Source organism: Rhodovastum atsumiense (assembly GCF_937425535.1).
In the GTDB taxonomy this organism is placed as follows: domain Bacteria; phylum Pseudomonadota; class Alphaproteobacteria; order Acetobacterales; family Acetobacteraceae; genus Rhodovastum; species Rhodovastum atsumiense.
The window spans coordinates 459,756-516,828 of sequence record NZ_OW485601.1 but is presented as its reverse complement, the minus strand read 5'-3'; the positions used below and the strand labels follow the sequence as shown (position 1 = coordinate 516,828).

The window sequence follows — 57,073 nt, the reverse complement described above, 5'->3', positions numbered from 1 at the left end:
TTCGTGACTACAGCGGTGGATCCGTGAATTCAGGATCTAAGGATTCTACTATTAATTATATTTCAGAATACATTAGACGATACTACATTGATGTAGGATCATATGCTGAAAATAGCTCGGGAAATTACTCAGTATTGGTGACCGATGTGACTTGATTTCTTGATGTCGGGCGCCAGCTGCCCCCGTCGCGCCGTGCGTGACGGGGGCAGCCCGATGGTTGTCCCGCGCGCCCCGCCGCTCGGCTTGTCCTTGTTCTACGAATGGGGCGCCGTGACGGTGATGGAAGTTCCCATGAGGCTGTGGCTCAGCGCAAAGGAGTCCCTCGTGTAGCTGCCGGCGAAACGAAGGTTTCCCGCCAGGCCGTTGGCGTTCCCAGCGTCAGTGTGCCGCCGTTCCTGTTGCCGGCATAGCTCGCTGAGGTGCTGAAACGCGCCTCGTGGCCTGCCAACTTGACAATGCCCTCTCTGGCAATGAAACGAACGAAATTTCCGAAAAGGCGGAACAAAGGGGAACACGATGCCAGATTCGACCATAAAAAATATCTTCTCTTTTTTATATAAATACAAAAATTCAAACGATAGTTATTTTGGATGGGTCGTGGACGACGGAAGCCGTAGCTTGAAGGTGGGGCAGACAATTGCCGGCGGCAATGGCAGCTATACCATTGTTGGCAGATCTCCTGCCGACAATATCCCCTCCGGCACAGTGAAGGTGGCATCCTATTTCAGTGCCGGGACCGCCAGGACATGGGGGACCCTCGGCCAGCCATCATATTTCTTGACGCCATCGGGAACAGCCGGGCTCGGGTCGGAACGGGAGTCGCTCCTGACCGAGGGGGAACCCCGTTTCAGCCCGTCCGCTCCGGTCGGCATGCCTCCAGGTCGGACGCTTAAATACCGCTATGTTTTTAATTATGCGGATGGCAATTCCTATAGCGGCGTCGTCATCGATGACGGCAGCTACGGCTATAGGCCCGGAAAGGTCATTCCGACACCATTCGGTAGCTATCTTGTCACTGATGCCGCCGGCTTCGAGGAACCGTCGTCTGGCTATGTGAGCGTGTCGAGCTATACCGACGCACGCACGGCAACGACATACACTGCGCGCCAGTTCGACTACAAGTTTCTCGGTCTGAACGGACTCGGAAGCGAACAGTACATGGTGCCGGATGCCACCGGGGACCAGACCTATTCAGGAAAGTTTGGCCCGGAACCGCAGTTGCCCTCCAGTCCCAGGGGCGCCACCTATGTCTGGATCGGCGGCGCACGGGGCGCCTTCGCCAGCCCCGGGAACTGGCGGAACATCGCCACCGGACGGACGGCGACGACAGCGCCGGGGAGAAACGACGCCATATGGTTCACGGCCGGCACCGCCGAGGTGACCGGCGCCGTCGATGTCTTCTCGATGGTCGTCAGGAACGGCGCCCAGGTCACGCTGCGCGGAACGCCCCAGGACACCGACCGCTTCGGCGCCGTGGACATCGTCGGAGGTGGCCGCCTGACCGTCCGCGGGGCAAAACTGGGGGCGGGAGCGAAGGTCGTGGTGGGCGCGGGCAGTGTGCTGGACATCTCCCAACGCACCGTTCTGCTGCCCAGTCAGGATGACCTCGACGCGGGACGCCTTGAGAGCCTCACCTTGCAGGCCCCGGCCGGGTCCGGCCGGCCGGGAGGGAAGCTGGTGCTGGGAAGCGGCGACCTGGCGCTGAACTCCGTCTATGGACCGGACAACCAGAACGCCGGCCACGGCAACGGCTTCGACCCCCGTGCCGGCATCAGCGGCACCGGCGACTTCCTGCCGCCGTACACCGACCAGCCGGAGCCCGTGGTGACGCCGCTGTCGAATCCCACCGACAGCCAGCATCCTCTGACCCGGATCGACTTCGGCACCGTCCATGTGGGGGATACAACCGTCAAGGGATTCGCGATCGAGAACCTGTCCGGCAACGGTGGGCCGTCCGTGCACGGCGCGATCCAGACGACAGCCCACGGCGGCTCCGTCACCGATCCCGGCCTGAGCGGCGCCGGTGTGACCGCACAGGATTTCTCCATCGGCGGGCGCGGCGGCCATCTCGAATACCCGATGACCCTGCATGCCACCAAGGCAGGGTCCCTGAAGGGACAGTCGGTCCACGTCGCCTACCAGACCGCGCTGGATGCCTATGGAAGAATACCGGGCTCTACGACATATTTCGATGTCGGCCAGACGCTCCCGATCACGGGCAAGGTCCTCAACCATGCCGCGCCAGCGTTTCTCAGACAGTCCGGGCAGGGGACGCTGACGCATTCCGGCAACGCCTGGACACTTGACCTGGGCATGGTGCACGCCGGCGGCGCCGACAAGGTGGTTTCGCTGGCCGTGGCCAACACCGCGGCCGGGCCTGCCGACCTGCTCTCCGGCCGTTTTGCGGTGTCGGGCTTCCCTGGAATCCTGATGAGCGGGGCGTCGCCCTTCGCCGGCATTGGGGCCGGGCAGGCGAGGGGGGGACTCAAGGTCAGGGCGAGCGCCTCGGCGACGCCCGGCCCGCACAGCGCGATCCTGGTGCTGCATTCAACGGGGAGCAACGCGAGCGGGTACTCGAAGGCGCTGGCCGATCAGATCCTGACGGTGCGCGACGTCGTAGCGGCATAGCCCCCGCATTGCCTTACCTGAAATGCTCCCGAGCTACCCAACCTTCACTGACTGCAAAAACGCGGTGCCGACGTTCCTGCGCGATGAGATGCCGCGGAAGTAGCCCGGTATTGATCGCGGTCCACATGGTGCGATGCGGCGCGGCCGGAAGCCGTCGGGGCGGGCGCAGCTGGATCAGGCATGGACAACTCCTGTGCGTTGTCCGGAGCCAACGCACAGGAGCCGCGAAAGTGGAAGGCGTTACTTCACCCGTACCCAGCGCAGGGGGAAGTAGTTGTCGGCCGGCTGGGTCAGCTCGATATTGTTCTTCGCCGCCCAGGTGATGCGCTGCTGGTGCAGCGGGATGTAGCCGACCTCGGTCTGCACGATGCGGGCGACCTCGCTGATCATCGCCTGGCGCTTCGCCGGATCGAGCTCGGTCGCGATCAGCGGTTCCAGCTCGTCGATGCGCTTGTTGGAATAGCCGCCGGAGTTGTTCACCCCCAGCCCCGGACGGCCGCGCGTGGCCAGCAGGGCACGGATGGGATTGGCGGCGTCATAGGTGTTGGGGGTCCAACCGAGCATGTAGAAGCTGGTGTTGTACTTCGGATAGCCAATGTCGCCGAAATAGCGGACCTTGGTGCGGGCGAACACGTCTACCTTGACGTTGATCCGCGCCAGCATGCCGGCGATGGCGGTGCAGATCGCCTCGTCGGCGATGTAGCGGTCATTCGGGCAGTCCAGCGTGACCTGGAAGCCCTCCGGGTAGCCGGCCTCGGCCAGCAGGGCCTTGGCGCGGGCGAGGTCGACCGCGGGCCGCTTGTCCAGCGCCGCGTCATAGCCGTTCACGCCGGGGCCCCACATCATCCAGGTCGGGCGGCCCTGGCCGCGCATCACCCGGGTGGCGATGGCCTGCTCGTCGATGGCCAGCGCGAAGGCCTCGCGGACACGCTGGTCCTTGAACGGGTTCTTGCCCTTCACCGAGGAGAATTGCAGTTCGTCACGCACCTGGTCGAAGCTCAGGAACACCGTGCGCAGCTCCGGCCCCTGGATCAGGCGTACGTCCTTGGAGCGGCTGATGCGGTCGATGTCCTGCGGCGGCACCGCGTAGACCATGTCGATCTCGCCCGAGAGCAGGGCGGCGACGCGCGTGGCGGCCGAGGAAATGACGGTGTACTCGACACGATCGAGGTTATGCCAGGGCTTGTCCCACCAGGTCGGGTTGCGCTCCAGCACCGTGCGGCGGTCGGGCTCGCGCAGGGCGAGGCGGAACGGCCCGGTGCCCATGGCGTTGCGATGGGCGAAGTTCTCGGTGGTGCCGACGATCGCGACCTCGGCGGCCCCGTTCTTCTCCATCCAGGCCTTGGGCAGGATCAGGAAGTTGGTGAACGAGGACGGCAGGATCGGATCGGGCAGCTTGGTCTCGAAATCGACCGTCAGGTCATCGACCTTGCTGATCCCCTTCACCGAGGCGACCGCGGTGCCGGTGCTGGCGGTCTTGCCGGTGATGCGGCCATAGCTGAAGACCACGTCGTCGGCGGTGAATTTCGTGCCATCCTGCCAGGTGACCCCGGGCCGCAGGTGGAAGCGCCAGACCGTCGGCGCGGTCTGCTCCCACTTCTCCGCCAGCGCCGGCTCGAGCCCGAGCTTGCGGTCGCGCCGGACCAGCGGCTCGTAGATGTTGGCGAGGAAGGAATTCTGGACTGTCTCGTCGAGCGTGTAGGGGTCCATCACCCGCACGTCGCCGTCATTGGCCCATTTGAAGGTCACGGCCTGCGCCGGGGCGGTCGCGACCGCGGCGGCGAGGCACAGGATAACGATCCGAAACTGCATTCTTCTCATCCTTGCGAGGACGAGACAGGATAGCCGCAACCCTGTCCTGCACAAGGGATATGCCGCCTACTTGCGGCCGGCGGGCGTCATTGCCCGATAGCCACTGGAGTAGCGTGTTGTTTCGACCCTGTTACACTATGTCTTGCTGACCGTGTCCGCCGGGCACGCGGCGAGGAGCTGGGCCACCTTGCGCGCCAGCCGCTCGCGGTCGAACGGCTTGCCGATCAGGTGGACCCCGTCATCCAGCCGCCCCTGGTGGACGATGGCATTCTCCGTATAGCCGGACATGTACAGCACGGGCAGGCCGGGCCGCAGCGCCAGGATGCGCTCGGCCACGTCGCGGCCGCGCAGGCGGCCGGGCAGCACCACGTCGAGCAGCAGCAACTCGATCGCGAGCGGGCTGGCGCCGAAGACGCGCAACGCCTGCTCGCCGTCGGCGGCCTCCAGCACGCGGTAGCCGAGGTCGCGCAGCATGGCGGCGGTGATCTCGCGCACCGGCGCCTCGTCCTCGACCAGCAGGACCGTGGCCGAGCCGCGCGGCAGCTCGGCGGGCGCCTCGGTGCGGGCCAGCCCGGCCGGGGCGGCGCCGATGGCGCGGGGCAAATAGAGGCGGATCGTGGTGCCTTCCCCCGGCTCGGAATAGATCTTCGCGTGCCCGCCGGATTGCTTGAGGAAGCCGAACACCATCGCCAGCCCGAGCCCGGTGCCCTTGCCCACCGGCTTGGTGGTGAAGAACGGTTCGAAAGCCCGCGCGGCCACCGCGGGCGGCATGCCGGTGCCGGTATCGGACACCGCCAGCATGACATAGTCGCCCGGCGTCACCTCGGCATGGGCGCGGGCGTATTCGTCGTCGAGCACCTTGTTGGCCAGCTCGATGGTGAGCCGGCCGCCCTCGGGCATGGCGTCGCGCGCGTTCAGCGCAAGATTGAGGACGGCGTTCTCGAGCTGGCTCTCGTCGGCCATCGCGGGCCAGAGCCCGGCGGCATCGACGAAGCGCAGCTCGATCGCGGCGTCGAGCGTGCGCTGCAGCAGCGGCATCAGCCCGGTCAGCACCCGCGAGAGATCGAGCGGCTGCGGGGCAAGCGGTTGCTTGCGCGCGAAGGCCAGCAACTGGGCGGTGAGGGTGGCGCCACGGCGGGTGGCCCATTCCGCGCGGTCGAGCCGCGTCAGCAGCGGGCTGCCGGCCTCGAGGCGGCTGCGCAGGAATTCGAGATTCCCGAGCACCACGGTCAACAGATTGTTGAAGTCGTGCGCGATGCCGCCGGTGAGCTGGCCGATCGCCTGCATCTTCTGCGATTCGCGCAGCACCGCCTCGGCCTGGGCGCGGGCGGTCATGTCGGAGATGGTGAGCACGAATCCCCCGTCCGGCAGGGGGGTGCGCCGCACTTCCAGGCTGTGCCGGTCGCCGGCGCGCTGGCGCTCGTAGACGATCACCTCGGTGCCGGGGCGGGGGCCGCGGCGGAACTGGAGCTGCGGTTCGGTCTCCAGCAACGGCGTGCCGGCTTCGGTGGTCTGTTCCACGATGGCCGCGTAGGGCGTGCCGGACCTGACCATGGCCGCGGGCAATTGCAGCAGGTCCTGGAAGCAGGCGTTCCAATCGACCAGGCGGCGATCCGGCCCGAACACGCCGATCCCCTGGCTCAGGCTGTCGAGCGAGGTGCGCAGGCGGTCCGACAGGGTCTTCTGCTGCGCGAGCATGCGCTGGTGGCGGTCCGCGGCGCGTGCCAGCAGCAAGGTGCCGAAGCCCAGCAGCACCACGGCGACGGTGGTGCCGGCGAGCACCCCCTGCAGGGTGGCCTGCAAGGAGGTCTCGGCCGTGGCGATCCGCTCGGCGAGCAGGGTCTGTTCCTGTGCCGTCATCGCCAGCAAGGCCGTCGTGATGTCCTCGCGCAGGGCGCGGCCGCGGCCGGAGCGGACGACCGCCACCGCTTCGTCGGGGCCGCTGCTGCGGCGCAACTGCACGGTCTGCGCCAGTTCCTCGAGCTTGCGCTGCATGGCGGGGGCGAGGACGGCGATGCGGGCCTGCTGCGCCGGGTTGTCGGCGGTCAGGGATTGCAGCCGGCCCTGCAGCAGCGAGATGGTGTCGAGCGCCTCGTGGTAGGGGCCGAGGTAGGCGTCCTCGCCGGTCAGCAGGAAGCCGCGCTGTCCGGTTTCCGCGGCCCCGATGGCACCGTCGAGCTGGCGGATCGTCAGCAGGACCTCGTAGGAATGGCGCACCCATTCGCGGCTGTCCCGCAACTGGTCGAACTGGCGCCAGCTCGTTGCCCCGAGGGCCACCATGACGACCACGAACAGGCCGATCAGCAACAGCCCGGCGCGCTTCAGCAGATATTGCTTCATGGGGCCTCGCGCGCGGTGAGGCGCGTTGGGGGGCCGGACGCGGCCGCACTGGCCGGCTCGGCGTGGCGAGTCCCCGGGATGCTGGCGATGTCGGGCAGGAGCACCCGGCAATCATACCGGCTTGCGACGGGGGCAACAACACCACGGCGTTGAGGGCCGGGGTGGGGCGGCGACGGTGACGCGAAAGGCGAGAGGGCGCGTTGACTTGCCGCGATGGCACCGGTTTGATCGCGCCCGGCCGCCCCGGCCCGCAGGTTAAGGAACAGGACGAGATGAAGCTCCGCGCCGCCATCGCCACTGCCGCCGCCCTCGGGGCGGCCGCGCTGCCCTTCGCAGCGCCCGCTCAGGCCAAGGATGACCTGGTGATCGGGGTCGCGCAGTTTCCTTCCAGCCTGCATCCCTCGATCGATGCCGAGGTCGTCAAGAACTACGTCGTCGGGCTCGGCTTACGTAAAATTACGGCCTTCGACGCCGACTGGAAGGATTCCTGCCTGCTCTGCGCCGAGCTGCCCACGGTGGCGAACGGCCTGGCCAAGATCGAGCAGGGCGGCGAGGGGATGGCGGTCACGCTCCGCCTGAAGCCCGACCTGAAATGGGGCGACGGGACACCGGTGACGACGCGCGACGTCATGTTCACCTGGAAGGCCGGCAGCGATCCCGCCTCGGGCTGGTCGAACGTCAATTCCTGGAAGCGCGCCCGCAGCATCGACGTGGTCGATGACCACACCGCGGTGCTGCACCTGGATAAGGTGCGGGTGGACTACAACCAGTGGGACGAGCTGCTGCCCGCGCATGTCGAGGCGGCCGTGCACGATGCGGCCGGCAACACCGCCGAGTACATCAAGCAGACCACCTTCAACCGCGCCCCGACCACGCCCGGCCTGTGGAACGGCCCCTATCGCATCACCCAGTACCAGTCGGGCAACCAGGTGGTGTACGAGCCCAATCCCGCCTGGAGCGGCACCAAGCCCGGCTTCAAGCGGATCGTCCTGCGCGTCATCGACAACACCGCGGCGCTGCAGGCCAACCTGCTGTCGGGCGATGTCGACATGGTGGCGGGCGAGGGCATCGGCCTGACCATCGACCAGGTGCTGGCGCTGCAGAAATCCCAGCCCGACCGCTTCACCTACATCTTCCGGCCGAGCCTGAACTACGAGCATATCGACCTGCAGAAGGACAACCCGATCCTGGCCGATCTGCGGGTGCGCCGCGCGCTGCTGCATGCGATCGACCGGCAGACGGTGGTCAAGCGCCTGTTCGAGGGCAAGCAGCCGGTGGCCGACACCTGGGTGAACCCGCTGAACCCGAATTATGCCCCCGGCGCGGCGACCTATGCCTATGACCCCGCCCGCGCCAAGGCGCTGCTGGCGGAGGCCGGATGGAAGCCCGGCCCGGACGGCATCTGCCGCAATGCCAAGGGCGACCGCCTGTCGCTGGAATTCACCACCACCGCCGGCAACAAGCTGCGCGAACTGACCCAGCAGGTGCTGCAGAGCCAGTGGAAGGCGTCCTGCGTCGAGGTGGTGATCAAGAACGAGCCCGCCCGCACGATGTTCGGCGAGACCGTCAAGAAGCGCACGTACACCGGCATGGTGATGTATGCGTGGTCGAGCGGCGTCACTGAAAGCCCGCTGCGCACGCTCGCCAGCAGCCAGATCCCGACCTCGGCGAACAACTGGTCCGGGGCGAACTACATCGCCTTCGACAACGCGCGGATGGATGAGCTGATCGCGACCGCGGAGACGCAGCTCGATCCGGCGAAGCAGAAGGCGGCATGGGCGGAGATGCAGCGCATCTACGCCGAGCAACTGCCGGTGCTGCCGCTGTTCTTCCGCTCCGAGGCGCATGTGGTGCCGAAGTGGCTGACCGGCTACGCCCCGACCGGCCATGGCGACTATGCCGTGCTGTGGGCGGAGAACTGGCGGTCGAAGTAATGGCCCCGGGCGGGCCAGGCATGCGGACCGGATGGCGGCGGCGGGCAGCCACGGCGATTTTCGCCGTGGCGCTGGCCGCCGTTGCCGCGCCGGCCTCGGCGCAGCCGCGCGAGACGCTGACGATCGGGGTGTCGCAGTTTCCCTCGACCCTGCATCCGGCGATCGATCCGGAAGTGATCAAGGCGTACGCGCTTGGGTTCGCCCTGCGGCCGATCTCCGCCAATGACAAGGACTGGAAGAATACCTGCCTGCAATGCACCGAGCTGCCGAGCCTGACCAACGGGATGGTCCGGTTCGAGGGCAAGGGCATGGCGGTGACCGTGACGCTGCGCCCCGGCCTACGCTGGGGCGACGGCACCCCGGTGACGGCGCAGGATCTCGCCCTGGTCTGGAAGGTCGGCAACGATCCCGCTTCCGGCTTCGCCGAGATGGCGTACTGGCAGCGGATCGACCGCGTCGAGGTGGTGGACACGCTGACCGCGGTCATGCATTTCCGCGAGCCCTGGACCCAGTTCGACCAGTTGCCCACCCTGTTGCCCACGCATCTGGAAGGCCCGGTCGCCGAGGCGGCGACCGCCCCCGGCGAGTACGGCCGGAAAAGCCTGTATGTGCGGGCGCCGACCACGCCGGGGCTCTACAACGGCCCCTACCTGATCACGCAATACGACTCCGCCACGCAGATCATCGTGCTGGAGCCCAACCCGTACTGGGGCGGCCCCAAGCCGGGGTTCCGCCGCATCGTCCTGCGCAGCATCGGCAACACGGCGGCACTGCAGGCCAACCTGCAATCCGGCGACGTGGACTTCGCCCCCGGCGATGCGCCGTCGCTGACGCTCGACCAAGTGCTGCAATTGCGGCGGCAGTTTCCCGCCCGCTGGACCTACCTGTTCCGTCCTGCGCTGGGCTACGAGCATATCGACCTCAACCTCGACAACCCGATCCTGGCCGATGCGCGCGTGCGCCGCGCCCTGCTGCTGGCGGTGGACCGGCAGGTGCTGGCGAAGAAGCTGTCCGACGGCCTGCAGATGGCGGCCGTGAGCTTCGTCCATCCGCTCGAGCCGATGTATGACGCAAGTGTTCCGGCGTCGCCGCACGATCCGGCCCGCGCCCGCGCGTTGCTGGCCGAGGCGGGATGGCATCCGGGCGCCGACGGCATCTGCCGCAACGCCCGCGGCGAGCGGCTGGCGCTCGATTTCCGCACCACCGCCGGCAACCGGGTGCGCGAGCTGGCGCAACTGGTGCTGAAGGACCAATGGAAGGCGGTGGGCGTGGAGGCGCTTATCCGCAACGAGCCGGCCCGCACCCTGTTCGGCGAGACGCTGCGCCAGCGCGCCTTCACCGGCATGGCCATGTACGCCTGGTCGACGCCGATCGGCTATCCGCCGCGGCAGACCCTGGCTTCCGATCACGTGCCCACCGAGGCCAACAATTATGGTGGCTCCAACTACATGAATTTTCGCAATGCCCGCATGGATGCCGCCATCGCCGTGGCCGAGACCGACCTGGACCCCGGCCACCAGAAGGCGGCCTGGGCAGAGATGCAGCGGATCTATGCCGAGGACCTGCCCGTGCTGCCGCTGTTCTTCCGCACGGAAGCCTATGTGCTGCCGACCTGGCTGAAGGGCGTGGAGCCGACCGGGCATTCCGCCTACAGCAGCCTCTGGGCCGAGCAGTGGCGCGCGGAATGAGCGAGCCTCTGCTGGACGTCTCCGGACTGCGCGTCACCTTCCCCCGCGCCGGCGGGGTGCGGCAGGTGGTGGCGGGCATTTCCTATGCCATCGCCGCCGGGCGCACGCTCGGCGTGGTGGGCGAGAGCGGCTGCGGCAAGTCGGTGACCTCGCTGGCGTTGATGGGGCTGGTGCCCTCGCCGGGACGGGTCGAAGGCTCGATCCGCTTCGAGGGGCGCGAACTGGTCGGGCAGTCCGCGGCGGCGTGGCGCCGGCTGCGCGGCGAGGCCATCGCCATGGTGTTCCAGGAACCAATGACGGCGCTCAATCCGGTGATGACGGTGGGGCGGCAGATCGCGGAAGCACTGGTGCTGCATCGCGACGGCGTCGGCTGGCGCGAGGGCGAGGACCAGGCGATCGGATTGCTCGAGGCCGTCGGCATCAATTCCCCGAAGGACCGCGCGCGCGCCTATCCGCACCAGCTTTCCGGCGGCATGCGCCAGCGCGCGGTGATCGCCATGGCGCTGGCCTGCGAGCCGAAGCTGCTGATCGCCGACGAGCCGACCACGGCCCTGGACGTGACCATCCAGGCGCAGATCCTCGACCTGATGCTGGATTTGCAGGACCGCATCGGCATGGCGATCCAGTTCATCAGCCACAACCTCGCCGTGGTCAGCGAGATCGCCCATGAGATCATCGTGATGTACGCAGGCCGGATCGTCGAGCGCGCCCCCGCCGAGGCGCTGTTCGCGACCCCGCTGCATCCCTACACCCAGGGGCTGATCGCGACCCTGCCGGATCCGGCGCACCGGGTGGCGCGGCTGCCGGTGATCGCCGGCGGCGTGCCGGACCTGGACGGCGATGGCGGCTGCCGCTTCGCCGATCGCTGCCCGCGCGCCGATGCCGGCTGCCGGGCGGCGGAACCGGAGGCGGTGGAACTCGCCCCCGGCCACGTGGTCGCCTGCTTCAAGGCCGGCCAATGAGCGGGGCCGCGGAGCTGGTGGCGCTGGAGCGCATCAGCGTGCATTTCGCCCTGGGCGGCGGTGGCCTGCTCGGTGGCCGCCGGCGGGTGTTGCGGGCGGCGCAGGACGTGTCCTTCAGCATCGCCGAAGGCGAGACGCTGGCGCTGGTGGGCGAGAGCGGCAGCGGCAAGAGCACGCTCGGCAACGTGGTGGCGGGGCTGCAGGTGCCGACCGCCGGGCGCATGCGCTTCCGCGGCAAGGAGATGGACCGGCCGACCTGGAAGGCGGCAAGGCGCGCCATCCAGATCGTGTTCCAGGACCCGTTCAGCGCGCTCGATCCGCGCATGCCGGTCTCCGACATCATCGCCGAGCCGTTGCGCATCCAGGGCAGCGCCGGCCGCGTCGCCCGGCAGGAACGCGCCGCCGAGCTGGTGCAGCAGGTTGGCTTGCCGCGTGACGCGCTGAACCGCTATCCGCACGAGTTCTCCGGCGGGCAGCGCCAGCGCATCGCCATCGCCCGGGCGCTGGCGCCCGCGCCGGCACTGATCGTGGCCGACGAGCCGCTCTCGGCGCTGGACGTGTCGATCCAGAGCCAGATCCTGAACCTGATGAAGGACCTGCAGGAGCAGCACCGCCTGTCCTACCTGTTCATCAGCCACGACCTCGCGGTGGTGAACCACCTCGTCGACCGCGTGGCGGTGCTCTATCTCGGCCGTCTGGTCGAAGTGGCGCCGCGGGCGGATCTGTTCGCGACGCCCTCGCATCCCTACACCCAGGCCCTGCTGGACAGCGTGCCGCGCATCGGCGTGCGCCGGCGGCATCGCACCATCCGCGGCGAGATGCCGAGCCCGCTGAACCCGCCACCGGGCTGCGTCTTCCATCCACGCTGCCCGAAGGCGCAGGAGATCTGCCGCGTCGAGCCGCCGCAACTGGCCTCCGCACCCGGGCGAACGACCCAGCTCGCCGCCTGCCATTTCAAGGATTGAGGGCAATGAGCCGCTTCATCCTCCGCCGCATCCTGCAGGCGCTGGTCGTGCTGCTGGTCATGTCCTTCGTGATCTACAACCTGATCGGCCTGATGCCGGGCGACCCGATCGACATCATGCTCGCCTCCACCCCCGGGGTGACGCCGGAAGTGGTGGCGCAACTGCGCAAGATCTACGGCCTCGATGAGCCGCTGCTGCTGCGCTACTGGCATTGGCTGATCGCGGTGCTGCAGGGCGATTTCGGCTATTCGCGCGTGCATTCCGCCCCGGTGCTGGACGTGCTGGCGCCGGCGCTGTGGCAGACCTGCAAGCTGATCGTGCTGTCCTTCACCCTCGCCGTGGTGCTGTCCTTCGCGCTCGGCATCGTCGCGGCGCTGAAGCCGGGCGGGTGGGTGGACGGGCTGGTCAGCCTGTTCGCCTTCGCCGGCATCTCGGTGCCGGTGTTCTGGCTGGCGCTGATGATGATCCTGGTGTTCGCGGTGGAGCTGCACTGGTTCCCGGCCAGCGGCATCGCCACGGTCGGCGACGGCAGCTTCGCCGACGTGGCCAGGCATCTGGTGATGCCCGTGCTGACCCTGGGACTGGCCCAGACCGGCGGCTTCACCCGGTTCGTGCGCGCGAGCATGATCGAAACCCTGCGCATGGACCACGTGCGCACCGCCCGCGCCAAGGGGGCGGGCGAGGGACGGGTGGTGCTGGTGCACGCCTTCCGCAACGCCCTGCTGCCGGTGGTGACGGTGATGGCGCTGAATTTCGGGTCATTGTTCGGCGGCGCGCTGCTGACCGAGACGATGTTCGCCCAGCCGGGCATGGGCAAGATGATCTACGACTCCATCCTGGGCAACGACTTCAACCTCGCGCTGAGCGGGTTGCTGTTCGCCACCCTCATCACGTTGCTGAGCAACCTGGGCGCCGATATCGCCTATGGCTGGCTCGATCCGCGGATCACCCTGTCATGAGCGTGACCACCCTCCCGGCCGAGGCCCCGCGCACCGAGGCCGCCGTCGGCGTCTGGCGGCTGCGCCTGCGTCGCTTCCGCCGCCACCGCCCCGGCATGATCGCGCTCGGGGTGCTGCTGCTGCTGGTGGCCTTCGCGCTCGCCGCCTATCCGCTGCAATGGCTCACCGGCATCGATCCGGACGCGACCGATCTGCTCAGCCGCTTCGATCCGCCCTCGGTGGAACACTGGCTCGGCACCGACGAGGCCGGGCGCGACGTGCTGATGCGGCTGATGGTGGGCGGGCAGATCTCGCTGCTGGTGGGACTGCTGGCAACGCTGTTCGGCGGCATCCTCGGGCTTTTGATCGGCATCGTCGCCGGATATTTCGGCGGCAAGGTCGATGCCGCGCTGATGCGCTTCACCGACGGCATGATCACCCTGCCGCTGTTGCCATTGCTGATCGTGCTCGGCGCGGTGGACCTGACCAAGCTCGGCTTCTCCGCCGACTTCGCCCGCTCCGGCGCCGCGGGGTTCTGGCGCATCGTGGTGATCATCGCCCTGGTCGACTGGACGGCGATCGCCCGCATCGTGCGCGCGGCCACGCTCAGCGTGAAGGAACGCGACTACGTGCGCGCGGCCCGGGCAAGCGGGGCCGGGGCGCCCTACGTGATGCTGACCCATGTGCTGCCCAACGTGGCGACGCCGATCATCGTGGCGGTCACGCTGACCGTCGGGCGGGTGATCCTGTTCGAATCGGTGCTGAGCTTCCTGGGCTTCGGCGTGGTGCCGCCAACCCCGTCCTGGGGAAACATGCTGAACAACGCACAGGAACTCGTGACCACCGCGCCGGCGCTGGCGGTCTATCCTGGGCTGCTGATCTTCCTCACCGTGATCGCGGTCAATTTCCTCGGCGACGGGTTGCAGCACGCTTTCGACCCGCGCTCGGAACGCTGACGAAGGAAGGCAAGGGCTTCGCCCTTGACCCACCAAGGGCCACAAGGCCCTTGGATCCCGCGACGCGCTGCGCGGCGGGTTCCAAGGGCTTTGCCCTTGGTGGAGGTCCAGGAGGCAAAGCCTCCTGGCGGGGGCGGGGCAGCGCCCCGCGCGACGCTTGCATCACCTTGGTGCCTTGACCAAAGTTCCGATGGGGAACGAAAGGGAGGCACCAAGATGAGGCAGGCGCTGCTCGGAGGCGTTGCCGCGATCCTGTTCACGGCGCTGGGACAGGTCGTCCCGGCGAAGGCTGCCGCCGATTGCGGGGCGCTCGTCCGCAACAAGCTGGACAACGTGAACCTGCTGTCTGCGGTCGAGGTGCCGGCAAGCGGTGATCTGCCGGCCTATTGCCGTGTGCTCGGCTATGTGCGCCCGGCGATCAATTTCGAGCTGCGGCTGCCGATCGAGGGGTGGAATGGCAAGTTCTACATGGTCGGTTGCGGTGCGTTCTGTGGCATGCTGGAATCCGACCGGCCCGGCTTCACCAATGCGATGAATTTCGGCCTGCGCCGCCGTTATGCCGCCGCCACCATGGATTCCGGCCACTGGGGCGCGAATTCCGGTGATGGGCGCTGGGCTTTCGCCAATCCGGTGGCCGAGGCGGACTGGGCCTGGCGGGCGGTGACCGAAACGGCGCGGGTCGGCCGCGCGATGGTGAAAGCCTATTACGGCACCGAGCAGAAGCACGCCTATTTCGCCGGCTGCTCCACCGGCGGGCGGATGGCGGGGGTGGAGGCCAGCCGGTTCCCGGCCGATTTCGATGGCATCGTCATGGGGGCGCCGGCGCTGGATTACACCGGGCTGGTGGCGACGTTCTTCGCGTGGCTGGTGCAGGCCAATACCGGGGAGGACGGAAAGCCGATCGTGACATCGGAGCGTGTGCCACTGATCCAACGCCTGGTGGCGCAGGCCTGTCACGCCCAGGACGGGCTGGTCGAGGATCCCCATGCCTGCAACGTGAAACCGGCGACCTTCCAGTGCAAAGCTGCGGGCGGGCACGATTGCCTGAGCACCGCCGAGGTCGGCGTGCTGGAGAAATGGTACGCCGGACCGAAGGACAGCCAGGGGCGGCAGCTTTATCCGGGTGGGCTGCCGCCCGGCAGCGAGGCGAACTGGCCGATCTGGCTGACCGGCCGGCCGCCGGCAAACGCGGTCATTCCGTTCTTTGTGCGGGATTTCCTGCGCTACATGGCTTTCGAACCGGATCCGGGACCCGGCTACGAGGTCACGCAATTCGATTTCGATCGTGACCCGCCGCGTCTGGCCCGCATGGCGGCGCTGTACAACGCCGCCACCTGGGATCCGGCGCGCGGCGAGGTGGTGCCGGCCGACCTGTCCGCCTTCGCACGCCGCGGCGGCAAGCTGGTGATCTGGCACGGCTGGGGGGACCCGATCGTGACGCCCGATTTCACCATCGCCTGGTACGAGGCGCTGGCACGCAAGGCAGGTGGGATCGAGAAATTGCAGGGTTTCGCTCGGCTTTTCATGATCCCCGGCATGGATCACTGCGGTATCAGCGCGGACAATGCCTCGGTCACGGAGACCGGCATCGATCCGCTCTCGGCGCTGGAGGCCTGGGTGGAGCAGGGCACGCCACCGCACGCGCTGCTGGCGACGAAGCGTCGGCCGGATGGTGGCACGCAGTGGCAGCGCCGCATCTGCGCCTGGCCGGACAAGAGCTGCGCCGCGCCGTAGGGGCGCGACCGCACCAACAGGAGGGTTCCGATGATGTCACCGCCGCATCCCGTGGTGATCGATTGCGATCCCGGCACCGATGATGCCATCGCGCTGTTGCTGGCGCTTGCCTCGCCGGAACTGGAGGTGCGGCTGGTGACGGCGGTGGGCGGCAATGTCGGGCTCGGGCGCACCCTGGCGAATGCGCGGGCGGTGGTCGGGCTGAGCGGGCGGGCGGTGCCGGTGATGGCCGGGGCCGACCGTCCGATCATGGGCCGCTTCGCCGCGGCCGCCTATGTCCACGGCGAGGATGGGCTGGGCGGCGTCGCCTTGCCGGAAGGCCCGCCGGCCGCGCCGGGCCTGGCCGCGGATGCGATCCGCGCGCTGCTGCGCGCGGCCGTGCCGTGCAGCGTCACGCTGATCGGCATCGGTCCGGCCACCAATCTGGGGCTTGCCCTGGCGACCGAGCCGGCGCTCGCGGCGCAGGTGCGGGAAATCGTGCTGATGACCGGCGCGGTGGGCGAGGGCAACGTGACCCCGGCCGCCGAGTTCAACGCCTGGAACGATCCCGAGGCGCTGGCGATCCTGTTGCAATCGGGCTGCCCGGTCACGCTGGCGACGCTGGAGACGACGGCGCAGGCGCTGTGCACGCCGGCGCGGGTCGCGGCGTTGCGCGCGCAAGGCGGCGGCGCGCCGCTGCGCGCGGCCTGCGAGATCATGGCGCGGGTGCCGCCCTCGGCGCGGCTGGGCGGGGCGGGCCATCCCGAGCACGATGCCTGCGCCGTCGCCTGGGCGGTGGCGCCGCATCTCTTCACCACGCGGGATGTGCATGCCGGGGTGGAACTGGCCGGCCCCAGCCGGGGCCGCACCAACATCGCGCGCTTCCGCCTGCCGGGGCCGGCGAATGCGCGCCTGCTGGAGAAGCTGGACGCGGAGGGGTTCTTCGCGTTGCTCGGGGAACGGCTCGCGGCGCTGCCGTGAGGCTTACTTGGTCCCGTACAGACGGTCGCCGGCGTCACCCAGGCCCGGGCGGATGTAGCCGTGATCGTCCAGGCAGCGATCGATCGAGGCGGTGAACACCGGCACGTCCGGATGCTCGGTGGTGAAGGTGGTCAGGCCCTCCGGGGCGCAGATCAGGCAGACCACGCGGATCTGCGCCGCCCCGGCTTCCTTCAGCCGGGCGACGGCCGCCGCGACGGAATGGCCGGTCGCCAGCATCGGGTCGACCACGATCACCAGCCGTTCCTGGATGTCGTCGGGCAGCTTCAGGTAGTACTCGACCGGCTCCAGCGTCTGCGGGTCGCGGTAGAGGCCGATATGGCCGACGCGCGCCACCGGCACCGCATCGAGCATGCCGTCGAGGATGCCGTTGCCGGCGCGCAGGATCGGCACGAAACACAGCTTCTTGCCCAGCAATTGCGGCGCCTGCATGCGCTCCAGCGGGGTCTCGATCTCCACCATGGTCAGCGGCAGGTCGCGCGTGACCTCGTAGCACATCAGCAGGCTCATTTCGCGCGCGATGCGGCGGAAGCCGTTGGTGGACGTCTCGCGGTCGCGCAGCAGCGACAGCTTGTGCTGGACCAGGGGATGGTCCAGCACGGTGACAGAGGGGAAGGCAGACGTCATGCACCGAGCTCCCGGCCTTTCGCCTGCGCCAGTTCAGCGGCGTCAGGCACGTGCGCGGTGAAGTAGCCCGCCGCTCTCTTGGCGTCCATCTCCACGCTCGCATCGGCCGGGATGAGGTCATCGGGGATCGGCACGCGTTCCAGCACGGTGATGCCGGAGGCCACGATCGGCTCGAACTTCATGTTGCTCATCGACACCAGACGGTCGATGCGGGTGATGCCCAGCCAGTGCAGCACGTCCGGCATCAGTTCCTGCAGGCGCATATCGGCGACGCCGGCGACGCATTCGGTGCGGGTGAAATAGGCGTCGGCGCGGTCGCCGCCCTGCTGGCGCTTGCGGGCGTTGTAGACGAGGAATTTCGTCACTTCCCCGAGCGCCCGGCCTTCCTTGCGGTTATAGACGATCACGCCGACGCCGCCCTGCTGGGCGGTCTCGATGCAGACCTCGATGCCGTGCGCGAGATAGGGGCGGCAGGTGCAGATATCGGATCCGAACACGTCCGAGCCGTTGCATTCGTCATGCACGCGGCAGGCGATGCGGGTCTGGGGCCGGCCAAGCCGCGCCGGATCGCCGAACAGGTAGACGCTGGCCCCGCCGATCGGCGGCAGGAACAGTTGCAGGTCGGGCCGGGTGATCAGCTCGGGGAACATGCCGCCGGTTTGCTCGAACAGGCCGCGGCGCAGCGTGGTCTCGTCGATGCCGAAACGGTCGGCGATGCCGGGCAGCCACCAGACCGGCTCGATCGCCACCTTGGTCACGCGCGCATCGCCGGCCGCGTTCAGCACTTCGTCGTCGGGCGCGAGCCGGCCGGCCCGGATCGCCTCCGTGATTTCCGGCATGTGGATATGCGCGCGGGTCACCGCGATGGTGGGACGGATGTCCCAGCCCTCGGCGAGGCGGCCGGCGAAGGCCTCGCCGACCATGTGCCCCCAGGGATCGAGCGAAACGATCCGCCCTGGCTCGCTCCATTGCGGGAACGGGCCGATCGGCGCGGCTGGCGCGGTGTTGGTCAGGTCCGGGCGGTGCCCGGGGTCGAGTTGCCCGGCCGCCACCGCCAGGGCGCGGTACAACGAATAGGATCCGGCATGGGTGCCGACCGCATTGCGCGCGCCCGGCGAGGTGAGCGTCGCCACCACCGGGCCGCGGCTGGCGGGATCGGCGGCCCCCCAGGTGATCGGCGGTGCCTGCGGCGTGCCGGTGCGCGGGTGGGACGTCAGAACGATCGGTCGGGTGGGTCGGCGGCCATTGGTGCCACGGGGCGTCAGCATCCGGTCCTTCCCCCAAAGGATCAAAACGAAAGGTTACGGAGCCGGCCGGCCCCGGTCCAGTTCGCGATGATGGTGATGCGGTGACAGAATGGGGAAGAACCGCCTGCCGTGCCGGATTGGTCAGTCGCGGACCGCGGCGAGCACGTGGCGATTGAGAATGGAGACCGGCACCCAGCTCTGCAGTGGGTCGCCGTACAGCCCGGCATGCACCAGGACGACCAGATCAAGCGTGGGCAGCACGAACAGCCGTTGCCCGCCCCAGCCGTTCCCGACCACCCATTCCACCGACCGCCCCCGCAGCAGCGAGCGGCCGAGCCACCAGTGATAGCCGTAGAAATAGGTCGGTTGGCTGTCGAAATGCGGTGCGGTGGACTCCGCGATCCAGTCGGCCGGAACCAGTTGCCGGCCCTGCCACGCGCCATGATGGGCCACGAGCCGGCCGATGCGCAGCAGGTCGCGCGGGCGCATGCGCAATCCCGAGGCGGCAACGGGATCGCCGTTGCGGTAACGCACCCAGTCGATACCGGCGATGCCGAGCGGATGGAACAGGAATTCCTCCGCCAATGCGTCGAGCCCGCGGCCGCTCGTCTGCTGCAGGATGCAGGCGAGCAGCGCCGTCGTGCCGCCATTGTAGCTCCAGGTCTCGCCCGGTTCGGCCACGAAGGGTTGCTCCAGCACGTAGCGGTACGGATCCGGGGCGTCGGTCATGCGCCGTTCGGAGTTGGCCGGGTCGCTGTAGGGACGGTCCTCGTCCCAGGCGAGGCCCGCCGACATGGTCAGCAGGTGGCGCAGCGTCAGGCGCAACCGCGACGCGCTGCGCAGGTCGGCGTAACCGGGAAGCAGATCCAGCACCCGCGCGTCGAGATCGCCGATCCAGCCCTGCGCCCGCGCGATGCCGCACAGCAGCGAGGTGACGCTCTTGGTGATCGAGCGCAGGTCATGCGGCACCTCCGGCCCGAAGCGCACCTGACGGGGCGGGCCGCCCCAGGTCTCGTCGCGCCCGCTGAAGTAATGCTCGCAGACGAGGCGGCCGTGCCGGGCCACCAGAACGGCATGGATATTGGCTTCCGGCCAGGCCGCGAACCGTTCCGCGATTCGTGCGAGCGGCGCCGGATCGAGCCCCACGCTCGCGGGAGAAGCCATCTCCCAGCCGTCGTCACCTGTTGCGCGGGCATCCGGCATCAACGCGACTCCTTCGGTGGAAAGGCCGGCAGGACCAGGGAACCGGTCAGAACGAGGCGCAACCGCGCGATACCGTCAGGCCGACCGAATCCTGGTCGAAGCGGGAACGATAGGTAGTGCGGATTTCCTCGATCCGGCGCATGGTTTCGGCGTCCGGGTCGGTCACGATCGTCACCACGCTCGACCGTTCCGAAATGATGCGGCCGGTGGCCGGCTGGCGCCATTGGCCATGGCCGTCCAGCACCGTCAGCCCGTCGGGGAAGCGGGGCGTGACCGTCCCGGCGAGGAACTGCCGCCAGGACTCGTCAGTGATCGGCCGGTCCGGTGTGCCCCGACCGAAATACAGGGTGACGATGGCCTGCGGGCGCCCCGCCATGCCGGCGCAGGCCACGCCGGGGTCGGGGGCCGTGCACCCGCCGGCCAGGCAGAGCCATGCGGCCGCCGCCAGCACCATGGCCGGGACCGCGCCCCGGCCCCGTTCGCCCGGGCGGGGATGGTTCCCGCCATGCCGCGGCCTCAGGCCGGTCATCGGCTGCTTGCTCCTGTGCCCGTTCCAGTCATGCCCGCCGGTGTGGAGGCGGAAGCCGGATGAGGATAACAGCGGTTGCGTCGGGAGCGGGCGGGGGACGCATATCATCACAAATACGTGATATCAGGTGAGGCGATCGAGCCCCGCGTGCGGCTGAATTCCTTGGTGGCGCTGACCCCTTGCAAGATCGCAGCTTAGGGGTGGCAAGCCGGAGTAATTCAATTTTTACGGATTTTGCTAAAAATTTGAACAAACGTATCCGGTTCTATAATCTTGACCCCAATCAGCCTGGGGGCGAACGTGGCGCGGCGAATTATCTTTGTCGAGAACGACCCACTCGTTCTCGAATTTCTTAACGATCTCGTATCGGATGTTGGATACGACTGCCTACTTTTTACCAATCCCCTTGATGCCCTGGAGGCGATCCGTCACAGCCAGGGCGAACTGGCGCTGGTGACCGATCTGTTCATGCATCCGATGCTGGGAAGCGATCTTGCGGCTGAATTCCGCCGCCTTCATCCTGGCCAACCCGTGATCATCATGACCGCATCGGTCGAGCGGGTTCTCCCCCACATCGCCGAGGGCGATATCGTGCTGCGCAAGCCGTTCTGGGGACGGGACCTCCTGTCGATCATCACGGAGCTTCACGCCCGCGAGTGCCAGCTCTTTGGCGAGGGGAAGCTGCCTGTCGCCAAGCCTCCCGCCTGAGCCTTCCTCGCTTCCGGCCTTCCGTCGCCGGCCCCGCGCGATGTCGCAATGACCTGACTGGCGTGCCTGGTCGCGACGGCGTAGGAAAGGTCCATGGGAAACGTCATCGATTTCGCTGCAGGCGGCTACCGGTTCGTCCCGGGGGTTACCCAGTATTCCGGTGGGGTCGCGGCGCTGCCCGGCTTTGCCATCATCCGCATGCGTTTCGAGGATCCGGTGCCGCTCGCCGACGGGTTTGAGCGCATCGCCACGCATCTGCGCGCCAATGGTCGCCCCAGCACGGCCCTGTGCGCCTGCGAGCTGCGTTCCCCCGAGCCGTTCAGCGAGCCGGAGTTCGAGGAATTCAACCGTCGTTACTGCGGCACGCTGGATCGCTGGGGGCTGCTGCAGGGTGGGGCCACTCCGGTCGCGCGCGTCAATGTCTGCCCCGAGCTCGACCGCCCGCCGGTGCCGTCCTTCCACGCCTTCAGCTATACCGTGCGTGACGCCGCCGCCGCCCCTTCCTTCGTCATCGCCGGCTGCGCCGAGGCGCCGGAAGGCAGAGGCAGCTACCGCGAGCACATCATCGCCCGCGGCGATGTCAGTCCCGGGGGAATGCTCGACAAGGCGGACTGGGTGCTCGGCGAGCTGGAACGACGCATGGCCGTGCTGGGCTTCGGCTGGGCGGACACCACCGCCGTGCAGGTCTACACGGTCCATGACATCTTCCCGTTCTTCGGCCCCGAGATCGCCCGTCGCGGCGCCGCCCGGCATGGCGTGACCTGGCAGTTCTGCCGCCCGCCCGTGGTCGAGCTGGAATTCGAGATGGATTGTCGCGGCGTCGCGCAGGAACGGGTGCTGTAACGCAGGACGGCGCGGGCGTGCCCGCGCGGGGCTACACCTTCCTGACGCCGTGGAACTGCGGAAAGCCGCGCGGCACGTCGAGCAGGGAAGCGCGGTAGGCGGTCGGCTGGAAGAACACGCCGGTCGGAATGGAAGGCACGGTCTCCAGCGCCAGCGTCTGCATCTGCCGGCAGATTTCCTTCTGCATCGCCGTGTCGGAGGTGCCAAGCCAGCTCTGGCGCAACCGGTCGAGCGCAGCGAGCCCGCCCGGACCCTGCTGTCCCGGCCGGGCGGGGAAGGCGAGGCTGCTGCAGGTGGCCGGGGTGAGCGCGGCAACGCCGGGAATAGCATCGCTGAGCGCATGCCACCCCTCCTCGATCGTGCCGAGCCTGGCCGGGGACAGGCCGCCCGGGTCAGGCGGCAGCACCCGATACTCCACATCGAGGCCGATGCGCGACCAGGCATCGGCCACCACCCGGCCCTGCGCGGCCAGGCCGGGCTGGTCGGCCGCCGCCAGCAGGATCAGCTTCTCGCCGCGATAGGAACTGTCCTGCAGCATCCGCGCGGCACGGGCGCGGTTCGGCGGATCGCGCAATGCCTGCAGGCCGGCTTCGCTCGCCATCGGCGTGCCCGGCAGGAACAGTCCGCAGGGCGTGCGCCACATCGATCCGTCGGTGCCGGTGATCGCCGCCATGGCGTCGGACTGGCTGATCGCCCCAAGCGCCGCCCGGCGCAGCTCCACGTCGTCGCACGGGGCCGCGTCCAGGTTGAGACGCATCAGGCCGCACTGCCCGGCGGTATCGGCGATTTCGAGTCGCAGCGCCGGGTTGCCGCGCAGGATCGGCCAGAAATCGGCGGCGGGCTGTTCCCACCAGTCGATTTCTCCCGCGGCGAGAGACGCGGCGGCGTGCGCGGCATCGGGGATGATGCGCCACTCCACCCGGTCGAAATGGGCGATCTTCGGGCCGGCCATCAGGCTCGGCATCCCGGAGGGGCGGGGGATGTAGCCGAGATTGCGCGCATAGGCGACGCGCTGGCCCGGCACCCGTTCCTCCGGCAGGTAGCGGTACGGGCCGCTGCCGATCACCTCGGTGCAGTCGACGCCCGGATCGGTCATGGCCAGGCGTTCGGGCATGATCACGGCGAGGCTGGGGGCGGCCTTGCCCAGGGCGTCGGGCAGCAGCGGGAAGGGACGGTTCAGCCGCAGGCGCAGCCGCCGGTCGGAGAGCGGGGCGATCTCGTCCATGACATCCAGCAGCGCCCCGCCGAACGCATCGCACCGCGCCCAGCGCCGCAGGCTCGCCGCCACGTCGCGCGCCAGCACCGGCGTGCCGTCGTGGAAGCGCAGTCCCTCGCGCAGGGTCAGCGTCCAGCTCCGGTTGCCATCTTCGACGACGTGGCCTTCAAGCATCTGCGGCTGCGGCTTCCAGGCCATGTCCACGCCATACAGCGTGTCGAACACCAGCAGCGCGTGGATGCGGGTCGCGAGGGTGGTGTTGCGATGCGGGTCGAGCGACACGAGATCGGCCGCGGGAACGAACGTCAGTACCCTGTTGCCCTGGCCTGCCCCGATCCGCGGCGCAGCCAGAAGCATTGCTGCCGTGCCAAGCACCAGCCCGCGTCGCCGCATCCTGTCCCAATCCCCTTCGGTGCGCATAGTTTGCGCCTGCCCGGGTGGAAGGCTCAATCCCGTGACAGCCCTGGCCCGTGACAGCCCTGGCCCGTGGCCCTGGTCGGTGACAGCCCCGGCACGCCTTCCTGCCACAGGCTTAATCGTTATCCGTTGCCAAACGATGATACGCGCCGGCAACACGATCGCGAGGGCACAGCATGTCAGCGGATGTCAGCGCCGCGGCCAGGGCGCCATGGCGGCGAAGACCCCGTCCTGTCGGATCAGCAGGTGGAACAAGGCCGCCCCCAGATGCATCAGCACGGTGAGGAAGAGCAGATAGGCCAGCCAGGTGTGTGCGCCGCGCAGCAGGGCGTAGAGCCCGGCGTCATGCGGCGCGATCGGCGGCAGGTGCAGCGGTCCGTAAAGCACGATCGGGTAGCCACCGGCCGACAGCATCGACCATCCCAGCAGCGGCATCGCCAGCATCAGCCCGTAGAGCACGACATGCGATGCCCCGGCGGCGGCCTTCTGCCAGGCCGGCAGATCATCCGGCAAGGCGGGCGCGCCATGGCGCAGCCGCACCCCGATCCGGATCAGCACCAGCAGCAACAGCAGGATGCCGAGCGGCTTGTGGAGGGCGACCAGGGCGACGTAGCGCGACACCGAACTGACCATGCCCACGCCGATGAACAGCATGGCAAGCAGCAGTGCCGCCATCAGCCAGTGCAAGCCGCGTTGCAGCGGCGCGAAGCCTGCGGCGGGCGGGGTCATTTTGCGCCTCCCGTGGCAGGACGCGGGGCAGGCAGGTGCCCGGCCTCGGACTCGCGGCGGTTGAAGGAATTCGCATAGGCGGGAGAGCGGGCCAGCAGAATCGGATCCTCCGAGGGCTCGATGCCGGCAGGCAGCACCAGCGGATCGAAATTCAGGTCGCGGCACGGGCCATTCGCCTCCGCCTCGGCCCGTTCCACCACCAGCGTTCCGACCTGCACCTGCTCGCGCTCGGACGGCCAGGCGCGGGTCGGGTCGTTGACCGGGTCGCCGGGCTCCGCCACGGTCACCATCAGGTTCCAGCGCAGCGGCGCCTCGCGCAGCCGCGCCATCAGGTCCTGCGCCAGGAAGTCAGGCCCCAGCTTCGCCAGCTCCGCCGGCGTGGTGGCCTGCTGCGGCACACTCGCCAGCATCGACCAGCGCACGTTCCGGCGCACTCCCGCCGCATCGACGAAGCGGAACGCATTCAGGCTGTTGTAGCTCTCCTCGGCGTAACTCGCGGTCCAGGGCGCGGTACGGGCCCATTCGACGAAGGGAGCGGTTTCCGGATGCGCCGCCGCGAAGCGCTGCAAGGCTTGCGGATCGGGCCGGCCGGTTGCCGGATCGACACGGGCGGCGACCGTCTGCTCGTAGAAGGCCTCCGGCGTCGCGAGCGGGAAGACCGGCATGGCGTTCATGCCGCTCCGCCATTCCTGCCCGTCCGGGGCGGTCACGCGGATCGCCATGCTGCGCACCCGCCCGCTGGCATCCGGCGCCTGCGGGTCGCCCGTGGCGATGGCGAAGCGGCCGACCACCGGATAGCGCCCCGCTGCCAGGACCGGCGCGGCCGAGAGGCGCTGTCCGGCTCCGTTCGCCTCGAAGGTCCCGGTGAAGCAGACCCCCTTCGCATGGTTGCGGCGATGACCCACCGGGTCGCCGCCCCGCGCGCTCAGCGCATCGACGATGCGCTCCGGGGTCAGCCGGCCGGGGCTGAGCCAGCCCGCCACATAGGCGAAGCTGCCGGCCAGAAGGCCGAGCACGGCGCCGATGAGGGCGAACCGCCCTGCCAGGCCCGTCATCGCGCGCAAGCGCGGGATCGGAGGCGGCTTTTCTGTCATCCGGATGCTCCTGGCCCGTCGCGGGCACCTCGGTGAGACAGTTGAGATGCCTGACACCGCCCGGCCATTCCCGTCCCCCGGACTGACGGGAAATTTTCCGGCCCCCGGGATCAGCCGCGTGGCGGCGCCAGCAGGCCCTCATGGCGCAGGCTCAACCAGCGGCCGTTGCCGACAATGACGTGGTCGTGCAGGACGATCCCGAGCGCCTGCGCCGCCTGCCGCACTTCCTGCGTCATGGCGATGTCGTCGCCCGAGGGGGTGGGATCGCCACTCGGGTGGTTGTGGACCAGGATCAGCGCGGTGGCCTGCAATTCCAGCGCGCGCCTGACCACCTCGCGCGGATAGACCGGGGTGTGATTCACCGTGCCGCGCGCCTGGGCCTCGTCGGCGAGCAGCCGGTTGCGGGTGTCGAGGAACAGCACGCGGACCTGTTCCACCCGCTCGCGCGCCAGCACCGCGTTCAGATAGGCCATCAGCCGGTCCCAGTTGTTGAGCAGCGGGCGGTCCATGACTTCCGCCTGCTCCAGCCGCAGCGCCGCGGCCTGCACCACCTTCAGCGCCGCGGCGCTGGCGGGTCCGACATCGTCGACGGATTGCAGATCGGCGACCGGGGCGGCGATCACGTTGGCGAAACTGCCGAAGCGGGCGATCAACGCCCTGGCGAGGCCGCGCTTGTCCTGGCGGGGCTCGGCGAGGAACAGCACCATTTCCAGTAATTCGTAGTCGGCCAGCGCGGCGGGGCCGGCGGTCAGCAGACGCTCGCGCATGCGCTGGCGGTGCAGCTCGCGCTGCTTGCGCAGCCGCGTGGCTTCTGCCTCGTCCGTTGCCACGGGCGAGGCACCGGGGGCTGACCGCGCCGCCGGGACCGGTCCGAACGGGTCCAGCAACTGCAACTGTGAACAGGGCGGCTCTTTGTTGCCCATACGGCGCAGCTTGCCACGATGCGGCAGGGCCGGCTGTCGGTGTGATATCAAATTAACGTGATATCTGTCCGGGGCAGGGCGGGGCGCCGGCGCGGGGCCGGGTGTCGTTCAGAATTCCGGCACCAGCCAGTGTTCGAGGGCTGTCCGCCATTCCGGGGTGATCGGCACGGCCCGGCGCTTGTGGGTATCGATGATCGCCAGGATCGAGCTGGCCCGGGAGACCAGGGTGTCGCCCTGGTGCAGGCGCTGGTGCACCTGGATGCTTTTCTGGCCGATCCGGTGGATCGCGGTCTCGATGCGGATTTCGCCCGGCCAGTTCATCTCGCGCAGGAAATCGAGTTCGAGCCGGGCGATCACCACCCCATGGCCGGAGTTTGCGTCGAGCAGGCCGGCCGCCTGCATCAGTTCGGCGCGGCCGGCCTCGCACATGACGCTGTAGACGGCATTGTTGACATGGCCGAGCTGGTCGGTGTCGCAGAAGCGCAGCTTCTGCGTGGTCACGAACACCTCTCCCATGCCGGCCGCCTCCGTCCCGACCGGGGTCAGATCTCGTAGGGCGGCTTGTGCAGGCCGGCCGGCGAGTAGGTGAACACCTCGACGCCGTCTTCGGTGACGCCGATCATGTGCTCGAACTGGGCGGACAGGCTGCGGTCGCGGGTCACTGCGGTCCAGCCGTCGTCCAGCACCTTCACTTCCGGGCGGCCGGCGTTGACCATCGGCTCGATGGTGAAGAACATGCCCGGCTTGAGCACCGGGCCTTCGCCCGGCCGGCCGTAATGCAGCACGTTCGGCGGTTCATGGAACTTGCGGCCGATGCCGTGCCCGCAGAAATCGCGCACCACCGAGAAGCGGTGGCCTTCGACAAAGGTCTGGATGGCGTGGCCGATGTCGCCGAGCGTGACGCCGGGCCTGACGATGCGCACGCCGCGCATCAGGGCTTCATAGGTGACGTCGATCAGGTTGCGCGCCCGTGTCGAGGCCTGCCCTGCCACGTACATGCGGCTGGTGTCGCCAAACCAGCCATCCAGCGTCACCGTGACATCGATATTGAGGATGTCCCCGTCCTCCAGCCGCCGTTCGCCGGGAATGCCGTGGCAGACGACGTGGTTGATCGAGGTGCAGATCGATTTCGGATAGCCGCGATAATTGAGCGGCGAGGGCACTGCCCCGTGCGCGAGGATGAATTCGTGACACAACCGGTCGAGTTCGCCGGTCGAGATGCCGGGCTGGACGTGCGGGGTGATCATGTCGAGTGTTTCCGCCGCCAGCCGCCCGGCCGCACGCATGCCGGCAAAATCCTCGGGCTGATAAATCGTGATGCGCCGTGCGTCGGCTCCGCCGTCCATCGCTTTCGTCTCCGCCCGCCATGTGTCGGGCAGTGCCCACTCACGGCAGCTCAAAACCCAATTATGATCCTCCAAAATGCGCAACCGGCTCCCGCGGTGCAAGTGCCACGCAGCGCGAACGGGATCCAAGGGCCTTGTGGCCCTTGGCGGGTCAAGGGCGGAGCCCTTGCCTTACTTGACTTCCTTTACTTCGCCGGCAGTGGGCTGCAGGCCGCCCCGGCGGCGCGTGCCAGCACCACCATGCGGCGTGCCGCCACCCCGGCCCCGGCGACGTCGCCGGCGAGATGTTGCAGCAGCGGGTTGGACAGGGCCGCCCGTGCCGCTGCGTCGATGGCCATGTCGGTTGCCGCCACCCCGGCCGCGGAGAGGGCCGTGCGCCGCAGCAACGACATGGTGCCGACCAGGCCCGGCCGCAGCCCGTGCAGTTCGGCGATCTGGCGGATCAGCCGGGTGCCGCGCCAGGCCACCAGCACGGCATCCAGGGCCGGCGAGGGCACCGCCGCGGTGGCCGCGAACACCTGCACCGCCGCCGCCCGGCCCAGTGCGTCGGCGCGTGACTGCAACCCTGCCATGACCTTCGTGCGTAGCGTCGTCAGCACCGCGTCCGGGTCGTTGATGCGCTCGATCGTGGGCAGCATGGCGGCGCCGTCGGGCAGTTCGCGCAGCCAGTCGCGGGCAGCCGTGGTCACCCGCAGCGCATCGCCCGAGGCGAGGTCGGCGCGGATGCGGTCCACCTCGCGCAGCGCGAACAGCGCGCGCAGTTCCCGCCAGATGCCGGTGCCGATCAGGCCGAAGCCGGTGCCGGCGACGGCGAGCGTGCCCCAGCCGAGCACGGCGGAGCGGGCGAACTGGTCGGCGATGAGCCCGGCGGTGCCGAGCAGGGTGAAGCCGCCCAGCAGCACCGTGCTGCCGGCCAGCAGCAGGGAGCCGTTGCCGAAGCGTCCGCGCGGTTCCTGCGCCACCGGGGCGAGCACGGGGATGGGGTCGGGCTCGGGTGCCGGCTCCAGCCGGGCCACGGGCGCGTCTTCCAGCTCGAAACGGGGGGGGATGCGGGGCGGGATCACAGCAGATCGTCCAGCAGGAAGTTCAGCAAGGCGTCCAGATTGAGATGCGGCACGCCGCCGCGTCCGGCAAGTGGCAGGCGCATCGGCTCGAAATCCGGCAGGGCCAGGAAAGGGTGCTCCCAGAACCCGGGCCCGGGCGGACGATCCGGCACCTCGCCCGGATAGGACCGTCCGGCCCGCGCCGCGCCGGCGACGCGGCCGCGCACCGCCGAGACGGGATGGCCGTCGAGCGCCCAGACCAGGTCCTCGGTGCAGCGCACCGAGGCGATGGCGAAGGCGCCGACCCGTCCGCCCGGGTGGTCCGCGCCCCGCGTCAGCGGCGCGCGCGTCAGGCTGGCGGCCAGGGCGGCGAGATTGCCGCGCTGGCGTTCGGCGACATGGTCGGATTTGGTGGCGGCGAAGGCGACGCGGCCGATGCCGAAGCCCAGCAAGTGGGTCAGCCAATCCGGCAGCGATCCGCCCCGCTGCAGGGCGCGGGCGACCGCGTCCAGCGCGGCGGCGGCGTCGGCAAAAGCCGCCGGCCCGGCGTGCAGGGCCGAGAGCAGGTCGGCGAGCACCACCAGGCGGTCCACCCGGCCGAAGGAGGGGGTCACCAGTTCCCGGCGCATCGCCTCGCGATAGGCGTCGTAGCGGAACTGCAGCAGGTCGCCCAGCGCGCCGGGGGACGACCAGGGGAAGAAGGCCATCCAGGACGGCTCGGGGCCGGGGGAGGGCATCAGGAAGCGCCCTGGCTGCAGCATCGACAGCCCGTCAGCGCGCAGCCGGTTCAGCAGGTCCCGGTAGAGCCGGTGGCCCTGCCGCACGATCTGCTCCTCGGGCGGCGGCGTGTCCGGCAGGCTGCGCAGGAAGGCCAGGAAGGCATGCGCCTGCGGCTGCGATTCCAGACGGTCCAGCACCTCGCCCGACCAGCTGCGGAAATCGCGGCCGAGCAGCGGCAGGTCGAGCAGCCACTCGCCGGGATAGTCGAGCACTTCCAGGCGCAGCCGCTGCGGCGGCATGGCGGCGAACAGGCGGGGCTGGCCGATGTCGATGTCGAGCGCGAGCAGGCTGACCGAACTGGTGCGGTCGGGCCAGGACGGCGGGTCGGCGGCCAGGGCGGCCAGATGCCCCGGCACGTTGAAGCGGGGCAGCGGCGCGGCATCATCCCCCCTCGCGAGCGCGGGATCGGCCGGGGAGACACTGACCTGCAGGGAACGTCCCCCGAGCCGGGTGGTGAGCCGGGGCAAGGTCGGCGCCCCGGCGCCGGCCGCCAGCAGGTTGGCCGCCAGCGAGGTCAGCAGGGCGGTCTTGCCGGAGCGCGCAAGCCCGGTCACGCCGATGCGCACCGTGCGGCGCACCGGCAGCAGGCCACGCGCGGTCGAAAGCCAGGTCACGTCAGGCGCGTTGGATCAGCTCGATCTTGTATCCGTCCGGATCTTCCACGAAGGCGATCATGGTCGTGCCGAACTTCACCGGACCGGGCTCGCGGGTGATCTTCGCGCCGGCCGCCCGCAGCTTGGCGCAGGTGGCGACGACATCCGGTACGCCGATGGCGAGATGACCAAAGGCGTTACCCAACTCATACTTGTCTGTACCGTAATTGTAGGTCAGCTCGATGGCCGCAGCTCCGGTTTCTTCCGGAGCGAAACCGACGAAGACCAGAGTATACTTACCCTCGGGGACGTCCCGGCGGCGCAGTTCCGTCATTCCGAGCAACTCGGTGTAGAACTTCACGCTGCGTTCCAGGTCCCCGACACGGATCATCGTGTGCAGGAGGCTGTGCTTTTCACCCATCGGTGTACTCTCCTTCGTTCGGGTCGAAGCCGAGCAGGAACACGCCAGCTTCATTGGCGGCGGCCACGGTCGCGGCGCGTTCAGCCAGAATTGTGCCCCCGGCTTCGAAGGCGACCCCGCGCAGACCGGCTTCCGCCGCGGCGTGCATCGTGCGCGGGCCGATGGTGGGCAGGTCGGCGCGACGTTCCTGCCCGGGCTTCACCAGCTTGACCAGCACGCCGCCCGGCCCGGGACGGCGCAGCCCGCCCGCGCGGGCGAGCATGGAATCGGTTCCCTCGATCGCCTCGACCGCGAGCACGATGCCCTGCTGCACCACGCAGCCCTGGCCGACATCGACCGCGCCGAGCGCGCGGGCGACGGCGATGCCACGGCGGATGTCGGCCATCGCCGCGGCATCCGGGACGGCGCGGGAGAGCAGGCCCTTGGGCCCGACCGCCTCCGTCAGGATCTCGTGCGCGCCGACGACGCGGAAGCCTTCCTCGCCGAGCACGCGCACCACCGCGGCGAGCAACCCGTCATCGCCGGCGAAGGCGGCGCGGCCGATGCGGGCGAGCAGGCGGGTGCCCTCGGCATCGGGGCGCAGGTCGAGCAGGGAGGGGCGGCGCACCGGCCCGACCAGCACCAGGTCGCGACAGCCATTGGCGCGCAACCGTTCAAGGATGCGGCCGGCCGCGCCCATGCGGGCGGTTTCGTGCGGCCAGGGCGCGACCACCGCCGGGTCGGCGAAGCCTTCGAGCGCCACGATGAACACCGGACGACCGGCGGCCCGCGCGGCAGCGGCGACACGGCCGGGCAGCGGACCACCGCCAGCCAGAATACCGAGCGCGGGAGGGACAGTGTCGTTCATCTGCGCCTCAATGGTTGTACAAGTCGTGACAAATATCGCGCCGAAATAAAAATGCCAGAATGGAACCAAAAAACTCAGGGGAAACAAGCATTTTCTGGTTGCGTGGCGGCGGATGCTTGCGGCATACCAGGGCACCGTCGATCACGAATTCGCGATTGACCGCTTTGTGTGGGAGCGTCCATCCCGCCGGGGCACCTTCCAAGGAGAAGGCAATGACGGAAGACGACCTGGCCCTGTTCGACAACACGGCCGAACTCGACGATCTTGCCGAAGAGTGTATCCCAACCGGGAGCGGCATTCTGCGCTGCCTGCAGATGCTGGCCGAGGAAGCGGCTTCGCTGGAGCTGCCCCGGACCCTCGACGCCTTGCGCCAGGCGATCGTCGCCTGCACGACCGAAGCCCCCGAGGATGACCGTTTCGCCGCCTTCGCGGCACTGGTCCGCCCCGCCGACTCCCGCCTGCACTGACAGCGGCCGGCGCCGCGGCGCCGCAGCACGCGATCGGGGCGCGAGGGAAGGTGCGCTTCCACCCCCACCCCCTCCCGCACGGGGAGGGGGCGGCCGGGGTCATGCGTCATCCGTGTCCTCGATGGCGGCACGGATCAGGCCGCGGCGGCTGGGGGCGTCGATGAAGGCGAGGATCTCGCCCACCAACGGGTCCTCGGCCCAGGTCCGGCGTGCCTCGGCCACGCGGTCGGCGAATACGCCCTCGCCGCGGAACAGCAGACGGAAGGCGTTGCGCACGGTGTGGATCTGCGCGCGCTCGATGCCGCGGCGACGCAGGCCGATCACGTTCAGCCCGGCCAGCCTGGCGCGGTTGCCGATCACGCTGCCGAAGGGAATGACGTCGGCCTCGACGCCCGACACGCCGCCCACCATGGCGGCACGGCCGATGCGCACGAACTGGTGGATCGCCGCGGCCCCGCCGATCACGGCGCCATCGCCGATCTCGACATGCCCGCCCATCACCACGTTGTTGGCGATCACCACGCCATCGCCGATCGCGCAGTCATGGGCCACGTGCACCACCGCCATCAGCAGGCAGCCGGCGCCGACGCGGGTGATGCCCGTCCCGGTCACCGTGCCGCGATGGATGGTGACGTGCTCGCGCACGACGGTGCGGGCGCCGACCACCGTCTCGGTCGGCTCGCCGGCGTATTTCAGGTCCTGCGGCGGCAGCCCGACGGTGGCGAACGGGTAGAAGGTGGCGCCGGCGCCGATGCGGGTGCGGCCTTCCACCACCACGTGGCTGATCAGCCGGACGCCGTCTTCCAGCACCGCCTCGGGGCCGACGGTGCAGAACGGGCCGATCTGCACGCCGCTGCCGAGGGTGGCGCCGGGGGCCACCACCGAAGATGGATGGATCGAGGTGTCCACGCCTAGCTGCCCGCCGCCTTGGACATGATCATCGCGGCATAGGTGGCTTCCGCCACCGAAACGCCGTCGACGCGGGCGACGGCATTGAACTTCCACACATTGCCGCGATTGCGGTCCTTGGTGACGTGGATGCGCAACTGGTCGCCCGGCTGCACCGGGCGGCGGAACTTCGCGCTTTCCACCGACATGAAGTAGACCACCTTGCCGGCGGCTTCCTCGCCGAGCGTCTCGACCACCAGCACGGCCGCGGTCTGCGCCATGCTCTCGATGATCAGCACGCCGGGCATCACCGGGTGTCCGGGGAAATGGCCCTGGAAGAAGTTCTCGTTGACCGTGACGTTCTTGATGCCAACCGCGGAGTGGTTGCGCACCACTTCGACCACGCGGTCAATCAGCAGGAACGGATACCGATGCGGAATCGCGTGCATGATGCGCGCGATATCCACTGTCCCGATGACGTCGGGGGCGCCGGCTTCCGCCGCGCCCGCGTCCTTTGGTGCCGTGCCGTCCATCCCAGATCAGTCCGCAGCCCTGTTTTACGCCGGCGGCTTGCCGGCTGCCTCATCAATGGCCGAAGCGGCCCGGGCCGGCCGCTGGCCGGCGAGCCGCTTCAGCATCGCCACCTGGCGGAAGAACTCCCGGAGCGGCATCGCGGGGCTGCCCACCACGTCCGCCCCGGCGGGCACGTCCGCCATCACGCCACTCTGAGCGCCGATGCGGGCCCGCTTCCCGATGCGCAGATGACCGGTCAGGCCACCCTGGCCACCGACCTGCACGAAATCCTCGAGAATCGTCGAGCCCGATATGCCAGCCTGCGCCACGATCACGCAGCAGCGCCCGAGGCGAACGTTGTGCCCGATCTGGACCAGGTTGTCGAGGCGCGAGCCCGCGCCGATCACCGTGTCCTGGGCCGAGCCGCGGTCGATGGTGCTGTTCGCGCCCACCTCGACATCGTCTTCCAGCACGACACGCCCGAGTTGCGGCACCGTGACGAAGCCGGTGGGCGAGGGAGCGAAGCCGAAGCCTTCCTGGCCGATGCGCGCACCTGGATAGATATAGACCCGGGCGCCGACCAGGGCGTGGCTGACGCTGGCCTGCGCGCCGACCCGGCAATCCGCGCCGAGCACCACGCCCTCGCCGATCACGGCATGCGCGCCGATGCGGCAGCGCGGGCCGATTTCGGCTCCGGCGCCGATGACCGCGAGCGGGCCGATCTCGGCCGTCGCGTCAACCTTCGCCGCGGGATCGATCACCGCGCTCGGATGCGCGCCAGGCAGCAGGGGCGGCAGCGGATGGAACATCGCCGCCACCCGCGCCCAGCCGAGATAGGGCTCCGGGGTGACGATCGCGACCGAGCCGGCCGGCACCCGGCCGGCCATGTCGGGATGCACGATCACCGCCCCGGCCTGGGTGGCCTCCAGCGCGGCGGCGTATTTGCGGTTGTCGAGGAAGCTGACCTGATCGGGGCCCGCGCTCTGCAACGGCGCGACCCCGTGCAGGAGCAGGGCGCGCGGCGGTGCCTCGCCCCCCGCCGCCGCCACGACATCGGCCAGCGGATGCGGGCCGGTGCGCAGGAAGAACCGCGTATCGCCTGCGACCGGCGCGACCGACACGGCCTACTTCTTCTGTTGCGCCGCGGGAGCGGCGGGCGTGCCGTTGGCCGATTTCTGCATCGTCGCCGGCGAGACGCCATCCGGCGGAATCACCACCGAGGGCAGCACCTTGTTGAGCTGCTCGGTCACCGCGTCGGTGACGTCGAACTCGTTGACGTTCAGCGCCACCTGCTGGCGGTGCAGCACCAGGTTCATGCCGCGGCTTTCCGCCACGCGCTGGATCACGCCCACCAGCGTGCGCTCGATCTGCGCCAGCCCGTACTGGGCCGCCTGCTGGATGATGGCGCCGCGCTCGCGGAAATCACGCTGCGCCTTGGTGATGCGGTCCTGCAGCTCGCGCTCGCGGCCGCGGATCTGCTCGGCCGAGAGCTTACCGCGCTCGTTGGCCAGCGCCTGCTGCATGTCGCGCCAGGCGGTCTGTTCCTTCTGCGCGTCTTCATTCAGCTTCTCGCGCCGCTCGCCGATCACCTTCTCGACCTGCTGGGCGGCGGTGGAGGCCCGCATCACCTCCGGCACGCCGAGCACGCCGATCACGGCCGCGGGCGGAGAGGCGCCGCGGGGCAAGGCGGGGATGTCGGGCGGCGGCGGCAGCGCCACCTGGACGGGAGGCTGGTCGGGCTCAGGTGGGACCGCCTGCGGCGCCACCTGCACGGGGCGCTGCGCCTGTGACGGGCGCGCCGGGGCCGGCGCGGGACGGGCAGGGGCGGGCGCCGGCTGGGCCTGGCGCGGCTGGTTGGGGATGAAATAGTCCGGATTCTGCTGCGCGCCGGCGGGGATGGCGAGCACCACCCCGGTGATGAGCGCGGCGGTCGGGAGCAGACGTATCATGAGCACTCAGAACCTTGTGCCAAAGCCGAAACGGAAGAACTGGGTCTGGTCGTAGGCCTTCTTCACCACGGCCTGGGCGAGGTCGATGTTGATCAGGCCGAACGGCGTCTTCCACGAGACGCCGACACCGGCGCCGACACGCGGAGCGGCATCGTCGGTATAGGGCTGCTGCACCCCGTTCACGGTGACCGGGTTGACCTGGCTGAGCGCGCCGATATCGACGAAGACCCGGCCCGACAGGCCGAGATCGGCGGAAACCGGCAGCGGGAAGCGGAACTCGGTCGATTGCGTCCAGATGAACCGCCCGCCGAGGCTGTCGGCGCCGCTGTACTGCGGGGTCGGGATGGCGTGCGGGCCGGCGCCGCCGGTCTGGAAGCCGCGCAGGTTGTCACCGCCGAGGAAGAACCGGTCGATGATCTTTTCATTGTTGCCGAGCGTGAACAGGTAGCCGATGCCGCCCGAGATGGCGATGTTCCAGTCGTTGCTGCCGAAATACCGTTCCAGCGGGACGAAATAGGTGCCGTCGAGCTTGGTGCGCAGGTAGTGCGCATCGCCGCCGATGCCGGCGAAGTCGGCACCGACCCGCATGACCCAGCCCTGGCGCGGGTCGATGCGGCTGTCGCGGTAGTCCAGCGTGAGGGTCTGGCCGATCTGCGAGAGCAGCGACGTGCCTTTTTCCTCCTGCACGTAAAGGCTGGCGGAGGACTGCACGTCGTAGACATTACGATTGACGAGCGAATAGGCCCATGCCTGGCGCAGATGCTCGCTGAACTCGTAGCCGAGCCGCACCGAGAAACCGAGGCGCCGCTCGCTGTATTCGGCGGTCGTCTGGTTGTCGTTGGTGACGCGGAACACGTCGATGCCGGCGACCAGGTTGCGGTCGAGGAAATACGGATCGGTGACCGAGAGGTCGATCTGGCTGCTTTTCTGGGCGATCAGGGCATTGATGCCGGTGTCGATGCCGGTGCCGACCAGGTTGCGCTCGCGGATGCCGAAATTGGCCAGCGCGCCGGAATCGGTCGAGTAGCCACCGCCGATGGTCAACTCGCCGGTGGCGCGTTCCTCGATCTGGGCATTGATGTTGGCCCGGTCCGGTGCCGAGCCGGGCACCGGCGTCAGCGTGACGGAATTGAAGTAGTTCAGGTCCTGCAGGCGCTGGCGGGAGCGTCGCAGCAGGGCCGCGTTGAAGGCGTCACCCTCGGCGAGACGGAATTCCCGCCGGATCACCTTGTCCATGGTGCGGGTGTTGCCGGTGATGTCGATGCGCTCGACATAGACGCGTGGCCCTTCGGTCACGTCGAACACCAGCTCGATCGTATGCTTCTCGCGGTCGCGCGAGACCCGCGGCTTGACGTCGACGAAAGGCTGGCCCCGGCTCTGCACCGCGTCGGTCAGGGCCTGGGTGGTGCGCTCGACCGAATCACCATCGTACCAGTCGCCGCTGTCCATATCGAGCACGGACAGCAGGGACTCACTGGAGATGTTGCGCAGCGAGGAATTCACCGAGACCTTGCTGACCCGGTAGCGCTCGCCCTCGGACACCGTATAGGTCAGGAAGAATGCCGATTTGTCGGGGGCGAGCTCGGCGGCGGCGCCGGTGACCTCGAAATCGGCATAGCCGTTCTTGAGGTAGAAGCGGCGCAGCAATTCCTTGTCGTAGGCGACGCGGTCGGGGTCATAGGTGTCGGAACTGGAGAGGAACCGCCACCATGCGCTTTCCCGGCTGCCCACCACTTCCTTCAGCCGGTTCTCGCTGAACGCCTTGTTGCCGACGAAGGCGATGCGGCTGATCAGGGTGGTGTCGCCCTCGGTGATCTCGAACACCACGTCGACCCGGTTCTGCCCCAGATCGACGATCTTCGGCTCCACGCGGGCGGCGAAGCGGCCGCGGCGGGCGTAGAGATCGAGGATGCGCTGCCGGTCGGCCTGGGCGAGGGCGGCGGTGTACACCGCGCGCGGGCGCAATTGCAGCTCGCTGCGCAGCGCGTCGTCCTTGAGCTTGTGGTTGCCCTCGAAGGCGATGCGGTTGACGATCGGGTTTTCCTTGACCCGCACCACCAGCCCGCTGCCGTCCCGGCTGATGCTGACATCGGCGAACAGGCCGGTCGCGTACAGCGTCTTGAGGCTGCGGTCGATCCGGTCGGCGTCATAGGGATCGCCGGGCTGAACCAGCATGTAGGAGCGAATCGTGCCTTCCTCGATTCGCTGGTTGCCCTCTACCCGGATCGTCGTGATCGTGTCGCCGGCCACCGTGCGTTGCACCGGGGCCGCGGGAGGACGAGTGGCGGCACGCCGTGGCTGGGCGGATGCCAGATCCGGGACGATGAGCGACGAGGCGCTCACGAACGCCAGCAACGCAGCGCGAGTACGCAACGGCAACCAACTCCCCACTGCAGGGTGGCGACAACAGAAGACTCGACCGGACGGTCAAGCGGGCCGGACAATAGCCGCGCCGTGAGGCGTGCGCTACCCCGCCCGGGAAGGCCGGGGGCGAGGCTCCCGCATGCCGATGGTTGGTTGGGGAGGGCGCGGCTGACGATAATACCGCGCGAAGGCGCAGGGGGCGCGGGGCACCCCCTGCGCGCCGGGCGTCAGCCCAGCACGCCGGCGACCCAGCGGAACAGGCCGATATGGGTCAGATCGTTCCAGGTCGCGAACACGAACAGGCCGAGGATCAGGGCCAGCCCGGCCCGGAAGCCATATTCCTGCGCGCGCGGGGGCAGCGGGCGGCCGCGCACGGCCTCGGCCAGGTAGAACAGCAGATGGCCGCCATCCAGGACCGGGATCGGGAACAGGTTGATCAGGCCGAGGTTCACCGACAGCACGGCGATGAAGGACACCAGCGAGGCGAGGCCGAGCTGGGCAACCTGCCCGGAAAGCTGGGCGATCCGCAGCGGCCCGCCGAGATCCTCGGTGCCGCGGTTCTGGCTGATCATCTGCCAGACCCCGGCCAGCGTCTGCGCGGTGACATCCCAGGTCTGGACGATGCCGGCGGGGACCGCTTCCAGGAGCGAGAGCTGCTCGTATTCGACCGCGTTGGCGCGGATGCCAAGCACGCCGACCTGGCGCCCGCCGGCTTCCCGGGTGTCGGGGGTCAGCAGCACGTCGTGCGAGGCGCCGCCGCTGGCGACGTCCAGCCGTAGCTGGCGACCCGGGCTTGCCGCCACGATCTGCTGGATCTGCTCGAAGCGGGTGATCGCCGCGCCGTCGATCGCCTCGATGCGGTCGCCGACCTGCAGCCCGGCGCGGGCAGCGGCCGAGCCGGCGACGACCTCGCCCACCACCGGCACGTTGACCGGCCGCCCGGTCGCCGCGAACAGGAAGGCGAACAGCACGGCGGCCAGCAGGAAATTGGCCGCGGGGCCGGCCGCCACCACCAGCGCGCGGGCGCCGACCGTCTTTTCATGGAAGGTGCGGCCGGGCTGCCACAGGGCGCGTTCTTCCGCCGACACGTCTTCCGGACGTTCCTGCCCGTGCAGCTTCACGAAGCCGCCGAGGGGAATCCAGGCGACCTTCCACAGCGTGCCGCGGCGGTCGGTCCAGGAGGCGATGGCACGGCCGAAGCCGATCGAGAAGGTCTCGACATGCACGCCCACCCAGCGCGCGGCGAGGTAGTGCCCGAGTTCGTGGATGAACACCAACACGCCCAGGACGATGACAAACGCGACGGGCGTGCGCAGGAAATCGGGCAGGAAGTCGAACATGGGTCCTCGCCGTCAGGCGGCCGAGCGCGCCTGGGTTTCGCAGATCCGGCGGGCGACGCGGCGCGCCCGACCATCGAGTTCGACCACTTCGTCCAGCGAATCCGCCGGCTGCGGGCCGATCTCGTCGAGCACGCGCGCCACCGTGCCGGCAATGTCGAGGAAACCGATCCGGCGCGCCAGGAAGGCTTCCACCGCGATCTCGTTCGCGGCAGAGAGAATGGTGGGGGCACCGCCCCCCGCCTGCAAGGCATCGCGTGCCAAAGTCAGGGCGGGGAAGCGGGTGAGGTCGGGTTCCTCGAAGTCCAGCCGGCCGCGCAGCGCCAGGTCGAGGCGGGTGGCCCCGGTGGCGATCCGTTCCGGCCAGGCCAGGGTATGGCCGATCGGCACGCGCATGTCCGGGCTGCCGAGCTGCGCCAGCACGCTGCCGTCACTGTAATAGACCAGGCCGTGGACCACCGATTGCGGGTGGATCAGCACGCCGATCCGCTCGGAGGGCAGCGAGAACAGCCGCGCCGCCTCGATCACCTCCAGCCCCTTGTTCATCATCGTGGCGCTGTCGATGCTGATCTTGGCGCCCATCGACCAGACCGGATGCTTCAGCGCGGCCTCCGGGCCGGCGTTGCGCATCTGCTCGAGCGTCGCGGTGCGGAACGGCCCGCCCGAGGCGGTCAGCACGATCTTCTCGATGGCACCGCGATTGCCGTCCGCCATCGACTGGAAGATGGCGTTGTGCTCGGAATCGACCGGCAGCAGCGTGGCACCGTGGTCGCGCACGGCCCGCAGCATGACCTCGCCCGCGCAGACCAGCGCTTCCTTGTTGGCCAGGGCCACCGACTTGCCGCGGCGGATGGCGGCCAGCGTCGAGGGCAGGCCGGCCGCCCCGGTGATGGCGCACATCGTGTACTCGGCATCCATCGCGGCGGCCTCGACCACTGCCTCCGGGCCACTGGCGACATCGATGCCGGTGCCGGCGAGCGCCTCGGCCAGGGTGGCATGCGCCGCCGGGTCGGCGATCACGGCACGGCTGGCCCGCAGCGCGCGGGCCTGCTCGGCAAGCAGGGCGGCATTGCGCCCGCCCACGAGGGCGATCACGCGGAAGCGGTCGGGGGCGGCGGCGAGCAGGTCGATGGTCTGGGTGCCGATGCTGCCGGTGCTGCCCAGCACGGTGATTGTTTTCACGATTGCGCCCTTCGCGGGAACGAGATCATTGCCACAACACTACGCCACGGCCGAGCGACATGACCAGCAACGCGGCCACGGGCGCGGCAATGATCAGCCCGTCGAGCCGGTCGAGCAGCCCGCCATGGCCGGGAATGAGCCGCCCCGAATCCTTGACGCCGTAATGCCGCTTGATCCCGCTTTCCAGCAGGTCGCCGAGCTGGGCGGCGATCCCGACCATGGCGGCGGCGGCCAGGACATGGACCAGCCCCCCGCCACCGGCCAGCAGCGCCACGCCGCCCCCGATCGCGAGGGCGGCGATCAATCCGCCGACCGCCCCCGACCAGGTCTTGCCGGGCGAAATGGACGGGGCAAGCTTCGGGCCGCCGATCAACCGCCCGGCGACATAGGCGCCGATATCGCTCGCCCAGACCACGCAGAGCAGGAACAGCAGGTTGACACGGCCCACCTCGGGATCGGCCCGCAGCCAGAGCAGCGCGGCGGTGGCGAGGCCCAGATAGGGCACGCCCGCGGCCAGGCCCTGGCGGCGGCCGTACCACCACACCAGCAGGAAGCAGATGCCGATCAGCGACAGCGCGATCGGCGGGTGGCCTTCGACCACGGCGGCGCCGGCCACCAGCACCGAGAGCGGCACGGCCAGGCCGGAGACCCGGGTCAGGCGCCCGCCGGAGAGCTGCACCCACTCGATGCCGAGGCCGAGCGCGGCCAGCCCGACCAGGGCGGTCCACCAGGAGCCGCCGACCCAGAGGCAGGCCAGGGCCAGGGGGACGAGCACCGCCGCCGAAATCGCGCGCGTACGCAGGTCAGCCCAGCGCACCCGCGGCGCTGCGGGCAGGGTTTCAGGCAGGACGTGCACCAAATCGCCGCTCCCGTCGTGCAAATTCCGCCATGGCCTCGGCAAAGTGCGTCGGGCCGAAATCGGGCCACAGCACGTCGAGGAAGAGCAGCTCGGCATAGGCGGATTGCCAGAGCAGGAAATTGGACAGGCGCTGCTCGCCGCTGGTGCGGATGATCAGGTCGGGATCCGGCATGGCGGCGGTGGAGAGCAGGCTGCCGAAGGCGGCCTCGTCGAGCGCGTCGGGGTCGAGCTGGCCGTCACGCGCGGCGCGGGCGGCGGCGCGGGCGGCGGCGAGGATCTCGGCACGGGCGCCGTAGGACAGGGCAAGCGTCAGGTTGAGACGGGTGTTGCCGGTGGTGTCGTGCTCGGCGCGGGTGAGCTGGCCGACGATGTCGGCATCGAAGCGGGTCCGGTCGCCGATGAAGCGCAGCCGCACCCCCTCGCGCGTCAGTTCGGCGATCTCGCTGCGCAGGTAGTGGCGCAGCAGGCCGGTCAGGTCGAGCACCTCGCTGGCCGGGCGGCGCCAGTTCTCGCTGCTGAACGCATACAGGGTGATCCAGCCGACGCCATGGCGGATGGCGGCTTCCACGGTGCGGCGGACGGCCTGGGCACCGGCGCGGTGACCGGCGACGCGCGGCAGGCCACGTCCGGCCGCCCACCGGCCGTTGCCGTCCATGATGATGGCGACATGCCGGGGCGGCGATGCCACCGGCTCGGGCATCGCCGGGTCATCGGCCTCGGCGCCATCCTCGATCGCCGCCTGGCTCGACATGGCCACCTGCCGCACCTCGATCAGACCTGTTTGATTTCCTTGTCTTTTTCCGCAAGCGCATCGTCGATGCGCTTGATGTAGGAGTCGGTCAGCTTCTGGATCTCCTCGGCCCAGTGCTTTTCCTCGTCCTGGCTGATCGTGCCCTTCTTCTCCAGGGCGCGCGACTGGTCCATGCCGTCGCGCCGGACGCCGCGCACCGCGACCTTGGTGCCCTCGGCATAGCGATGGGCGGCCTTGGACAGCTCGATGCGGCGCTCGCCGGTCAACTGCGGGATCGGCACGCGGACAAGCTGGCCGTCGGCGCTGGGATTGAGGCCGAGGCCGCAATCGCGGATCGCCACCACGGTCGCATTGACCAGGCTGCGATCCCAGACCTGCACGGTGAGCATGCGCGGTTCCGGGACCGCGACGGTGCCGACCTGGTTGAGCGGGACCTCGCTGCCATAGGCGAGAACACGAACCGGCTCGACCAAGGCGGGGCTGGCGCGGCCGGTGCGCAGGCCGGCGAATTCCCGCCGCAACGTTTCCAGCGCGCCGTCCATGCGGCGCGTCAGGTCTGTCTTCAGCTCGTTCAGATCGGTCGCCACCGCAACCTCCTATGCTGGGCGGCCGCCCGGGCCGGGGGGCCTCAGGACGGCTCGACGATGGTGGTGAACCGCCCCTCGCCGCGCATGACCTGCACGAAGGCGCCAGGGGCGTGGATGTTGAAGACGATGATCGGCAGCCGGTTTTCCCGGGCGAGGCTGATGGCGGACGCGTCCATCACCGCCAGGTCGCGCGCGAGCACGTCGAGATAGGTGAGCTGCTCGTAGCGCTGCGCGTCCGGGCGCTTGCGCGGGTCGGCGGAATAGACGCCATCGACCTGGGTGCCCTTGAGCAGGGCGTTGCACCCCATCTCCGCGGCGCGCAGGGCCGCGGCGGTGTCGGTGGTGAAGAACGGGTTCCCGGTGCCGGCGGCGAAGATGACGACACGCCCCTTCTCCATGTGGCGCTCGGCGCGGCGGCGGATATAGGGCTCGCAGACGCTGGCCATGGGAATGGCGGATTGCACGCGGGTGGGCACGCCGCGCTTTTCCAGCGCGTTCTGCATGGCCAGCGCGTTCATGACGGTGGCCAGCATGCCCATATAGTCGGCCTGGGCGCGGTCCATGCCGCCGGCCGCGGCCGAGACGCCACGGAAGATGTTGCCGCCCCCGATCACGAGGCTGACCTGCACGCCCATGGCGCAGACATCGGCAACGTCGGCGGCGATGCGGGTGACGGTCTCGGTATCGAGGCCGTAATCCCGCTCCCCCATCAGGGCTTCGCCGGAGACCTTAAGCAGTACACGTTTATAGGCGGGAGTCGGGCTCATCGTTCCATGCTGTGCTGCGGACGCCGGCGCGGCCGCACGCTACAGGGGCCGCTCCCGCGCGACAAGACGCGGGGGTATGCCGACACGCGCAGGTGAACGACGCGTGCCGGCACTCCACTTGGGGTTAAGACGTGGCCTCAGGCCACCGGGGCGATACCGGCGGCGGCAGCGACCTCGGCGGCGAAATCACCGGTCTGCTTGTCGATGCCTTCGCCAAGCTGGAAGCGGGCGAAGCCGGTGAGCTCCGCGCCCGCCTTCTTCAGCACCGCGCGCACCCGACTCTCGCCGTCATGCACCCAGACCTGCTCCAGCAGCACCACTTCTTCGTAGTACTTGCGGATGCGGCCTTCGACCATCTTCTCGATGATGGCCTCGGGCTTGCCGGAGGCACGGGCCTGCTCGGAGAGCACCGCGCGCTCGCGATCCAGCGCCGCCGGATCGACCGAATCAACGTCCAGCGCCTCGGGGCGGGCGGCGGCGACGTGCATGCCGATCTGGCGGCCGAGCGTTTCCAGCGCGCCGATCTCGGAGCTGCCCTTGACCGCGGCGAGCACGCCGATCTTGCCCAGGCCGGGCTTGACCGCCGAGTGCACGTAGGTGGCGACCACCCCCTGCGGAACAGTCAGCACCCGGGCGCGCCGGATGTTCATGTTCTCGCCGATGGTGGCGACGAGGTGGGTAAGCTCCTCGCCGACGGTGCGGCCGGTGCCGGGATAGGCGGCGGCCTTGATCGCCTCGATGTCCTCGCCGACCGCTAGCGCCACCTTGGCCACTTCCGTCACGAAGCCCTGGAAGGTTTCGTTGCGGGCGACGAAGTCGGTCTCGGCGTTCACCTCGACCAGGGCGGCGGCATTCGGGCCGGAGGCGACGCCGACCAGTCCTTCCGCGGCGACGCGGCCGGACTTCTTGGCGGCGGCGGACAGGCCCTTCTTGCGCAGCCAGTCGATCGCCGCTTCCATGTCGCCGGCGGCTTCGGTCAGCGCCTTCTTGCAGTCCATCATCCCGGCGCCGGTCCGCTCGCGCAGATCCTTGACGAGGGCGGCCGTGATCTCAGCCATGCTGGGGTCTCCTTACTCGGCGGCCGGCTGCGGGGCGGTCTCGGCCGCGGGGGCAGTCTCGGGCAGGGACTCGGGCGGCAGGTCCTCGGCGGCGCCGATGTCACGGCCCGAAGCGATCATCTCGGCGGAGATGCCGTCCAGCACCGCGCCGGCGACCAGGTCGCAGTACAGCGTGATCGCACGGATGGCATCATCGTTGCCCGGGATCGGGAAGGTGACACCGGAGGGGTCGGAGTTGCTGTCGAGCACGGCGACCACGGGGATGCCGAGCTTGTTGGCTTCCTCGACCGCCAGCTTTTCCTTGTTGGTGTCGATGATGAACAGGATGTCCGGCAGGCCGCCCATGTCCTTGATGCCGCCGAGCGCGCGCTCGAGCTTCTCGCGGTCACGGGTGATGTCCAGGATTTCCTTCTTGGTCAGGCCCTGGGTGTCGCCGGCGAGCATCTCGTCGATCTGGCGCAGCCGCTTGATCGAGCCGGTGATGGTCTTCCAGTTGGTCAGCATGCCGCCGAGCCAGCGGTGGTTGACATAATACTGGCCGCAGCGGCGGGCGCTGTCGGCGACATAGTCGGCGGCGGCGCGCTTGGTGCCGACGAACAGCACGCGACCACCGGCGGCGACCACGTCACGGATCGCGCGCAGCGAGCGGTCGAGCATCGGCACGGTCTGCTGCAGGTCGATGATGTGGACCTGGTTGCGCACGCCGAACAGGAACGGCGCCATGCGCGGGTTCCAGCGCCGGGTGTGGTGGCCGAAATGAACGCCGGCTTCGAGCAGCTGACGCAGCGTGAATTCGGGCATCGCCATGAGCGTGTCCTTCCTTCCGTCCGGTTGAGCCTCCGCAGGGCGAAACGCCAATACGGCACCGGATCCGCACCCGATGAACTCGGGACGGAAGGCGCCCTGCGTGTGGATTGCCGGCGGCCCCATGCCGCCGGCGGGGGGGATATGGCCGAAGGCGGGCGGGGATGCAAGCGCGGTTCCGTCATGCATGGGGCCGCCTTCGCGAGGGCGCAGGCGGGCGGGCAGGGCAGGAGGGGGGCGCCGCGCCGGGGCGGGTTCGCCTGTGGGGATAGGCAGTTGTCCTGATCCGGCGATGCACAGTTCTGAAAATATTGAGTTACCTCAACACAAATGAAGCCTTGCTTCGTATCCCATGGAAATTTCACGCGAGCGTGAATTCACGCGCGGGTTTCGATGGTGCGAGGGGAAGCGCACCTAGGGACCGCACCCTGAAAACTTCCCGTCTGCCCCGCAGGAGCTGCCGTGAACGTTTCCACCGCCCCCGGCGACCTCGATCCCTACTTCATCCCCGCGACCGCCAGCATCCAGGAGACACGACCGCGCACGCTCAAGCACGGCGACACCTTCGCGGTGCTCGACCGCAACGGCAACATGCCGCTCGGCGGCGGCACCGAAGGGCTGTACCACCGCGACACCCGGTATCTCTCCCTGCTGGAACTGCTGGTGGGGGGCGGGCGGCCGATGCTGCTGAGCTCCACCCTGCGCGAGGACAACGCAACCCTGACCTGCGACCTCACCAACCCCGACCTGTTCGAGGACGGGAAACTGGTGCTGGAGCACGACCAGGTGCATATCCGCCGCTCCACCTTCCTGTGGCAGGCCACCTTCCACGAGCGGATCGTGGTGCGCAGCTTCGCCAATGTTCCGCTCTCGGTGCCGATCGAGCTGCGCTTCGCCGCGGATTTCGCCGACCTGTTCGAAGTGCGGGGCAGCACGCGGACGCAGCGGGGGCGGCGGCATGGGCCGCGGATCGAGGCCGACCGCATCATCCTGGCCTATACCGGGCTCGACGGGCAGGATCGCAGCGCCACGCTGCGCTTCAGCCCGGCCCCGGCGCAGCTGGAAAGCGCCCGGGCGCGCTTCCGGCTCGAATTGCCTGCCGCCGGGCGGGCCGAGATCACCTTCGAGATCGGCTGCGACGTCGATCCGGCGACGCAGACGCGCCCGCCGACCGATGCCTTCTTCGCCTGCCTGCGCGAATCGCGGCGGGCCCTGCGCCAGGCGGCGGGGCGGGCGGCCTCGGTGGACAGTTCCAACGACATCTTCAATGAATCGGTGCGGCGCAGCATCTCCGACCTGACCATGCTGGTGACCGACACGCCGGAAGGGCCCTATCCCTATGCCGGCATTCCCTGGTTCAGCGCCGCCTTCGGCCGCGACGCCATGATCACGGCGCTGCTGGTGCTGTGGATGGACCCGGCGATCGCCCGCGGCGTGCTGCTGCACCTCGCGGCCAACCAGGCGCAGACGGTGGACCCGGTGGCCGACGCCGAGCCGGGCAAGATCCTGCACGAGGTGCGGCGCGGCGAGATGGCCGAACTGGGCGAGGTGCCGTTCCGCCGCTACTACGGCAGCGTCGATTCCACCCCGCTGTTCGTCATGCTGGCCGGTGCCTACCTGGAACGCACCGCCGATGTGGCGACCATGCAACGGCTGTGGCCGCATATCCTCGCCGCCCTGGACTGGCTCGACACCCATGCCGATCGCGACGGCGACGGCTTCGTCGAGTATTTCCGCCAGACCGAGAGCGGCCTGGCCAACCAGGGCTGGAAGGACAGCCACGATTCGGTCTTCCACGCCGATGGCGGCCTCGCCGAGGGGCCGATCGCGCTGGTGGAAGTGCAGGGGTATGCGTATGCGGCGCGGCTGGCGGCCTCGCGCATCGCCGCCGCCCTGGGCGACACGGCGCGGGCCGCCGCCCTCGCCACCCAGGCCGCGACGCTGCGGGACCGGATCGAGGCGGCGTTCTGGTGCGAGGATCTGGGCACCTACGCGCTCGCCCTGGACGGCGAGAAGCGTCCCTGCCGGGTGCGCAGCTCCAATGCCGGGCACCTGCTGCTCTGCGGCGTGCCGTCGCCGGAGCGGGCGGCGCGGGTGGGGCGGCAGTTGATGGACCCGAGTTTCTTCTCGGGCTGGGGGGTGCGGACGGTCGCCGTCGGCGAGGCCCGCTACAACCCGATGTCGTACCATAACGGCTCGGTCTGGCCGCACGACAACGCCCTGATCGGGCTCGGGCTGACCCGCTACGGCCAGCACGAGGCGGCGGCACGCATCCTGCACGGGCTGTTCGAGGCCTGCGTGCATATCGACCTGCGCCGTCTGCCGGAGCTGTTCTGCGGCTTCGCCCGCCGGCGCGGGCAGGGGCCGACCTTCTATCCGGTCGCCTGCGCGCCCCAGGCCTGGGCGGCGGTGGCACCGCTCGGGCTGCTGCAGGCCGCGCTCGGCATCGGCTTCGAGCCGGCAACGCATTCCGTGGTGTTCGATCGCCCGGTGCTGCCGGATTTCGCCGAACAGGTCATCCTGCGCAACCTCGCGGTGAATTCGGGGCGCATCGACGTGGTCCTGCGCGGCCGGGGCGCGTCGACCGGCATGCAGGTGCTGCGGCGCGAGGGGCAGATCCGCGCGGTGATGGTGAGCTGAGGGGAAGCGGCCGGCCCGCCACCGGCGGACCGGCCATCGTCACGTCAGCCGTGCGAGCCGCGGTACTGGTATTCCGGCATGCTCTGCAGGCTGTCCTTGGTCGCGTTGGGCAGCTTCACGCGGTTTTCGCTGCTGCCGCGGGTGTCGCCGAACTGGAGCTGCTCATAGGGCACTTCCACGAGCTTGGCGCCGATGCCGAGGAAGCCCCCCACCGACAACACCGCGGTCTGCGCCTTGTTGTCCTGGCCCATCAGGATGTCGTCGATGCTGCCGATCTGTTCGCCCTTGTCGTTGTAGACCGACGAGCCGATCAGCTTGCTCGCGCGCACGGCGCTCTGGTCGGTCAGGACCGGGTTGCGGCCCGAGGGCGTGTCGTTGCGCGCGCCCGGCGTGTTGGCGCCGATGGTCGGGCCGGCCGGGGTGGCGGAACTGGCGGAATGGCCGGGATTGAGGTCACGACCGGTGGTGCCGGTGGCCCCGCTGCCCATGGTGCTGCCAGGGGTGGTGGCGGGGGTGTCGGAGGAAATGCCTGAGCCGGTGGTCTGGGCCAGCGCCGTGCCGGCGCCGAGCACGGCGGCGAGCGCAACGGCGGCGACGGTGCGTGTGCGGATCATTCTCATGCTCCCGTAGAATCAGCACCGTCCAAACGTGGCAGCCGAAATCAAGTTGCCATCGACCATGACTATAAATGGTTCAAGACATGCAATTTATTCCAGAAAGTGATATGTTATGTTCAGGTTAATATTTAATTTATTACTCTTTGTAATTTTCAACGAAGCTTTCCAGCCGGTCCATGGCGCGGTGCAGCAATTCCGGTGACTTGGCGAAGCACAGCCGCACCATGCGGTCCGCACCGGCGCCGAAGGCAATGCCGGGGGCGAGGCCGATCCGCGCCTCGGTGACGGCACGCCGGCAGAAGCCAAGCGTGTCGGACACGCCGTCGATCTCGAACATGGCGTAGAAACTGCCCTGGTTCGGAATGTCACGGATCCGCCGCATGCGCGCGAGCCGCCCGGCCACCACCTCGTGGCCGGTGCGGCAGCGCGCGACGAAGGACCGCACGAAATCCTCGCCCTGCTCCAGCGCCGCGATGGCGCCGTGCTGCAGGAAGGCCTGGCCGCCGGAGGTGTTGAACTGGATCAGCTTCTCGAATTCCGGCGCCAGCCCGTCGGGATAGACCATCCAGCCCATCCGCCATCCGGTCATCGCCCAGGATTTCGAGAAACTGTTGACCACGAAGACGGGGTCCTCCGGGGCGGCGATCTCCAGCAGGGAGAAGGCGGCCTCGCCGGCATAGACGATGCGGTGGTAGACCTCGTCGGACAGCAAGGCGATGTTGCGCCGGCGGGCGAAGTCGAGCAGCGCCTCGCCCTCGGCGCGCGACATCATCCAGCCGGTCGGGTTGGCCGGGGAGGCCGTGTAGATCACCCGCGTGCGGGCGTCGCAACTGGCGAACACCCGGTCGAGGTCGAGATGCCAGCCATCGTTGCCGCGGCCGAGCGGCACTTCGCGGATGGCGGCGCCGTTGATCTGCATCGCCCGCATGACGTTCGGCCAGGACGGGGTGATGGCGACGGCGTTGTCGCCCGGCTCCACCATCGCCTGCGCCACCAGCATCACCGCCTGCATGCCGGACTGGGTCAGCGTCAGGCGCCGCTCCGGGATGTCGAGTCCGTAGAGGCGGCGGTGATACCCGGCCAGCGCCTCGCGCAGCTCCGGGATGCCGCGATTGGGGGAATAGAAGGTGTGGCCCTCCATCAGCGCCCGGCTGGCCGCCTCACAGATGAAGGCCGGCGTCGGCACGTCCGGCTCGCCGGCCCACAGGCCGATGACGTCCGGCAGGCCGAAGCCCAGGCGCCAGACATCGATGATCGGGCTGTCCTCGAGCTGGGTGATGCTCTCGCGGATGAGACCCATGGCGCTGCTCCCGGCCGGAAAAGGGCGGCAATCAAGCCGAGGCCGCCGGGGCGGTCAACCACCCGGCGCGGCCACGGAACGGTATCGGGATCCATGGTTGCGGGGTGGCGGCTCCGTCCGGGCTATGCCTCCGGCCCCTTGACCGGTCCGGGGGCACCGTTTTGGATTTATCGACGCATCGACCCGGGAACACCTTATGAACAGAATGCTCGTCGCCGTGCTGGCCGCCGCCCTGGCGGCACCCGCCGCACAGGCGCAGGACCGGCTGAGCCTGGGGATGGTGCTGGAGCCGCCGCATCTCGATCCCACCGCCGGGGCCGCCGCGGCGATCCGCGAGGTGACCTATGCGAACATCTTCGAGGGCCTGGTCCGCATCGATGCCGCCGGCCAGGTGCGCCCGGCTTTGGCGCGCGACTGGACGGTCTCCCCGGACGGGCTGACCTATACGTTCCACCTGCAGGACGGGGTGCGCTTCCATGACGGCGCGGCCTTCGACTGCGAAACGGTGCGGTTCAGCATCGGCCGGGCCATGGCACCGGACTCGGTGAACGCCCAGAAGGGGCTGTTCGCGCCGATCGCGCGCACCGACTGCCCGGACCCCGCCACCGCGGTGATCACCCTGCATCGCCCGACGGCCGGCTTCCTGTTCGGCATGGGCTGGGGTGATGCCGTCATGGTCTCCCCGGGCACGGCGGCGGGCAACAAGGTCACCCCGGTCGGCACCGGACCGTTCCGCTTCCAGCGCTGGGTGAAGTCCGACCGCGTCGAGCTGGTGCGCAATCCCGCCTACTGGGGAACGCCGCCACGCCTTGCGGCGGTGACGTTCCGCTTCATCAGCGACCCCGCCGCCGCCGCCGCCGCGGTCATGGCCGGCGACATCGACGCCTTTCCGAACTTCCCGGCCCCGGAGACGCTCGACCGGCTGCGCGCGGACCGGCGTTTCACCGTCGTGGTCGGCACCACCGAGGGCAAGACCCTCCTGGCGCTGAACGAAGCCCGCAAGCCCTTCGACGACATCCGGGTGCGACGGGCCCTGGCCCATGCCATCGACCGGCAGGCGCTGATCGAGGGGGCGATGTCCGGCGTGGGCACGCCGATCGGCTCGCATTACGTGCCGACCGATCCCGGCTATGTCGACCTGACCGGGGCTTATCCCTACGACCCGGCACGGGCGCGGGCGCTGCTGGCGGAGGCCGGCGTGCGGCCCGGCACCACGATCGAGATCAGGCTGCCGCCGCCCGCCTACGCGCGCCGCGGCGGCGAGGTGATCGCGGCCTTCCTCGAACAGGTCGGGCTGACCGCGAAGCTGGTGCCGGTGGAATGGGCGCAGTGGCTGGACGGCGTGTTCCGCAAGGCCGAGTACGACGCCACCATCATCAGCCATACCGAGCCACGCGACCTCGATATCTACGCGCGCGACAGCTACTACTTCAATTACCGCTCCGAGGCGTACCGCGCGCTGTTCCGCCAGTACCAGGAAGCGATCGATCCGGGCCGGCAGCTTGATCTGGTCGGACAGTTGCAGCGCCGGCTCAGCGAGGATCAGCCCAACGTCTTCCTGTTCGCGCTTGCGAAGGTCGGGGTGTGGAACGCGAAGCTGCGCGGCCTGTGGGCGAACAGCCCGATCCCGGCCAATGACGTCACCGGAGTGAGCTGGGCGGAGTGACCGGCTTCCTGCTGCGACGGCTGATCGGGCTGGCGCTGACGCTGCTCGCGGCCTCATTGGTCGTGTTCCTGGTGCTGAACGTGCTGCCGGGCGATCCGGCGGCGCTGATGCTCGGCACCGCCGCGCGCGAGGACACGCTGGCGGCGCTGCGCCGGCAGATGGGCCTCGATCAGCCCCCCTGGCTGCGCTACGCGCTGTGGCTGGCCGACATGCTGCGCGGCGATTTCGGCGTGTCCTACACCTATGGTGTGCCGGTGGCCGGCCTGATCGCCGAGCGGGTGATGGTGAGCCTGCCGCTGGCGTTGCTGGCCATCCTGCTCTCGACCGCGCTCGCGGTGCCGACCGGCGTGGTCGCGGCGGCACGACGTGGCAGCGCGCTGGAAGCCGGGCTGATGGGGGTGACACAGCTTGGCGTCGCCCTGCCCAATTTCTGGCTCGGCATCCTGCTGATCCTGGGCTTCGCCGTCGGGCTGGGCTGGTTCCCCGCCAGCGGCTTCGCCGGCTGGGAGCAGGGGCTCTGGCCCGGCCTGCATTCGCTGCTGCTGCCGGCGCTGGCGCTGGCCTTGCCGCAGGCGGCGATCCTGGCACGGGTGACGCGCGCCTCGGTGCTGGAGACGCTGGGCCAGGACTATGTGCGCACGGCGCGGGCCAAGGGGTTGACCGATGCCGCCGCGCTGTGGCGGCATGCGGTGCCGAACGCGCTGATCCCGGTGGTCACCATCATCGGCCTGCAGTTCAGTTTCCTGCTGGCCGGCACTGTCATCATCGAGAACGTCTTCACCCTGCCCGGGCTCGGCCGGCTGGTGTTCCAGGCGATCGCGCAACGCGACCTGATCGTGGTGCAGGATCTCGTGGTGCTGCTGGCGGGCAGCGTCATCGTGGTGAACTTCCTGGTGGACCTGGCATATCACGCGCTCGATCCGCGCATCCTGTGGGGCGGGCCGTGAAGGCGGCCAATCTGTGGGTGGGGGGCGTGCTTACCACGCTGCTGGTGGCGATGGCCCTGGTGTCGCTGGTCTGGACCCCCTATCCGCCGACCCGCATCGACATCCTGCACCGGCTGGCGCCGCCCTCCGCCACCCACTGGATGGGCACCGATCCGTTCGGCCGCGACGTGCTGTCCATGCTGATGGCCGGCGCACGCAGCACGCTGCTGGTCTCGCTGATCGCGGTGGCGGTGGGGGCGGGGATCGGCATCCCGCTCGGCGCGCTGGCGGCGGCCTCCGGGCGCTGGATCGACCAGGCGGTGATGCGGACGAGCGATCTCGCCTTCGCGTTTCCCGCGTTGCTGACGGCGGTGATGATCACCGCCCTCGCCGGGCCGGGGGCCGCCAACGCCATGCTGGCGATCGGCCTGTTCAACATCCCGGTCTTCGCCCGCATCACCCGCGGCGCCGCGCTGACCGTGCGCGCGCAGGATTTCGTCGAGGCCGCCCGGGCGATCGGCCGGACCGAAACGGGGATCATGCTGCGCCACGTGCTGCCGAACATCGCCGGCGTGCTGCTGGTGCAGGCCACCATCCAGTTCGCGCTGGCGATCGTGGCCGATGCCGGCCTGTCCTATGTCGGGCTCGGCACGCAGCCGCCGCAGCCGAGCTGGGGGCGGATGCTGAACGACGCCCAGACCTTCATTTATCGCGCGCCGCTGCTGGCGGTGTTCCCGGGGGTCGCGATCACGCTGGCGGTGCTCGGGCTCAACCTGCTCGGCGACGGGCTGCGCGACCGGCTGGATCCGCGCCTCGCCGGGCGTTGATGACGGAACCGTGACAAGGCGAAGACGCTTGATGCAGGTCAAGGAGGGGGTCACGCGCGGCTGCCGAGAGTGAAACCGAACCAGGAGGAAGATCGTGAAGACCGACGTCCTCGATGTGATCGGCGAAACCGGGCTGCAGCACGCGGCCGCGGTGAATGCGGCGCTGGCGGCCAATGACCGGGTCAAGTTCCTGTTCAGCCTGTTGCAGATGGCGCTCAGCCACGCCGCCCATCCCGATCAGCCCGCCGCCGGCCTGCGTCGTGAACGGCTCGCCGCCGGGGTGGAGGACGCATCGCTCGACGCGGTGGTGGCGGGCGCCCGCCGCGCGGGGCCGCGCGTCGCCATTCCCTCCGCCCGCGCCGTGCTCGCGCGCGTGGCGGCGGAGATGCGCCTGATGGCCGCCCCGGTGCTGGCCGGCCCGCAGGGGGACGAGTTCGCGGCACGGCTGGAAGCGTTGCTGGCGGAGATGCCGCAGGCCGCCGACGATCTGGTCGATCCCGCCGCCATCGCCGCCATGACCCAGGCCGGGCGCCGCGGCGAGGACAGCCTGCACCAGCTGGTGATGGACCTGCACCGGGCCCTGAACGCGATGCAGGCGGCACTGGCGCGCGAGACCCTGGACGGCGCCGCCGTCTATGGCCTCGACGACGAGCGGGACCGCGCCCGCGTGCGCGCCTTCATGGCCGGGGTCAACCGCACCGCGCCGCTGAAATTCGATCATCCAGGGCTGGCCACCACCGCGACGCGCAGCGGCGAAAGGCTGGTGATCCAGAACGACATCGGCACCACCGACGCCCATGTCATCGTCGTGCATGTCGAGGGGCTGGTCGCCGAAGTCACCTACACCGACGTACACGCCGAGCGGCTCGCCTTTCTGCAATCCCTGTTCGACCGCTTCCCGGTGAGCTGGACCGGCACCGACACAAGGCTGGCGGCGGGACTGGCCGAGGGCGCGCCGTTCCACATGACGGTCGGCCGGCTGGAAGCGACGGACGAGGCCGGGCTGCTGGCCTGGCTTGATGTCCTGGGCTCGCGGCTGGTGTTCCTGATCGACTGGAACCGCGCGCGCAAGGCGCTGCGGCCCTTCCTGCGCGGCCCCGCCCGCGTCGATGTCCTGCGCTGGGCGGCCGACGAGGAACTTGGTCATCGCGGCTTCCTCGAACTTGGCGGGCCACGGCTGATCTACGACGCGATCGAGGCGGCCGCCGGCAGCGCCATGCATTTCGGCGACCGGCTCTGCGACGTGCTCGGCGACGCGGCGGCGGAGGCCTTCGTGCGCTTCGTCCTGCGCACCGCGAGCGAGGGGCTGCGCGCGCGCCGGTCGCAGCGCCTGATCCGCGACCGCATCCGCGCCGAGCTGCAGACGCATTTCAGCAACGAGGGACGCCGCCTGCTCGGCCGTGCCTCCGATCATGCCGGGCTGGTCTTCGAGATCGCCACGCTGGTGCGCGACGGCATCGCCGCGGTGGGCGCCGGCGAGGGCGGCTTCGACCGCCTCGCGCGCCGGGCCCGGCGCTTCGAGCACGATGCCGACGAGATCCTGGCCGAATTGCGCGAGGCGGTGCGCCGCCGTTCCGACCACGCAGCGGTGCTGCGCCTGACCGAATCCGCCGACGATGCCGCCGACCAACTCGAAGAAGCCGCCTTCCTGCTGGAACTGCTGGCCGGGCTGGATCCGGCCGGCCGCGTCATCGACCGGCTGACGGCGCTGGCCGACCTGCTGGTGGAAGGCGCGCAGGAATGGATCAAGGCGCTCGGCCATGCCGGCAGCATCGGCACCGAGGGGGGCGGGCCGCTGCACGAGGATGCCGACGACTTCCTGGTCGCGATCGACCGCGTCCTGGCGCTTGAGCATGCCGCCGACGATGCCGAGCGCGCGCTGCGCCACGCCGCCGTGCAGCACGCTCAGCATTTCCGGCAATTGCACCTCTATTCCGAGATCGGCCGCGCGCTGGAGGAGGCGGCGGACGCGCTGAAGCGCTCCGGCCTGATCACGCGCGATGTCGTGCTCGGCAACGCGATGCCGGTCTGAGCCATGGCAGACGCAGTGCATGTGATCGCGGCCGGCGCGGCGTTGCCGCCCGGCGGCGTGGCGGCGGTGGGCAACAAGGCCTGGAACCTCGCGCGCATGGCGGCGGCTGGCTTGCCGGTGCCGCCCGCCTTCGTGCTGCCCACTTCCTGGTGCCGCGACCGGCGCGCCGGCCGCATCGACGACGCGGCGCTGGCGGCGGCGCTGGCGGACGGGATCGCAGCGCTGGAACGGGCCACCGGCCTCGTCTTCGGCAGTCCACGCCGGCCGCTGCTGGTGTCCGTGCGGTCCGGGGCGGCGGTGTCCATGCCCGGCATGATGGAGACCGTGCTCGATGTCGGCATGAATGCCGCCGTGGCCGAGGGAATGACCCGCCTGACCGGCAATCCGCGCCTGGCCTGGGATTGCTACCGCCGCTTCGTCGCCGGCTATGCCGAGGTCGTGGAGGGCCTGCCCGCCGCCGGTTTCGACGACCAGCTCTCCGCCGCACTCATCGCTGCGGAAGCGGAAAACGAGCGCGAACTCGACCATCGCGCGCTGCGGGCACTGACCCACGCCATGCTGGAGCGTCGCGCCGGGTCCCGCGGCGCCTTCCCCGAGGATGCCCGCGCGCAGTTGCGCCATGCGGTGGCGGCGGTGTTCCGTTCCTGGGATGCACCCAAGGCCGCGACCTACCGGCGCCTGCACGGTATCGACGACGAGGCCGGCACCGCGGTGACCGTGCAGGCCATGGTGTTCGGCAATGCCGGCGGTGCCTCGGGCGCGGGCGTGGCCTTCAGCCGCAACCCCGCGACCGGGCTGCGCGAGCTTTACCTAGACTTCGCCTGGGGCGGGCAGGGCGAGGACGTGGTGGCGGGCCGCCGCGCCGTCGCCGGCACCGAGCGCCTGAACCGCCGGCTGCCGGGCGTGGTGGCACAGCTGGAAACCACCGCGCGCACGCTGGAAACCCTGTTCGGCGATGCGCAGGATTTCGAGTTCACGCTGCAGGAAGGCGTGCTCTGGCTGCTGCAGACCCGCCGCGCCAAGCGCACGCCCTGGGCGGCGCTGCGCATCGCCGTGGACCTGGTGGAAGAAGGACTCATCGGCCCTGCCGACGCGCTGCGCCTGGTGGACGGCATCGAGACCCAGGCCGTGCTGCGCACCCGCTTCGTGCAGGCCGGCCCCGTGCTGGCCCGCGCGCAGGTCGCCAGCCTCGGCGTGGCCAGCGGCGCCATCGCCCTGGATGCCGCCACCGCCGGGCGCATGGCCGCCGAAGGGCCGGTGATCCTGGTACGCCACGACATCGCCACCGAGGACATCGCCGGACTCGCCTCGGCCACCGGCGTGCTGACCGCGACCGGGGGGCGCACCAGCCACGCCGCGGTGGTGGCACGCCAGCTCGGCAAGGTCTGCCTCGTCGGCTGCGCCGACCTGACGATCGACCTTGGTGCGCGCACCTGCCGCATCGGCGAGCGGAGCTTTGCCGAAGGCGATACCATTGCCCTTGATGGCGAGGCGGGCACGGTCCACGCCGGACAGCCGGACGTGCTGGCCGAACGGCCGATACGGGAACTCACTGCCCTCGCGTCCTATCGCCGCCTGCTTGATACCGCGTAACGGGGCGCTGCCCCGTGCCCCGCCAGGAGGCTTTGCCTCCTGGACCTCCACCAAGGGCAAAGCCCTTGGATCCCATGTTCAGGATCGACCCGCGGATGGCACGGAGGGCAGGGCATGCCGCTGCATCGGCCGGAAGCCGCAATGGATGCAGCGGACCGTCTCGTCGTGGATCAGCTTGGCGCAGCGCATCTGCGGCAGGTGGGCATGGCGGTTGGCCAAAGCGGCGGCCAGCATGCCCAGCGGCGGCGCCAGCAGGTAGACCCAGAACGCCGTCCAGACGCCCGCGGGCAACGCCGATGCCAGGCTGCGTGCCGGATTGATGCTGAAGCCGGAGAGCGGCGCGGCCAGGAGGACGCAGAGGAAAACGACCCCGCCCACCGCAAGTCCCGTCAGCCGCGCGAAGGACGGCATGCCACCGACCGTGAGCACCACGACCATCAGAAGG

Annotated in this window: 50 protein-coding genes (1 of these 50 running past the window's edge); 18 read left to right on the top strand and 32 right to left on the bottom strand. The window is 69.4% G+C overall.

Features of this window, described 5'->3' with window-relative positions; all coding sequences use genetic code 11:
- Positions 1-516: 516 nt before the first annotated feature.
- Positions 517-2,628: a hypothetical protein gene (locus NBY65_RS02160; RefSeq protein ID WP_150039131.1), complete on the top strand. Its 2,112-nt coding sequence runs from the start codon at positions 517-519 to the stop codon at positions 2,626-2,628.
- Between the two features lie 240 nt (positions 2,629-2,868).
- Here the strand turns inward: NBY65_RS02160 and NBY65_RS02155 are convergent, their stop codons facing one another.
- Entirely contained in the window at positions 2,869-4,440 is a 1,572-nt protein-coding gene (locus tag NBY65_RS02155; protein WP_150039130.1) for an ABC transporter substrate-binding protein, read from the bottom strand.
- A 135-nt stretch (positions 4,441-4,575) separates the two neighbouring features.
- On the bottom strand, positions 4,576-6,780 hold the full coding sequence (locus NBY65_RS02150) for a CHASE3 domain-containing protein (RefSeq protein WP_150039129.1): 2,205 nt from the start codon (positions 6,778-6,780) through the stop codon (positions 4,576-4,578).
- Positions 6,781-7,052: 272 nt separating this feature from the next.
- On the opposite strand from NBY65_RS02150, the gene NBY65_RS02145 reads away from it, so the two are divergent.
- From NBY65_RS02145 to NBY65_RS02110, 8 genes are all read left to right on the top strand, one after another.
- Positions 7,053-8,714 (top strand): peptide ABC transporter substrate-binding protein, encoded by a 1,662-nt coding sequence (locus tag NBY65_RS02145; protein ID WP_150039128.1) that lies wholly within the window; start codon positions 7,053-7,055, stop codon positions 8,712-8,714.
- Positions 8,715-8,734: 20 nt separating this feature from the next.
- Positions 8,735-10,402, top strand: a complete 1,668-nt coding sequence (locus NBY65_RS02140) for a peptide ABC transporter substrate-binding protein (RefSeq protein ID WP_162530385.1) — start codon at positions 8,735-8,737, stop codon at positions 10,400-10,402.
- A complete protein-coding gene (locus NBY65_RS02135) occupies positions 10,399-11,364 on the top strand; it encodes an ABC transporter ATP-binding protein (RefSeq protein WP_150039126.1) in 966 nt (321 codons plus the stop codon). The genes NBY65_RS02140 and NBY65_RS02135 overlap by 4 nt, the downstream gene beginning before the upstream one ends.
- Positions 11,361-12,329, top strand: a complete 969-nt coding sequence (locus tag NBY65_RS02130) for an ABC transporter ATP-binding protein (RefSeq protein ID WP_150039125.1) — start codon at positions 11,361-11,363, stop codon at positions 12,327-12,329. The genes NBY65_RS02135 and NBY65_RS02130 overlap by 4 nt, the downstream gene beginning before the upstream one ends.
- A 5-nt stretch (positions 12,330-12,334) precedes the next feature.
- Complete coding sequence (locus NBY65_RS02125) at positions 12,335-13,288, top strand: ABC transporter permease (RefSeq protein WP_150039124.1); 954 nt, start codon at positions 12,335-12,337, stop codon at positions 13,286-13,288.
- Positions 13,285-14,223 carry an ABC transporter permease gene (locus tag NBY65_RS02120; RefSeq protein WP_150039123.1) on the top strand — a complete coding sequence of 313 codons (939 nt, stop codon included), beginning with the start codon at positions 13,285-13,287 and terminating at the stop codon, positions 14,221-14,223. The genes NBY65_RS02125 and NBY65_RS02120 overlap by 4 nt, the downstream gene beginning before the upstream one ends.
- Positions 14,224-14,439: 216 nt before the next feature.
- On the top strand, positions 14,440-15,957 hold the full coding sequence (locus NBY65_RS02115) for a tannase/feruloyl esterase family alpha/beta hydrolase (protein WP_203330366.1): 1,518 nt from the start codon (positions 14,440-14,442) through the stop codon (positions 15,955-15,957).
- Between the two features lie 30 nt (positions 15,958-15,987).
- On the top strand, positions 15,988-16,917 hold the full coding sequence (locus NBY65_RS02110) for a nucleoside hydrolase (RefSeq protein WP_239002656.1): 930 nt from the start codon (positions 15,988-15,990) through the stop codon (positions 16,915-16,917).
- Positions 16,918-16,920: 3 nt separating this feature from the next.
- Here NBY65_RS02110 and upp read toward each other — a convergent pair whose 3' ends face one another.
- The 4 genes from upp to NBY65_RS02090 all read right to left on the bottom strand — a co-directional run bounded on the left by upp (position 16,921) and on the right by NBY65_RS02090 (position 20,541).
- The gene (gene upp, locus NBY65_RS02105; RefSeq protein ID WP_150039122.1) at positions 16,921-17,562 is read right to left on the bottom strand and encodes a uracil phosphoribosyltransferase; all 642 of its coding nucleotides are present in this window, start codon (positions 17,560-17,562) and stop codon (positions 16,921-16,923) included.
- Complete coding sequence (locus NBY65_RS02100; RefSeq protein WP_150039121.1) at positions 17,559-18,830, bottom strand: GTP cyclohydrolase II; 1,272 nt, start codon at positions 18,828-18,830, stop codon at positions 17,559-17,561. Before NBY65_RS02100 ends, upp begins: the two co-directional genes overlap by 4 nt.
- A 120-nt stretch (positions 18,831-18,950) precedes the next feature.
- Positions 18,951-20,012, bottom strand: coding sequence for a serine hydrolase domain-containing protein (locus tag NBY65_RS02095; protein ID WP_150039120.1), 1,062 nt, complete (start codon positions 20,010-20,012; stop codon positions 18,951-18,953).
- Between the two features lie 46 nt (positions 20,013-20,058).
- A complete protein-coding gene (locus tag NBY65_RS02090) occupies positions 20,059-20,541 on the bottom strand; it encodes a DUF3574 domain-containing protein (RefSeq protein WP_150039119.1) in 483 nt (160 codons plus the stop codon).
- 273 nt (positions 20,542-20,814) lie between these two features.
- Between NBY65_RS02090 and NBY65_RS02085 the strand changes: the two genes are divergently transcribed.
- A complete protein-coding gene (locus tag NBY65_RS02085; RefSeq protein ID WP_162530384.1) occupies positions 20,815-21,249 on the top strand; it encodes a response regulator in 435 nt (144 codons plus the stop codon).
- Between the two features lie 93 nt (positions 21,250-21,342).
- Positions 21,343-22,092, top strand: a complete 750-nt coding sequence (gene cnbZ, locus NBY65_RS02080; RefSeq protein ID WP_150039117.1) for a 2-amino-5-chloromuconate deaminase CnbZ — start codon at positions 21,343-21,345, stop codon at positions 22,090-22,092.
- A gap of 31 nt (positions 22,093-22,123) precedes the next feature.
- On the opposite strand, the gene NBY65_RS02075 is transcribed toward cnbZ, so the two are convergent.
- From NBY65_RS02075 to NBY65_RS02030, 10 genes are all read right to left on the bottom strand, one after another.
- Positions 22,124-23,701 carry an ABC transporter substrate-binding protein gene (locus tag NBY65_RS02075; protein WP_250265618.1) on the bottom strand — a complete coding sequence of 526 codons (1,578 nt, stop codon included), beginning with the start codon at positions 23,699-23,701 and terminating at the stop codon, positions 22,124-22,126.
- Between the two features lie 213 nt (positions 23,702-23,914).
- A complete protein-coding gene (locus NBY65_RS02070; RefSeq protein ID WP_150039115.1) occupies positions 23,915-24,454 on the bottom strand; it encodes a cytochrome b in 540 nt (179 codons plus the stop codon).
- Positions 24,451-25,548: a catalase family peroxidase gene (locus NBY65_RS02065; RefSeq protein WP_150039114.1), complete on the bottom strand. Its 1,098-nt coding sequence runs from the start codon at positions 25,546-25,548 to the stop codon at positions 24,451-24,453. The genes NBY65_RS02070 and NBY65_RS02065 overlap by 4 nt, the downstream gene beginning before the upstream one ends.
- 110 nt (positions 25,549-25,658) lie before the next feature.
- On the bottom strand, positions 25,659-26,471 hold the full coding sequence (gene radC / locus NBY65_RS02060) for a RadC family protein (RefSeq protein ID WP_150039113.1): 813 nt from the start codon (positions 26,469-26,471) through the stop codon (positions 25,659-25,661).
- A gap of 108 nt (positions 26,472-26,579) precedes the next feature.
- Positions 26,580-26,987 carry an acyl-CoA thioesterase gene (locus tag NBY65_RS02055; protein ID WP_150039112.1) on the bottom strand — a complete coding sequence of 136 codons (408 nt, stop codon included), beginning with the start codon at positions 26,985-26,987 and terminating at the stop codon, positions 26,580-26,582.
- 26 nt (positions 26,988-27,013) lie between these two features.
- A complete protein-coding gene (gene map / locus NBY65_RS02050) occupies positions 27,014-27,817 on the bottom strand; it encodes a type I methionyl aminopeptidase (protein WP_150039111.1) in 804 nt (267 codons plus the stop codon).
- 185 nt (positions 27,818-28,002) lie between these two features.
- Positions 28,003-28,881: a DUF697 domain-containing protein gene (locus tag NBY65_RS02045; RefSeq protein ID WP_150039110.1), complete on the bottom strand. Its 879-nt coding sequence runs from the start codon at positions 28,879-28,881 to the stop codon at positions 28,003-28,005.
- The gene (locus tag NBY65_RS02040; RefSeq protein WP_250265617.1) at positions 28,878-30,254 is read right to left on the bottom strand and encodes a YcjX family protein; all 1,377 of its coding nucleotides are present in this window, start codon (positions 30,252-30,254) and stop codon (positions 28,878-28,880) included. The genes NBY65_RS02045 and NBY65_RS02040 overlap by 4 nt, the downstream gene beginning before the upstream one ends.
- A 1-nt stretch (position 30,255) precedes the next feature.
- Positions 30,256-30,654 (bottom strand): lactoylglutathione lyase, encoded by a 399-nt coding sequence (gene gloA, locus NBY65_RS02035; protein WP_150039108.1) that lies wholly within the window; start codon positions 30,652-30,654, stop codon positions 30,256-30,258.
- On the bottom strand, positions 30,647-31,501 hold the full coding sequence (locus NBY65_RS02030; protein WP_150039107.1) for an LpxI family protein: 855 nt from the start codon (positions 31,499-31,501) through the stop codon (positions 30,647-30,649). The genes gloA and NBY65_RS02030 overlap by 8 nt, the downstream gene beginning before the upstream one ends.
- 212 nt (positions 31,502-31,713) lie before the next feature.
- Here NBY65_RS02030 and NBY65_RS02025 point away from each other — a divergent pair, with 212 nt between their 5' ends.
- Positions 31,714-31,968, top strand: coding sequence for a hypothetical protein (locus tag NBY65_RS02025; RefSeq protein WP_150039106.1), 255 nt, complete (start codon positions 31,714-31,716; stop codon positions 31,966-31,968).
- Positions 31,969-32,067: 99 nt separating this feature from the next.
- Here NBY65_RS02025 and lpxA read toward each other — a convergent pair whose 3' ends face one another.
- From lpxA to rpsB, 13 genes are all read right to left on the bottom strand, one after another.
- Complete coding sequence (lpxA, locus tag NBY65_RS02020) at positions 32,068-32,877, bottom strand: acyl-ACP--UDP-N-acetylglucosamine O-acyltransferase (protein ID WP_150039105.1); 810 nt, start codon at positions 32,875-32,877, stop codon at positions 32,068-32,070.
- Between the two features lie 2 nt (positions 32,878-32,879).
- The gene (gene fabZ, locus NBY65_RS02015; RefSeq protein WP_150039104.1) at positions 32,880-33,389 is read right to left on the bottom strand and encodes a 3-hydroxyacyl-ACP dehydratase FabZ; all 510 of its coding nucleotides are present in this window, start codon (positions 33,387-33,389) and stop codon (positions 32,880-32,882) included.
- Positions 33,390-33,413: 24 nt separating this feature from the next.
- The gene (gene lpxD, locus NBY65_RS02010; RefSeq protein ID WP_150039103.1) at positions 33,414-34,490 is read right to left on the bottom strand and encodes a UDP-3-O-(3-hydroxymyristoyl)glucosamine N-acyltransferase; all 1,077 of its coding nucleotides are present in this window, start codon (positions 34,488-34,490) and stop codon (positions 33,414-33,416) included.
- Between the two features lie 3 nt (positions 34,491-34,493).
- Positions 34,494-35,318 (bottom strand): OmpH family outer membrane protein, encoded by an 825-nt coding sequence (locus NBY65_RS02005; RefSeq protein ID WP_150039102.1) that lies wholly within the window; start codon positions 35,316-35,318, stop codon positions 34,494-34,496.
- Positions 35,319-35,324: 6 nt separating this feature from the next.
- Positions 35,325-37,691 carry an outer membrane protein assembly factor BamA gene (bamA, locus tag NBY65_RS02000; RefSeq protein ID WP_239002654.1) on the bottom strand — a complete coding sequence of 789 codons (2,367 nt, stop codon included), beginning with the start codon at positions 37,689-37,691 and terminating at the stop codon, positions 35,325-35,327.
- 218 nt (positions 37,692-37,909) lie between these two features.
- A complete protein-coding gene (gene rseP / locus NBY65_RS01995) occupies positions 37,910-39,022 on the bottom strand; it encodes an RIP metalloprotease RseP (RefSeq protein ID WP_239002653.1) in 1,113 nt (370 codons plus the stop codon).
- A gap of 12 nt (positions 39,023-39,034) precedes the next feature.
- Positions 39,035-40,201 (bottom strand): 1-deoxy-D-xylulose-5-phosphate reductoisomerase, encoded by a 1,167-nt coding sequence (locus NBY65_RS01990; RefSeq protein ID WP_150039100.1) that lies wholly within the window; start codon positions 40,199-40,201, stop codon positions 39,035-39,037.
- A 25-nt stretch (positions 40,202-40,226) separates the two neighbouring features.
- Positions 40,227-41,057, bottom strand: coding sequence for a phosphatidate cytidylyltransferase (locus tag NBY65_RS01985; protein ID WP_239002652.1), 831 nt, complete (start codon positions 41,055-41,057; stop codon positions 40,227-40,229).
- Complete coding sequence (gene uppS, locus NBY65_RS01980; RefSeq protein ID WP_150039153.1) at positions 41,041-41,760, bottom strand: polyprenyl diphosphate synthase; 720 nt, start codon at positions 41,758-41,760, stop codon at positions 41,041-41,043. Before uppS ends, NBY65_RS01985 begins: the two co-directional genes overlap by 17 nt.
- Positions 41,761-41,831: 71 nt before the next feature.
- Positions 41,832-42,353 carry a ribosome recycling factor gene (gene frr, locus NBY65_RS01975; RefSeq protein ID WP_239002662.1) on the bottom strand — a complete coding sequence of 174 codons (522 nt, stop codon included), beginning with the start codon at positions 42,351-42,353 and terminating at the stop codon, positions 41,832-41,834.
- An 86-nt stretch (positions 42,354-42,439) separates the two neighbouring features.
- Positions 42,440-43,165: a UMP kinase gene (gene pyrH / locus NBY65_RS01970; RefSeq protein ID WP_150039097.1), complete on the bottom strand. Its 726-nt coding sequence runs from the start codon at positions 43,163-43,165 to the stop codon at positions 42,440-42,442.
- Between the two features lie 137 nt (positions 43,166-43,302).
- Positions 43,303-44,223, bottom strand: a complete 921-nt coding sequence (gene tsf, locus NBY65_RS01965; RefSeq protein WP_150039096.1) for a translation elongation factor Ts — start codon at positions 44,221-44,223, stop codon at positions 43,303-43,305.
- Between the two features lie 12 nt (positions 44,224-44,235).
- The gene (gene rpsB, locus NBY65_RS01960; RefSeq protein WP_150039095.1) at positions 44,236-45,030 is read right to left on the bottom strand and encodes a 30S ribosomal protein S2; all 795 of its coding nucleotides are present in this window, start codon (positions 45,028-45,030) and stop codon (positions 44,236-44,238) included.
- A 459-nt stretch (positions 45,031-45,489) separates the two neighbouring features.
- Between rpsB and NBY65_RS01955 the strand changes: the two genes are divergently transcribed.
- Positions 45,490-47,667 (top strand): amylo-alpha-1,6-glucosidase, encoded by a 2,178-nt coding sequence (locus tag NBY65_RS01955; protein WP_150039094.1) that lies wholly within the window; start codon positions 45,490-45,492, stop codon positions 47,665-47,667.
- A gap of 44 nt (positions 47,668-47,711) precedes the next feature.
- Here the strand turns inward: NBY65_RS01955 and NBY65_RS01950 are convergent, their stop codons facing one another.
- Together NBY65_RS01950 and NBY65_RS01945 are read right to left on the bottom strand one after the other, a co-directional pair.
- On the bottom strand, positions 47,712-48,281 hold the full coding sequence (locus NBY65_RS01950) for a PRC-barrel domain-containing protein (protein WP_162530382.1): 570 nt from the start codon (positions 48,279-48,281) through the stop codon (positions 47,712-47,714).
- Positions 48,282-48,420: 139 nt separating this feature from the next.
- Complete coding sequence (locus tag NBY65_RS01945; RefSeq protein WP_150039092.1) at positions 48,421-49,584, bottom strand: pyridoxal phosphate-dependent aminotransferase; 1,164 nt, start codon at positions 49,582-49,584, stop codon at positions 48,421-48,423.
- Positions 49,585-49,780: 196 nt separating this feature from the next.
- Between NBY65_RS01945 and NBY65_RS01940 the strand changes: the two genes are divergently transcribed.
- The 5 genes from NBY65_RS01940 to NBY65_RS01920 all read left to right on the top strand — a co-directional run bounded on the left by NBY65_RS01940 (position 49,781) and on the right by NBY65_RS01920 (position 56,628).
- A complete protein-coding gene (locus NBY65_RS01940; protein ID WP_150039091.1) occupies positions 49,781-51,250 on the top strand; it encodes an ABC transporter substrate-binding protein in 1,470 nt (489 codons plus the stop codon).
- Complete coding sequence (locus tag NBY65_RS01935; RefSeq protein WP_150039090.1) at positions 51,247-52,197, top strand: ABC transporter permease; 951 nt, start codon at positions 51,247-51,249, stop codon at positions 52,195-52,197. The genes NBY65_RS01940 and NBY65_RS01935 overlap by 4 nt, the downstream gene beginning before the upstream one ends.
- The gene (locus tag NBY65_RS01930; RefSeq protein WP_239002651.1) at positions 52,194-53,003 is read left to right on the top strand and encodes an ABC transporter permease; all 810 of its coding nucleotides are present in this window, start codon (positions 52,194-52,196) and stop codon (positions 53,001-53,003) included. Before NBY65_RS01935 ends, NBY65_RS01930 begins: the two co-directional genes overlap by 4 nt.
- Before the next feature lie 94 nt (positions 53,004-53,097).
- Positions 53,098-55,035 (top strand): DUF47 family protein, encoded by a 1,938-nt coding sequence (locus tag NBY65_RS33770; RefSeq protein WP_150039089.1) that lies wholly within the window; start codon positions 53,098-53,100, stop codon positions 55,033-55,035.
- A gap of 3 nt (positions 55,036-55,038) precedes the next feature.
- Positions 55,039-56,628, top strand: coding sequence for a PEP/pyruvate-binding domain-containing protein (locus NBY65_RS01920; protein ID WP_150039088.1), 1,590 nt, complete (start codon positions 55,039-55,041; stop codon positions 56,626-56,628).
- Between the two features lie 78 nt (positions 56,629-56,706).
- Here the strand turns inward: NBY65_RS01920 and NBY65_RS01915 are convergent, their stop codons facing one another.
- A protein-coding gene (locus NBY65_RS01915) for an aquaporin (protein ID WP_150039087.1) crosses the window boundary here: on the bottom strand, positions 56,707-57,073 show its end. It continues 449 nt past the right edge of the window; 367 of the gene's 816 nt are visible here — the last part of the coding sequence; the start codon falls outside the window, past its right edge; the stop codon is at positions 56,707-56,709.

What these genes read in the sequence shown, in the direction of transcription:
- NBY65_RS02160 (WP_150039131.1), top strand. Translation starts at nt 517, where the DNA reads ATGCCAGATTCGACCATAAAAAATATCTTCTCTTTTTTATATAAATAC.
- NBY65_RS02155 (WP_150039130.1), bottom strand. Translation starts at nt 4,440, where the DNA reads ATGCAGTTTCGGATCGTTATCCTGTGCCTCGCCGCCGCGGTCGCGACC.
- NBY65_RS02150 (WP_150039129.1), bottom strand. Translation starts at nt 6,780, where the DNA reads ATGAAGCAATATCTGCTGAAGCGCGCCGGGCTGTTGCTGATCGGCCTG.
- NBY65_RS02145 (WP_150039128.1), top strand. Translation starts at nt 7,053, where the DNA reads ATGAAGCTCCGCGCCGCCATCGCCACTGCCGCCGCCCTCGGGGCGGCC.
- NBY65_RS02140 (WP_162530385.1), top strand. Translation starts at nt 8,735, where the DNA reads ATGCGGACCGGATGGCGGCGGCGGGCAGCCACGGCGATTTTCGCCGTG.
- NBY65_RS02135 (WP_150039126.1), top strand. Translation starts at nt 10,399, where the DNA reads ATGAGCGAGCCTCTGCTGGACGTCTCCGGACTGCGCGTCACCTTCCCC.
- NBY65_RS02130 (WP_150039125.1), top strand. Translation starts at nt 11,361, where the DNA reads ATGAGCGGGGCCGCGGAGCTGGTGGCGCTGGAGCGCATCAGCGTGCAT.
- NBY65_RS02125 (WP_150039124.1), top strand. Translation starts at nt 12,335, where the DNA reads ATGAGCCGCTTCATCCTCCGCCGCATCCTGCAGGCGCTGGTCGTGCTG.
- NBY65_RS02120 (WP_150039123.1), top strand. Translation starts at nt 13,285, where the DNA reads ATGAGCGTGACCACCCTCCCGGCCGAGGCCCCGCGCACCGAGGCCGCC.
- NBY65_RS02115 (WP_203330366.1), top strand. Translation starts at nt 14,440, where the DNA reads ATGAGGCAGGCGCTGCTCGGAGGCGTTGCCGCGATCCTGTTCACGGCG.
- NBY65_RS02110 (WP_239002656.1), top strand. Translation starts at nt 15,988, where the DNA reads ATGATGTCACCGCCGCATCCCGTGGTGATCGATTGCGATCCCGGCACC.
- upp (WP_150039122.1), bottom strand. Translation starts at nt 17,562, where the DNA reads ATGACGTCTGCCTTCCCCTCTGTCACCGTGCTGGACCATCCCCTGGTC.
- NBY65_RS02100 (WP_150039121.1), bottom strand. Translation starts at nt 18,830, where the DNA reads ATGCTGACGCCCCGTGGCACCAATGGCCGCCGACCCACCCGACCGATC.
- NBY65_RS02095 (WP_150039120.1), bottom strand. Translation starts at nt 20,012, where the DNA reads ATGCCGGATGCCCGCGCAACAGGTGACGACGGCTGGGAGATGGCTTCT.
- NBY65_RS02090 (WP_150039119.1), bottom strand. Translation starts at nt 20,541, where the DNA reads ATGACCGGCCTGAGGCCGCGGCATGGCGGGAACCATCCCCGCCCGGGC.
- cnbZ (WP_150039117.1), top strand. Translation starts at nt 21,343, where the DNA reads ATGGGAAACGTCATCGATTTCGCTGCAGGCGGCTACCGGTTCGTCCCG.
- NBY65_RS02075 (WP_250265618.1), bottom strand. Translation starts at nt 23,701, where the DNA reads ATGCGGCGACGCGGGCTGGTGCTTGGCACGGCAGCAATGCTTCTGGCT.
- NBY65_RS02070 (WP_150039115.1), bottom strand. Translation starts at nt 24,454, where the DNA reads ATGACCCCGCCCGCCGCAGGCTTCGCGCCGCTGCAACGCGGCTTGCAC.
- NBY65_RS02065 (WP_150039114.1), bottom strand. Translation starts at nt 25,548, where the DNA reads ATGACAGAAAAGCCGCCTCCGATCCCGCGCTTGCGCGCGATGACGGGC.
- radC (WP_150039113.1), bottom strand. Translation starts at nt 26,471, where the DNA reads ATGGGCAACAAAGAGCCGCCCTGTTCACAGTTGCAGTTGCTGGACCCG.
- NBY65_RS02055 (WP_150039112.1), bottom strand. Translation starts at nt 26,987, where the DNA reads ATGGGAGAGGTGTTCGTGACCACGCAGAAGCTGCGCTTCTGCGACACC.
- map (WP_150039111.1), bottom strand. Translation starts at nt 27,817, where the DNA reads ATGGACGGCGGAGCCGACGCACGGCGCATCACGATTTATCAGCCCGAG.
- gloA (WP_150039108.1), bottom strand. Translation starts at nt 30,654, where the DNA reads ATGGGTGAAAAGCACAGCCTCCTGCACACGATGATCCGTGTCGGGGAC.
- NBY65_RS02030 (WP_150039107.1), bottom strand. Translation starts at nt 31,501, where the DNA reads ATGAACGACACTGTCCCTCCCGCGCTCGGTATTCTGGCTGGCGGTGGT.
- NBY65_RS02025 (WP_150039106.1), top strand. Translation starts at nt 31,714, where the DNA reads ATGACGGAAGACGACCTGGCCCTGTTCGACAACACGGCCGAACTCGAC.
- fabZ (WP_150039104.1), bottom strand. Translation starts at nt 33,389, where the DNA reads ATGGACGGCACGGCACCAAAGGACGCGGGCGCGGCGGAAGCCGGCGCC.
- NBY65_RS02005 (WP_150039102.1), bottom strand. Translation starts at nt 35,318, where the DNA reads ATGATACGTCTGCTCCCGACCGCCGCGCTCATCACCGGGGTGGTGCTC.
- rseP (WP_239002653.1), bottom strand. Translation starts at nt 39,022, where the DNA reads ATGTTCGACTTCCTGCCCGATTTCCTGCGCACGCCCGTCGCGTTTGTC.
- uppS (WP_150039153.1), bottom strand. Translation starts at nt 41,760, where the DNA reads ATGCCCGAGCCGGTGGCATCGCCGCCCCGGCATGTCGCCATCATCATG.
- frr (WP_239002662.1), bottom strand. Translation starts at nt 42,353, where the DNA reads ATGGACGGCGCGCTGGAAACGTTGCGGCGGGAATTCGCCGGCCTGCGC.
- pyrH (WP_150039097.1), bottom strand. Translation starts at nt 43,165, where the DNA reads ATGAGCCCGACTCCCGCCTATAAACGTGTACTGCTTAAGGTCTCCGGC.
- tsf (WP_150039096.1), bottom strand. Translation starts at nt 44,223, where the DNA reads ATGGCTGAGATCACGGCCGCCCTCGTCAAGGATCTGCGCGAGCGGACC.
- rpsB (WP_150039095.1), bottom strand. Translation starts at nt 45,030, where the DNA reads ATGGCGATGCCCGAATTCACGCTGCGTCAGCTGCTCGAAGCCGGCGTT.
- NBY65_RS01950 (WP_162530382.1), bottom strand. Translation starts at nt 48,281, where the DNA reads ATGATCCGCACACGCACCGTCGCCGCCGTTGCGCTCGCCGCCGTGCTC.
- NBY65_RS01945 (WP_150039092.1), bottom strand. Translation starts at nt 49,584, where the DNA reads ATGGGTCTCATCCGCGAGAGCATCACCCAGCTCGAGGACAGCCCGATC.
- NBY65_RS01940 (WP_150039091.1), top strand. Translation starts at nt 49,781, where the DNA reads ATGAACAGAATGCTCGTCGCCGTGCTGGCCGCCGCCCTGGCGGCACCC.
- NBY65_RS01920 (WP_150039088.1), top strand. Translation starts at nt 55,039, where the DNA reads ATGGCAGACGCAGTGCATGTGATCGCGGCCGGCGCGGCGTTGCCGCCC.